The 56264-nt window shown below is 70.8% G+C and carries 51 protein-coding genes and 2 pseudogenes (1 of these 53 running past the window's edge); 29 read left to right on the top strand and 24 right to left on the bottom strand.

The genetic code is table 11. From position 1 onward, the window contains the following. The 3 genes in view from ACFWA7_RS13180 to ACFWA7_RS13170 are tightly spaced (at most 22 nt apart) and all read left to right on the top strand, a layout consistent with a single transcriptional unit that may run on beyond the window. Positions 1-107, top strand: the 3' portion of a protein-coding gene (locus ACFWA7_RS13180) for a branched-chain amino acid transaminase (protein ID WP_385822823.1). Its footprint begins 838 nt before the window's first position; 107 of the gene's 945 nt are visible here — the last part of the coding sequence; its start codon lies beyond the left edge, outside the window; the stop codon is at positions 105-107. Beyond that, complete coding sequence (locus tag ACFWA7_RS13175; RefSeq protein WP_385540823.1) at positions 104-808, top strand: AzlC family ABC transporter permease; 705 nt, start codon at positions 104-106, stop codon at positions 806-808. The genes ACFWA7_RS13180 and ACFWA7_RS13175 overlap by 4 nt, the downstream gene beginning before the upstream one ends. Positions 809-830: 22 nt before the next feature. Continuing rightward, positions 831-1148 (top strand): AzlD domain-containing protein, encoded by a 318-nt coding sequence (locus tag ACFWA7_RS13170; protein ID WP_385540824.1) that lies wholly within the window; start codon positions 831-833, stop codon positions 1146-1148. Here ACFWA7_RS13170 and ACFWA7_RS13165 read toward each other — a convergent pair. The 5 genes from ACFWA7_RS13165 to ACFWA7_RS13145 all read right to left on the bottom strand — a co-directional run bounded on the left by ACFWA7_RS13165 (position 1120) and on the right by ACFWA7_RS13145 (position 9044). Continuing rightward, entirely contained in the window at positions 1120-4410 is a 3291-nt protein-coding gene (locus tag ACFWA7_RS13165; RefSeq protein ID WP_385822821.1) for a BTAD domain-containing putative transcriptional regulator, read from the bottom strand. The two genes, ACFWA7_RS13170 and ACFWA7_RS13165, sit on opposite strands and share 29 nt — an antisense overlap. A 70-nt stretch (positions 4411-4480) precedes the next feature. Beyond that, positions 4481-4801, bottom strand: coding sequence for a nuclear transport factor 2 family protein (locus ACFWA7_RS13160; protein ID WP_385540828.1), 321 nt, complete (start codon positions 4799-4801; stop codon positions 4481-4483). A gap of 41 nt (positions 4802-4842) precedes the next feature. Then, a complete protein-coding gene (locus tag ACFWA7_RS13155; protein ID WP_385540829.1) occupies positions 4843-5268 on the bottom strand; it encodes a nuclear transport factor 2 family protein in 426 nt (141 codons plus the stop codon). Positions 5269-5715: 447 nt separating this feature from the next. Continuing rightward, positions 5716-7467 carry a glycoside hydrolase family 6 protein gene (locus ACFWA7_RS13150; protein ID WP_385822819.1) on the bottom strand — a complete coding sequence of 584 codons (1752 nt, stop codon included), beginning with the start codon at positions 7465-7467 and terminating at the stop codon, positions 5716-5718. 86 nt (positions 7468-7553) lie between these two features. Beyond that, positions 7554-9044 (bottom strand): cellulose binding domain-containing protein, encoded by a 1491-nt coding sequence (locus ACFWA7_RS13145; RefSeq protein ID WP_385822817.1) that lies wholly within the window; start codon positions 9042-9044, stop codon positions 7554-7556. An 883-nt stretch (positions 9045-9927) separates the two neighbouring features. Between ACFWA7_RS13145 and ACFWA7_RS13140 the strand changes: the two genes are divergently transcribed. Continuing rightward, positions 9928-10959, top strand: a complete 1032-nt coding sequence (locus ACFWA7_RS13140) for a saccharopine dehydrogenase family protein (RefSeq protein WP_385822815.1) — start codon at positions 9928-9930, stop codon at positions 10957-10959. Positions 10960-11054: 95 nt separating this feature from the next. Beyond that, positions 11055-12050, top strand: a complete 996-nt coding sequence (locus ACFWA7_RS13135) for an SMP-30/gluconolactonase/LRE family protein (RefSeq protein WP_385822813.1) — start codon at positions 11055-11057, stop codon at positions 12048-12050. Here the strand turns inward: ACFWA7_RS13135 and ACFWA7_RS13130 are convergent. Beyond that, positions 11990-12691: a response regulator transcription factor gene (locus ACFWA7_RS13130; protein ID WP_385822811.1), complete on the bottom strand. Its 702-nt coding sequence runs from the start codon at positions 12689-12691 to the stop codon at positions 11990-11992. The genes ACFWA7_RS13135 and ACFWA7_RS13130 overlap by 61 nt on opposite strands. Beyond that, a complete protein-coding gene (locus ACFWA7_RS13125) occupies positions 12688-13842 on the bottom strand; it encodes a sensor histidine kinase (RefSeq protein ID WP_385822809.1) in 1155 nt (384 codons plus the stop codon). The genes ACFWA7_RS13130 and ACFWA7_RS13125 overlap by 4 nt, the downstream gene beginning before the upstream one ends. 113 nt (positions 13843-13955) lie before the next feature. Between ACFWA7_RS13125 and ACFWA7_RS13120 the strand changes: the two genes are divergently transcribed. The 5 genes from ACFWA7_RS13120 to ACFWA7_RS13100 all read left to right on the top strand — a co-directional run bounded on the left by ACFWA7_RS13120 (position 13956) and on the right by ACFWA7_RS13100 (position 18055). Continuing rightward, a complete protein-coding gene (locus ACFWA7_RS13120) occupies positions 13956-15500 on the top strand; it encodes a hypothetical protein (protein WP_385822807.1) in 1545 nt (514 codons plus the stop codon). Between the two features lie 86 nt (positions 15501-15586). After that, on the top strand, positions 15587-15814 hold the full coding sequence (locus ACFWA7_RS13115; RefSeq protein WP_385541221.1) for a DUF5133 domain-containing protein: 228 nt from the start codon (positions 15587-15589) through the stop codon (positions 15812-15814). Positions 15815-15837: 23 nt separating this feature from the next. Then, positions 15838-16728, top strand: a complete 891-nt coding sequence (locus tag ACFWA7_RS13110; RefSeq protein WP_385822805.1) for an ANTAR domain-containing protein — start codon at positions 15838-15840, stop codon at positions 16726-16728. A gap of 19 nt (positions 16729-16747) precedes the next feature. Next, entirely contained in the window at positions 16748-17398 is a 651-nt protein-coding gene (locus ACFWA7_RS13105) for an HAD family hydrolase (RefSeq protein ID WP_385541225.1), read from the top strand. A 198-nt stretch (positions 17399-17596) separates the two neighbouring features. Next, positions 17597-18055, top strand: coding sequence for a two-component system response regulator (locus ACFWA7_RS13100; protein WP_385822803.1), 459 nt, complete (start codon positions 17597-17599; stop codon positions 18053-18055). On the opposite strand, the gene ACFWA7_RS13095 is transcribed toward ACFWA7_RS13100, so the two are convergent. Beyond that, a complete protein-coding gene (locus tag ACFWA7_RS13095) occupies positions 18047-18703 on the bottom strand; it encodes a maleylpyruvate isomerase N-terminal domain-containing protein (protein ID WP_385822801.1) in 657 nt (218 codons plus the stop codon). The genes ACFWA7_RS13100 and ACFWA7_RS13095 overlap by 9 nt on opposite strands. 91 nt (positions 18704-18794) lie before the next feature. Between ACFWA7_RS13095 and ACFWA7_RS13090 the strand changes: the two genes are divergently transcribed. Then, a complete protein-coding gene (locus ACFWA7_RS13090) occupies positions 18795-19373 on the top strand; it encodes a hypothetical protein (RefSeq protein WP_385822799.1) in 579 nt (192 codons plus the stop codon). A gap of 97 nt (positions 19374-19470) precedes the next feature. Here ACFWA7_RS13090 and ACFWA7_RS13085 read toward each other — a convergent pair whose 3' ends face one another. Continuing rightward, positions 19471-19842, bottom strand: a complete 372-nt coding sequence (locus ACFWA7_RS13085; RefSeq protein WP_385541232.1) for a MarR family transcriptional regulator — start codon at positions 19840-19842, stop codon at positions 19471-19473. Between the two features lie 140 nt (positions 19843-19982). On the opposite strand from ACFWA7_RS13085, the gene ACFWA7_RS13080 reads away from it, so the two are divergent. Beyond that, positions 19983-20363: an ANTAR domain-containing protein gene (locus ACFWA7_RS13080; protein ID WP_385541234.1), complete on the top strand. Its 381-nt coding sequence runs from the start codon at positions 19983-19985 to the stop codon at positions 20361-20363. Between the two features lie 199 nt (positions 20364-20562). Here ACFWA7_RS13080 and ACFWA7_RS13075 read toward each other — a convergent pair whose 3' ends face one another. After that, on the bottom strand, positions 20563-21063 hold the full coding sequence (locus ACFWA7_RS13075) for a cupin domain-containing protein (RefSeq protein WP_385541235.1): 501 nt from the start codon (positions 21061-21063) through the stop codon (positions 20563-20565). Positions 21064-21224: 161 nt separating this feature from the next. Continuing rightward, positions 21225-21809 carry a TetR/AcrR family transcriptional regulator gene (locus tag ACFWA7_RS13070; RefSeq protein WP_385822797.1) on the bottom strand — a complete coding sequence of 195 codons (585 nt, stop codon included), beginning with the start codon at positions 21807-21809 and terminating at the stop codon, positions 21225-21227. Between the two features lie 148 nt (positions 21810-21957). Here ACFWA7_RS13070 and ACFWA7_RS13065 point away from each other — a divergent pair, with 148 nt between their 5' ends. The 4 genes from ACFWA7_RS13065 (at position 21958) to ACFWA7_RS13050 (ending at position 25472) form a co-directional block, all read left to right on the top strand. After that, a complete protein-coding gene (locus ACFWA7_RS13065; protein ID WP_385822795.1) occupies positions 21958-22806 on the top strand; it encodes a class I SAM-dependent methyltransferase in 849 nt (282 codons plus the stop codon). A 220-nt stretch (positions 22807-23026) separates the two neighbouring features. After that, positions 23027-23605 (top strand): TetR/AcrR family transcriptional regulator, encoded by a 579-nt coding sequence (locus tag ACFWA7_RS13060; RefSeq protein WP_385541241.1) that lies wholly within the window; start codon positions 23027-23029, stop codon positions 23603-23605. A 108-nt stretch (positions 23606-23713) separates the two neighbouring features. Further along, a complete protein-coding gene (locus ACFWA7_RS13055) occupies positions 23714-24496 on the top strand; it encodes an oxidoreductase (protein ID WP_385541243.1) in 783 nt (260 codons plus the stop codon). A 109-nt stretch (positions 24497-24605) separates the two neighbouring features. After that, positions 24606-25472, top strand: a complete 867-nt coding sequence (locus tag ACFWA7_RS13050; RefSeq protein WP_385541245.1) for an SDR family oxidoreductase — start codon at positions 24606-24608, stop codon at positions 25470-25472. A gap of 17 nt (positions 25473-25489) precedes the next feature. Here the strand turns inward: ACFWA7_RS13050 and ACFWA7_RS13045 are convergent, their stop codons facing one another. Continuing rightward, the gene (locus ACFWA7_RS13045) at positions 25490-27712 is read right to left on the bottom strand and encodes a polysaccharide lyase 8 family protein (RefSeq protein ID WP_385822793.1); all 2223 of its coding nucleotides are present in this window, start codon (positions 27710-27712) and stop codon (positions 25490-25492) included. 442 nt (positions 27713-28154) lie between these two features. Here ACFWA7_RS13045 and ACFWA7_RS13040 point away from each other — a divergent pair, with 442 nt between their 5' ends. Further along, complete coding sequence (locus ACFWA7_RS13040) at positions 28155-28523, top strand: VOC family protein (protein WP_385541248.1); 369 nt, start codon at positions 28155-28157, stop codon at positions 28521-28523. 198 nt (positions 28524-28721) lie between these two features. Here the strand turns inward: ACFWA7_RS13040 and ACFWA7_RS13035 are convergent. Beyond that, positions 28722-29606: pseudogene (locus ACFWA7_RS13035) on the bottom strand (LysR family transcriptional regulator); the annotation flags it as partial. A gap of 147 nt (positions 29607-29753) precedes the next feature. Between ACFWA7_RS13035 and ACFWA7_RS13030 the strand changes: the two are divergent. The 6 genes from ACFWA7_RS13030 (at position 29754) to ACFWA7_RS13005 (ending at position 35061) form a co-directional block, all read left to right on the top strand. Continuing rightward, the gene (locus tag ACFWA7_RS13030; RefSeq protein WP_385822791.1) at positions 29754-30827 is read left to right on the top strand and encodes a YncE family protein; all 1074 of its coding nucleotides are present in this window, start codon (positions 29754-29756) and stop codon (positions 30825-30827) included. A 495-nt stretch (positions 30828-31322) separates the two neighbouring features. Beyond that, positions 31323-31682: a hypothetical protein gene (locus ACFWA7_RS13025; RefSeq protein ID WP_385541253.1), complete on the top strand. Its 360-nt coding sequence runs from the start codon at positions 31323-31325 to the stop codon at positions 31680-31682. 94 nt (positions 31683-31776) lie between these two features. Beyond that, positions 31777-32565: a class I SAM-dependent DNA methyltransferase gene (locus tag ACFWA7_RS13020; RefSeq protein WP_385541255.1), complete on the top strand. Its 789-nt coding sequence runs from the start codon at positions 31777-31779 to the stop codon at positions 32563-32565. Between the two features lie 125 nt (positions 32566-32690). Then, positions 32691-33338, top strand: coding sequence for a carbonic anhydrase (locus ACFWA7_RS13015; RefSeq protein WP_385541257.1), 648 nt, complete (start codon positions 32691-32693; stop codon positions 33336-33338). Positions 33339-33451: 113 nt separating this feature from the next. Next, the gene (locus ACFWA7_RS13010) at positions 33452-34222 is read left to right on the top strand and encodes an IclR family transcriptional regulator (protein WP_385541259.1); all 771 of its coding nucleotides are present in this window, start codon (positions 33452-33454) and stop codon (positions 34220-34222) included. Further along, on the top strand, positions 34219-35061 hold the full coding sequence (locus tag ACFWA7_RS13005; RefSeq protein ID WP_385541261.1) for an SMP-30/gluconolactonase/LRE family protein: 843 nt from the start codon (positions 34219-34221) through the stop codon (positions 35059-35061). The genes ACFWA7_RS13010 and ACFWA7_RS13005 overlap by 4 nt, the downstream gene beginning before the upstream one ends. A gap of 29 nt (positions 35062-35090) precedes the next feature. Here ACFWA7_RS13005 and ACFWA7_RS13000 read toward each other — a convergent pair whose 3' ends face one another. From ACFWA7_RS13000 to ACFWA7_RS12970, 7 genes are all read right to left on the bottom strand, one after another. After that, positions 35091-36239 carry an aldose epimerase family protein gene (locus ACFWA7_RS13000; protein ID WP_385541263.1) on the bottom strand — a complete coding sequence of 383 codons (1149 nt, stop codon included), beginning with the start codon at positions 36237-36239 and terminating at the stop codon, positions 35091-35093. 31 nt (positions 36240-36270) lie between these two features. Beyond that, complete coding sequence (gene mmsB / locus ACFWA7_RS12995) at positions 36271-37506, bottom strand: multiple monosaccharide ABC transporter permease (RefSeq protein WP_385541265.1); 1236 nt, start codon at positions 37504-37506, stop codon at positions 36271-36273. Between the two features lie 6 nt (positions 37507-37512). Further along, entirely contained in the window at positions 37513-39069 is a 1557-nt protein-coding gene (gene mmsA, locus ACFWA7_RS12990) for a multiple monosaccharide ABC transporter ATP-binding protein (RefSeq protein ID WP_385541288.1), read from the bottom strand. Positions 39070-39080: 11 nt separating this feature from the next. After that, a complete protein-coding gene (gene chvE / locus ACFWA7_RS12985; RefSeq protein ID WP_385822789.1) occupies positions 39081-40211 on the bottom strand; it encodes a multiple monosaccharide ABC transporter substrate-binding protein in 1131 nt (376 codons plus the stop codon). After that, complete coding sequence (locus tag ACFWA7_RS12980) at positions 40211-41206, bottom strand: hypothetical protein (RefSeq protein WP_385822787.1); 996 nt, start codon at positions 41204-41206, stop codon at positions 40211-40213. Before ACFWA7_RS12980 ends, chvE begins: the two co-directional genes overlap by 1 nt. Positions 41207-41399: 193 nt before the next feature. Then, entirely contained in the window at positions 41400-42452 is a 1053-nt protein-coding gene (locus tag ACFWA7_RS12975; protein ID WP_385541271.1) for a zinc-binding dehydrogenase, read from the bottom strand. A 34-nt stretch (positions 42453-42486) separates the two neighbouring features. Further along, on the bottom strand, positions 42487-43653 hold the full coding sequence (locus tag ACFWA7_RS12970) for a mandelate racemase/muconate lactonizing enzyme family protein (RefSeq protein WP_385822785.1): 1167 nt from the start codon (positions 43651-43653) through the stop codon (positions 42487-42489). Between the two features lie 278 nt (positions 43654-43931). Between ACFWA7_RS12970 and ACFWA7_RS12965 the strand changes: the two genes are divergently transcribed. From ACFWA7_RS12965 to ACFWA7_RS12950, 4 genes and pseudogenes are all read left to right on the top strand, one after another. Beyond that, positions 43932-46526: an alpha-L-arabinofuranosidase C-terminal domain-containing protein gene (locus ACFWA7_RS12965; protein WP_385822783.1), complete on the top strand. Its 2595-nt coding sequence runs from the start codon at positions 43932-43934 to the stop codon at positions 46524-46526. Between the two features lie 157 nt (positions 46527-46683). Then, positions 46684-47631 (top strand): DUF4232 domain-containing protein, encoded by a 948-nt coding sequence (locus tag ACFWA7_RS12960; RefSeq protein ID WP_385822781.1) that lies wholly within the window; start codon positions 46684-46686, stop codon positions 47629-47631. Between the two features lie 202 nt (positions 47632-47833). Continuing rightward, the gene (locus ACFWA7_RS12955) at positions 47834-49594 is read left to right on the top strand and encodes an NlpC/P60 family protein (RefSeq protein WP_385822778.1); all 1761 of its coding nucleotides are present in this window, start codon (positions 47834-47836) and stop codon (positions 49592-49594) included. Then, positions 49591-50385: pseudogene (locus ACFWA7_RS12950) on the top strand (enolase C-terminal domain-like protein); the annotation flags it as partial. The gene ACFWA7_RS12955 and the pseudogene ACFWA7_RS12950, both read left to right, overlap by 4 nt. Before the next feature lie 208 nt (positions 50386-50593). Here the strand turns inward: ACFWA7_RS12950 and ACFWA7_RS12945 are convergent. Then, positions 50594-51193 (bottom strand): cupin domain-containing protein, encoded by a 600-nt coding sequence (locus ACFWA7_RS12945; RefSeq protein WP_385822776.1) that lies wholly within the window; start codon positions 51191-51193, stop codon positions 50594-50596. A gap of 261 nt (positions 51194-51454) precedes the next feature. Here ACFWA7_RS12945 and ACFWA7_RS12940 point away from each other — a divergent pair, with 261 nt between their 5' ends. After that, positions 51455-51844: a nuclear transport factor 2 family protein gene (locus tag ACFWA7_RS12940; RefSeq protein WP_385822774.1), complete on the top strand. Its 390-nt coding sequence runs from the start codon at positions 51455-51457 to the stop codon at positions 51842-51844. A gap of 47 nt (positions 51845-51891) precedes the next feature. On the opposite strand, the gene ACFWA7_RS12935 is transcribed toward ACFWA7_RS12940, so the two are convergent. Continuing rightward, entirely contained in the window at positions 51892-52308 is a 417-nt protein-coding gene (locus tag ACFWA7_RS12935; RefSeq protein WP_385822772.1) for a winged helix-turn-helix transcriptional regulator, read from the bottom strand. A gap of 109 nt (positions 52309-52417) precedes the next feature. Between ACFWA7_RS12935 and ACFWA7_RS12930 the strand changes: the two genes are divergently transcribed. Then, the gene (locus ACFWA7_RS12930) at positions 52418-53365 is read left to right on the top strand and encodes an NADP-dependent oxidoreductase (RefSeq protein WP_385822770.1); all 948 of its coding nucleotides are present in this window, start codon (positions 52418-52420) and stop codon (positions 53363-53365) included. 32 nt (positions 53366-53397) lie between these two features. Here the strand turns inward: ACFWA7_RS12930 and ACFWA7_RS12925 are convergent, their stop codons facing one another. Then, the gene (locus ACFWA7_RS12925) at positions 53398-54522 is read right to left on the bottom strand and encodes an MFS transporter (protein WP_385822885.1); all 1125 of its coding nucleotides are present in this window, start codon (positions 54520-54522) and stop codon (positions 53398-53400) included. 876 nt (positions 54523-55398) lie between these two features. Continuing rightward, the gene (locus tag ACFWA7_RS12920) at positions 55399-56067 is read right to left on the bottom strand and encodes a hypothetical protein (RefSeq protein WP_385822768.1); all 669 of its coding nucleotides are present in this window, start codon (positions 56065-56067) and stop codon (positions 55399-55401) included. Positions 56068-56264: the final 197 nt, after the last annotated feature.

Genomic DNA, 56264 nt, shown 5'->3' with positions numbered 1-56264 from the left:
TGACGAGCGCGCTGGTGCGGGCGTACGCGCGGACCGTGCGGCGCGAGGCGGCGCGCACGGCGCCGACGAGCGAGGCAGCCCCGGCCGTGGCGAGCGAGAGCGGATGACCGGCACCGAATCCGAGCCCACCCGTCCGGCCCCGCCCACCGGGCGGCGCGAGGCCTGGGCCTCGGGCGCCAGAGCCGCGGTGCCGTTCACCGTGGCGATCTTCGCGTTCGGCATCTCCTTCGGCGTCCTCGCCAAGGGCGCGGGCTTCGGCGCGCTCGGCGCGACCTCGATGTCCGGCCTGGTCTTCGTGGGCTCCTCGCAGTTCGCCGCCGTCTCCGTGATCGCCAACGGCGGCGGCTGGGCGGCAGCGGCCGTCGCGGGCACCCTGCTGAACCTGCGCTACCTGGTCATGGGCTTCGCCATCCTGCCCGCGCTGCGCGGCGGCCGGGCCCGCCGCGCGGTCGAGTCCCAGCTGGTCATCGAGGAGTCCTGGGCCATCGCGAGCGACGCGGACGGGCGTTTCGACCGGATACGCCTGCTCTCCTCGGGCGTGGTGCTCTGGCTCGGCTGGGTCCTGGGCACGCTGCTGGGGGCGATCGGCCCCTTCAAGGCGGTGGACGTCCTCAACTACGGTCTGGACGCCGTCTCGCCGGTCCTGTTCTTCCTTCTGCTCGCGCCCCATCTGGGCACCGCCCGCAAGCGGACGGCCGCCGCCACCGCGGCCGTGTGCGCCGCGGCCCTCACCGCGGCCGGGCTCCCCGACTCGGCCATCGCCGTGGCCTGTCTGACCGCCGTCGTATGGACGGCGAAGTCCCGATGACCCGCTCAGTGACGGGGGCCCGTTGAGCAACGACCCGTGGATCGTCGTCGGCGCCCTGGTGGTGACCACGTTCCTCATCAAGGGCGCCGGTTCGCTGGTGATGGGCGACCGAGAACTGCCCGGCTGGTTCCCCCGGTTCGTGGAGTACCTGACGCCCGCGCTGCTCGCCGTCCTGGTCGTCACCCAGCTCGTGGGCTCGGCGGGCGCGCACGGCATGACCTTCGACGCCCGGCTCGCCGGGTTCGCGGGGGCCCTGGTGGCGTGGCGGCTCAAGGCGCCCGTGCCGCTCGTCGTCCTGGTGGCCGCGGTGATCACCGCGGTGGTACGCGCGATCGGCTGAGGTCGTCGCCCTCGCCCCGCACGGCGGCGGCGACCTCCAGGGCCCGCGCGAGGCCGGGCTCGTGTCCGGCGGCCCGGTGCAGACGCAGGGACCGCTCCACGGCCTGCGCCGCCTTGGTGCGGTGGCCCAGCGCCAGGTGCACCCGGGCGAGTTCGGCCCGCGCCTCGGCCTCGACGAGCCTGAGTCCGGCCTGCCCGGCGGTACTCAGCGCCCGACGGGTGTACGCGAGGGCCTCGCGGTTCTCGCCCAGGTGCCGGTGCGCGGCGGCCAGGCCCACGCAGGCCGCCGCGTCCGCCCGGAGACAGCCCGTCGCCCGGGCCGCCTCCAGGGCGCGGTGGTGGTGGTCCAGGGCGCCGGGCGCGTCGTCCAGGTGCAGCAGTACGGTGCCGATGGTGTTGAGCGCGTCCGGTTCGACCAGCCGGCGGTGCGTGCGGTGGGTGATGCTGAGCGCGTCCATCGCGTACTTGAGCGCGAGCCGGGGATCGCCGCTGTCGCGGCACACCGCCGCGAGGGCGTTGAGCGCGCCCTCCGCCGCGTACGTGGACAGCAGTCTGCCGTGGGCGGCCAGGGCCCGGGTGAGCAGGCGCTGCGCCTCCTCCAGGTCGCCCAGCGCGTGGTGGAGGGCGCCGAGCCCCCACAGGGACAGCATCACGGTGTGCTCGTCGCCCGAAGCCTCGGCGCGCTCCCGGGCCTCGGTGAAGTACGGCCGCGCCGTGTCCAGTTGGCCCCGGTCCAGGCGGACGGAGCCGAGCAGGAACAGCGCCCACGCCTCCCCGGCGGGCTCTCCGCCGTCGCGGTAGAGGGCCAAGGTGTGCTCGGCGTGGCGCAGGGCCTGGTCGAGGGCGCCCAGTTCGCGGTGCGAGGCGGCGAGTCCGAGCACGGCACCGGCCCGCTCCACGGGCAGCCCGGCCCGCGCGAACAGGGAGCCGGCGCGGGCGCTGTGCCGCAGCGCCTCGTCGTGCCGGGCCAGCTCCCACAGGACGTAACACAGGCTCCAGTGCATCACCGCGCGCGCGTGGTCGTCGTGCTCGGCCTCGGCGGCGCGCAGCCCGGTCTCCGCGGCGCGCAGCCAGTCGGTGCGCTGGCCGTGTTCCATCAGATGGCCGTGGGTGGCCAGGGCGGACCTCCAGGCGAAGGGGCGCGGCCCGTGGCCCAGGGCGTGCTGTGCGCAGGCCAGCAGGGCGGCCCGCTCGTCCTCCAGCCAGGAGGACGCGGCGGGCGGGCCGCTGAAGGTCAGGGGCGCGGTGGGGGAGCCGTCCGGCTCGGGAGGGGCGGCGGCGTACCAGGAGTAGAAGGTTCCGTAGAGCAGATGGCCGGCCTGCTCGGCGGTCCCCAGGTACCAGGTGAGCAGCCGGTCGAGGGCCTCCTCGCGTACGGCGGCGGTGTCCTGCGCCCGGGCCCGTTCGCGGGCGAACAGGCGGACCAGGGCGTGCAGATGGAAGCGGCCGGGCCGGTGCGTCTCCAGCAGGCTGCGGGAGACCAGCTGGTCAAGGAGGCGGGCCGTGGCGTTCAGCGGGGCCCCGGCCAGAGCGGCGACGGCCGGCGTGGAGACCTCGGCGCCGGGGGTGAGGGCGAGCAGTCGCAGGAGCTGCTGTTCCGGCGCGGGCAGGGAGCGGTAGGACAGGGCGAGGGCGCTGCGCACGCCGGTGTGCCGCTCCTGGTCGAGCGCGAGGTCGTCCAGGCGGTCGTCGCCGCGCAGGGTGCGCACGACCTCCGCGAGGGGCAGGTGCTGGTCGCCGATGAGGTGGGCCGCGACGATCCGTACGGCCAGCGGCAGGCCGCCGCACAGCCGGACGGCTTCGGCGGCGGCCTCGGGCTCGCCGCGTACGCGGTCGGCGCCGATGACACGGGCGAGCAGCGCGAGCGCCTCCTCGTCGTTGAAGACGGCCACGCTCACCCGGTGGGCGTCGTGGAACGCAGTCAGGCCCCGCAGGTCGTTGCGGCTGGTGACGACGACGAAGCAGGTCGGTGAGCCGGGCAGCAGCGGGCGCACCTGTTCCAGACCGGCCGCGTCGTCGAGCAGGATCAGCATCCGCTTGCCCGCGAGCAGTGAGCGGTACAGGGCGGCCTTCTCGTCGGTGTTCTCCGGCAGGTGCCCGGCGCCGACCCCGAGGGCCCTCAGGAGCTGGCCCAGGGCGTCGTCGGCCGTGGTCGGGGGCTCGTCGGCGTGGCCGCGCAGGTTCGCGTACAGCTGTCCGTCGGGGAAGCGGTCGGCGGCCCGGTGCATCCAGTGCACGGCGAGTGCGGTCTTGCCGACGCCCGCCATACCGGAGAGCGAGGAGATCACCAGTGTCTGTCCCGGGCCCGTGGCGTACTGGGACAGCAGGGCGTCGAGCTCCCGCAGATAGCCGGTGCGGCCGGTGAAACTGCCCACGTCGGGCGGCAGCTGACGGGGGACCGGGAGCGCGGCGGGCGGAGGAGCGGGCTCGGGGACGGGCTCGGCGGCGAGGCCGGGGTCGCCCACGAGGAGGCGCTGGTGGAGCTCCTTGAGCGGGCGGCCCGGCTCGATGCCCACCTCGTCGTCGAGGAGCTGGTAGTAGTCGCGGTAGGAGGCGAGCGCGTCAGCCTGGCGCCCCGAGCGGTACAGCGCCAGCATGAGCTGACAGCGCAGCCGCTCGCGCAGCGGGAACTCGGCCACCAGCGTGGTCAGTTCCGGCACCGACTCCTCGAAGCGGCCGAGCTCGACGAGCGCGTCCAGCCGGTCCTCCCGGGCCACCAGGCGCAGCTCTTCGAGGCGGTCGGCCTCGGCCAGCGCGAAGCTGCGGTCGCTGACGCCTTCGAGCGCGGGCCCGGTCCACAGGGCCAGCGCCCGGTCGAGCAGGGTGACCGCGGCGCGGGCGTCGTCGTCGGCCGCGGCCTTGCGCGCCTGGTCGGTCAGGTGCACGAAGTGCAGGGCGTCGACCTGCTCGTCGGCCACCTGAAGGGTGTAGCTGGTGTTGCTGCGGGCGCCGGCGCTGAGCAGGAGCTCGAAGCCGGAGGTGGCGCGCCGTCCCGGTTCCAGGATGCGCCGCAGATGCATGACGTGGGTACGCAGGGCGCTGACCGCCCCGTCCGGGGCGTCGCCCTCCCACAGGAGTTCGGAGAGCCGTGAGGTGCTGACCGGACGGCCCCGGGCGAGGGCGAGGGCCGCCAGGAGTGCGCGCTGTTGCGGCCCGAGGCCGATGTGACGGCCCTGGACCTCCACACTCACCGGGCCCAGGAGGTGGATGCGCACCGACTCCTTCGGTGCCGGTTCCGCCCCGGGCCCCGAGGTGCGGCTCACGCCATTGCCTCTGCTTTCCCTGCTCCCGCTGCCCGTTCTGCGTACCTCTGTCTCGTCCGGCGCGGGATGCTCAGCCGGGGCCGGTGACGAATCCCCGGATGACCGGGCCGGAGACGGAGAACTCCCACGCGGTGTCGATGTCCCCCCAGATGTCGTTGTGGAAACGCGCCGTCACCGACAGACCGTCGCGCGACTCCCGTACCACCTCCATCCGGGCGTGGGAGGAGAACAGCTCGCGCTCCACCCAGGCGTCGAGATCGCGTTCGGTGCCGACGTCGACCACCGTGGCGTCCTTGGCGAGGACGGTCCACAGGGCCTGCTGGTCCTGGGCGTTGACCGCGTCGACGAAGGCGCGTACGGCCGGGTGGGTGGGCATGCCGGGGGGAGTCATCTCTCGTACCTCTCTGGGTGTTGGGGACGGCGGGCGGACGCTCAGCTGTCGGTCACGGCCCGGTGGAGGGCGTGGGTGTCCTCGAAGAGGTGGTAGCGCGCGATCTGCCCGTCCACGACCGTGACATGGGCGGCGAAGGGGGTCACGAGGGGCTTTCCGGTGGCTTTGACGGTGTCCCGGAGATGGCCGATGATCACCCCCTGTGCACCGTCGACCACGATGTGCGTCACCGTGAACTCCTCGGGCTTCAGGTGCTCGTGGAGCGTGGTGAAGAACTTCATGACCCCTTCTCGGCCGCTCCGTGGCCCCGACCACGGCACGGCCGATGAGCCCGGAGCGTTCCATTCCACCGACTCGGCGAACACCTGCACGGCGCCGTCCAGATCCCGCGCCGAGAGCCGGGCCAGATAGGCGTCGATCGCAGCTCGGGTGGCCTTCGCGGCGCCCTCGTCGGACTGCGTGGACATCTCACCAACTCCTCGTCCGTGCCGTTGCTTGGTCGTGAGGCTCCAGTGTGGTGCGCCTGTGGCAGCGAGGGTAAGTCGCTCGCCGCTTTCCGGCCATGTGCCCACGGTTCGCCGTGCGCGGGGACGGGGATGCCGATCACCGTGGGGCGGCTGAGCCGGAGTGCGCACCGGGCAGGCCGGCGGGCGGACGCGGGCCCGGTGGGCGCGTGCCGCCGGGCAGGTGCTGCTGCGGCCGGGCGTGGCGGAATTGACAGGTCGCGCCGACGCTGCGCAGGCGGCCCTCAAGGCCGAGCGCAGATGACCTGGGCGTAGACGTTCACGGCGTGGTCGCTGACGTGCTGTCCGGAGGCAGGTGCCAGGTACGCCGGGAATCGGTGGTGGGCGGCGAGGAGTTGCCCTCCTCGCCGCCCACCATCCTCCCGCCCGGGGACTCACATCCCCGGAGACCTACAGCGCCGGGTACGCGTTCTTCATGAGCTCCTGGAACTGGGCGGAGAACCATTGGCCGGAGAGCGGGGCGTTCGCCAGTGCGCCCGAGAGGTGGTTGCCGTTGCGGGGGTTGCCCGTGTACGTCGGGTCACACATCCGGTCGAAGCCCTTGCCCTCGTTGTTGGGGATCGCTGTGCTGGAGCCGTCGGACTCGCCCGGCGGCTTCATCCACACGTACGCGTCGATCCCGGCGGCCGGGGCGGCCTTCGGACGCTCGCCCAGACCCGCGCCCGACTGGTTGCACCAGTTGCCGACGTGGATGCGGCGGTCGTAGCGTCCGCCTTCCACATAGGTGTCGACATCGGTCTTCGGGCCGGGGCCGGTGGGCCTGGCGGTGCCGCCCCACCCGTTGCGCGAGGTGTCGATCAGCATGCCGATCCCGGGGGAGAAGCCGACCGAGACCAGCTTGGCGCGGAACGCCTGGGCGTAGGAGAGCTCGTCCACGTACCGGTTCCAGTCCACCCACTTGGACTGGCGGACCGAGACGCCGTTGACGGAGTCGTCGATGGTGTAGTTGTTCTCCTTCAGGGCGCTGTAGTTGGCCGTGTTGGCGATGAATCCGTGCACATCGGCGGGTGTGGCTCCCTCGGCCGTGGCCGCCAGCTTGAACTCGTCGGCGGCGGCACCGAAGTTGTCGTCCCAGCCGATCCAGCCGTGGTGTCCGGCGTCGACGTAGTTGTACACGTTGGGAATGGCGCCCAGCTTGTGCAGCGCGTATCCGACGCCCTTGACGTAGTTGCCGTTGGCCAGCATGGTGTCGCACTGCGGGGTCGCCGTGGCGCGGCCTCCGGTGTTGGTCACGAGGTTGGGCAGCGAGTCGATCTCGACGGCGGTGACGATCCGCAGACCGGCGTACTTGGCGTCGGAGAGGATCGCGGCGATCGGGTCGATGAACTGGGTCTTGTACTTGTCGATCTCGGTGGGGCCGAGTTCCCCGTTGGACGCGAGCGCGGAGCAGTCGCGGCCCGGCAGGTCGTAGACGACCAGCTGGACCACCATCTCGCCGCTGCCCTTCTGCTTGAGGGCCTCGTCGAGGTGGGCGCGCAGACCCATGCTTCCGTTCGTCCCGGCGATGGCGGCGATCCGGTCGAGCCAGATCCCGGTGGGCTGGTTGGAGACACGGGTGCCGCCGGGCTCGGCGGCCGCCTTCGCGGACCACTCCGGGTTCACATACACCTTGGCCCCGGCGTACGGGTTGTCCACGCGGTTGCCGGCCGGGGGAGTGGTGGGCGGCGTCGTCGGCGGGGTGGTCGGTGGGTCGGTGGGGACGTCGCCGCCGTTGCAGGCCACCCCGTTGAGGGTGAACGAGGTGGGCAGGGCGTTGGTGCCGCTGTAGGAGGCGTTGAAGCCGAAGTTGGCCGAGCCACCGGTCGCCAGCGTGCCGTTGTAGCTCTCGTTGGCGGCGGTCACCGCCGTTCCGGACTGGGACACCTTCGCGTTCCAGCCCTGGGTGACCTGCTGGTTCCCGGCGTAGCTCCACTTCACGTTCCAACTGCTCACGGCGGCGCCGTTGTTGGTGACGGTGACGGAGGTGGTGAAGCCGGTGGACCACTGGTTCTGGACCTGATAGGCGACGGTGCAGGCGGACGCCGCCGACGCGGTGCCCGCGGCACCGACGATGCCGGCGGTGCCGGTCGCGGCTCCGGCGAGTACACCGGCGGCGAGCAGCGCCGTTCGCTTTCTGGAGGGTCGGACGGGTATGCGGCTCATGGTGTGGACCGTGTCCTTTCGGTCGATGGAGCGAGTCGGTCGGTGGAGCGAGTCGGACGATGGAGTGGGTCAGTCGACGGCGTGGGTCAGTTGATGGAGCGCAGGTGGTCGCGCAGGCCGCTGCCGTACGCGGTGGGGGTGCCGTCGTAACTCGTGATCAGGGAGGGGCCCGATGAGCAGTCCCAGGTGTTCCAGGTCCAGCCCAGATAGGAGATCCCCCGGTCGTCGAACCACTTCATGGCGCGGTCGACGAAGGAGTGCGCGCAGGTGTTCTCGCCCAGCTCGCCCGCGACCAGCGGCACCTGGGCGGCGACGGGTGCGAGGGTGGAGTCCCAGCACGACTCGCTCGCACAGCTGTTGAAGTTGTAGCCGTGGTAGGCGGCGGCCAGGTTGCCCGCCGGGTCGGCGGGAGCGCGGGCCGGCCACTGGCTGAGGTCGTTGGCGTAGGCGATGCCGCCGGCCAGTACGAGGTTGCGGGCGCCCGCTCCCCGTACGGCGTCCAGGAGATCCTGCATCCCGGCGACCTCGTAGCCGATGCCGGGGCAGCTTCCGCCATCCCGCCAGCAGCTCCACGCCTGGTCGGCGGTGGAGGTGGCCCGGTCCGGATACGGCTCGTTGAACAGGTCGAAGACGACGGCCGGGTCGCTCTTGAAGGCGGTGGCCACCGAGGACCAGAACGCGGGTGCGTACTGGGCGTCGGGCATCGGTTTCTGGCAGCTCGCGTGGACGTCGGAGCAGCCTGCCGAGTTGCCGGTGTACTGCCCGTACGACCAGTGGAGTTCGACGATCGGGGTCATGCCGTGGGCCTCGACGCGGTGGACGAGGTCCTGGACGGCGGCGATGTAACGGGCGCCCGCGTAGGCGGGGTTGATGTTGGCGAGGCCCAGCCAGCACTCCTCGTTGAGCGGGATGCGCACGGCGCCCGCGTGCCAGGAGGCGATGGCGGCCACCGAGGCGTCGTCGACCGGGCCGTCGAAGATGCCGTGCCCCTGGACACACATGAACTCGCCGCCGGACCGGTTGACGCCGAGCAGCCTGCGGGTGGCGCCGCCCGCGTCGACCAGTTTGTTCCCGGAGACGTGGAGCACGGGCGCGCCGGTGCCGGGGGTCGGTGAGGGTGAGGGGGAGGTGGGGGTGGGTGTCGGCGTGGGGTCGCCGCCGCCCGTGGTGGCGCACGGCTCGCCGTTGAGGGTGAACGCGCGGGGCGGCGTATTGGCGCCGGTGAGGGAGGCGAGGAAGCCGACGGTGGTGCTCGCGCCATGGGCGAGCGAACCGTTCCAGCTCTCGTTGGCCACGGTGACGGTGCTGTCGGACTGGGACCACTTGGCGTTCCAGCCCTGGGTCATCTTCTGGTTGCCGGTGAAAGCGAAGCCCAGGCTCCAACTGGACAGCGCGGACGCGTTGTTGGTGAGCGTGACGGAACCCTGGAAGCCGCCGCTCCACTCGTTCGTGACGGTGTACGTCACCGAGCAGGACGGCTCGGCTGCGGATGCCGTGACGCGAGGGACGACCACGGCGCTCGCGAGCACGAGTGCCGCCGCGGCGAAGGGTACGGCCAAGTGCGGGGGGTGTCGCATGAGCGGATCCTTCACGGCCGGGACGCCGGCAGATGTCCGGCGTCCGACGGATGGAAGCGCTCCCACTGGTGGGGCATCACGGTAGGGGCTCGGGGGGTGCATGGCAAGGGAGATGGACTCTTTACGTTGCGGTCATGCGCCGGTAGCTTCCGCACCGCAATAACTTGCTGGAAACGTCGGTCAGTTCTTGTGTGGACGCATACCTCGCTGCGCATCCCCCTTCGTCGCGGAAGCCCCCACACGGGAGCCGCGCATGAGACGCGCACCCCGGCGTATACGAAATCCACGCGCACGGCGCCCTTTCGCGGCTTTCGTGACCGCGCTCGGGCTACTCCACCAATGACGCGACGTACGACGTGGTCTATGTCGACAGCCACGCCTACGGGCCCGACACATCCAGCACCCGCTATGCGGGCTGCACCGACGCGCACCCTGAGCGTCGCCGCCCCCGGCAAGGGCAACCTCCGGGTGTACGTCCTGAACGGCCCGGGCCGGATCGGGTCCGCCGGACCGTACCGCAAGTAGTCGGCAGGACCCCCGGTCGGTTCGCCGCGCTCGGGGGCGGGGCCCACGGGCCCCCAACTGCCCTAGAACAGCGAACGAGTTGGCCTCCGAGGAGGCCGATTGACTTCGACTCCTCAAACATCTTGACCCCGGGCCCGTCCAACTCCATGCTGGGAGCGCTCCCACTGGTTCAAGACTTGTGCATTGCCCCCCACTCACCCTCCGAGCCCGGCGCGGAGGATCGCGCATGCCGCCAGGAAGAGGAAGGAGGAACCCCCGGCGTCCGAAACTGTTCGCATGATGTCGTTCCGGACCATCACCGTCAGGTTCCGTCCTTAGCCAGAATGGGCGCATCAGCACATCGGGATGCGGGGGAACCATGAGTACAGCAGGTGCGGTCGTCGTCTACGGCGCGACCGGTCACACAGGTCGTTTCGTCGTCGCCGAACTGCGTAGGCGCGGCCTCGCGACGATCGCCTCCGGCCGCAGCGCCGCCCAGTTGGAGGCGCTGGCCGCAGAGTGGGCGGATGTGGAGGTGAGGCCGGCCACCGTGGACGACGCGGGCTCGCTGGACCGGGCCCTCGCGGGCGCGGCGGCGGTCATCAACTGCGCCGGACCGTTCGCGCTGACCGGCGGCCCCGTCGCCGAGGCGGCCCTGCGTGCGGGCATCCCGTACGTCGACGTCGCGGCGGAGATCGAAGCGAACGTGTCGATGTTCGCCGACCACGCGGAGGCGGCCCGCAAGGCCGAGGTCCCCGTGGTTCCGGCAATGGCGTTCTACGGGGGTCTGGGCGACCTGTTGGTGACGGCGGCGATGGGGGAGTGGGCCGCCGCCGACGAGGTACACGTCGCGTACGGGCTGAGCAGCTGGCACCCCACGGCGGGTACCCGGGTGGCGGGCGAGGTGTCCCACGAGCGCCGTGGCGGCCGTCGGGTGCGATTCGCCGACGGCGCGCTGCGCTACCACGACGACCAGCCGTGGGAGCAGGACTGGCTCTTTCCGGAGCCGCTGGGCCGGCGAGCGGTGATCGCCGAGTTCACCATGGCCGATGTCGTGACCGTGCCCAGCCATGTGGACGTGCGTGAAGTGCGCACCTACATGGCCGTGGAAGCGGCGCGAGACCTGGCCGAGGAGACCACGCCGGAGCCGGAGTCGGTCGACGCACTGGGGCGGTCGGACCAGACGTTCGTCGTCGACGTCGTGGTCCGTGCGGGCGGCGTCGAGCGCCGCGCCACGGCCCGTGGCCGGGACATCTACGCGGTGACCGCACCCCTGGCAGTGGAGGCCGTCCAGCGCATCCTGGCCGGGCAGTCGAGGACGACGGGCGTGGCCTCGGCCGGAGCGATGTTCGACGCGGCGGACTTCCTGCGGGCGCTGGCCCCGTACGTGTCGGTGGAGCTTCCGAGCTGACCGGCACCACCGGGCAGGTTACCGGGGGGTAGCGCGGGAAGATCCTTGGGTCGATACTTCGGCGGGCAGGGCAACTTGACCATGGAGGGGTATCGATGAAGACGAACACGAAGCTGAGCAGGATGCTCAGCGCCGCGTTACGGGGGCCGCGACGCGCCATCGTGCCTGCGGTCGTACTGGCCGCAGCCGCAGGAGTGTTGGCCCCCGTCCCTGCCTATGCGGCACCCGCCTGTGATGCCAAACGGTCGGCGGCGCCGGTCCAGGTGGCGCACATTCCCGACTGGGTCGAGTCGATCGCCGTCGACAAGCGGGGCCGGATGTTCGCCACCGCGTACTTCACGGGCCGGGTCTACCGCATCGACGCGCCGGGAAGCACCCCCGTGCCCCTCACCGGGAGCATCGGCGCCAACGGTGGCATCGTCGTCCGTGAGGACGGCCGTCTCCTCGTCGGCACCGGCAACGACGCCCTCCACTCGCTCACCGGAGACGCCCTTCCGCTGTCGAGACTCCTTCTGGTGGATCCGGAATCCGGCCAGGTCAGCACGTACGCCTCGGGCCTCGGCGGCATCGACGGCGTCGCCCTGGCGCCCGACGGCACCGTGTACACCACGACTGTGGGCGGCCGCAGCATCGGCCGCGTCACGCCGGACGGCCGCGTCGACCCGGCCTGGGCCCAGGTGCAGCAGCCCAACGGGATCGCCGTCTCCCCCGACGGAAGGCAGATCTACGTCATCCAGACCACCGTCGCGCCCGGGCTCTACCGGATCCCGGTCGACGACCCGGCGCACCCCCGGCGCTGGATCTCCGCAGCGCCGTCCGACGCCCTCGCCCTCCCCGACGGGCTCACCCTCGACGGCCGGGGACGCCCGCTGATCGCCACCCACACGGCAGGGCAGATCTGGCGGGTCGAGGGAGACGGCCTCTGCACCGTGGAGTCGGGCATGTACCTCTCCACCCAGATCACCTACGGGCACGGCGACCGCGGATTCTCGGCGGGCAAGCTCTACCGGTCGGGCGTCAACGGGAAGATCTACGAAGTTCCCGCCGGAGCCGAGTCGGATCGGCCGGTCGGGGCCTCGGCGATGCGGTAACCCACCCCCGGCGTCGTCGTGATGACCGGCGGACCGCCCAGCTTGCGGCGCAACCGGCCGATGGTGACGGTCACCGTATTGGTGAACGGGTCGGCGTTCTCGTCCCAGACCTGCTCCAGGAGGTCCTCGGTGCTCAGAAAGCCCGGACTCGCGCGCAGCAGCGACTCCAGGACGGCGAACTCCTTGACGGACAGCTCCAGCGGACGGCCCTCACGAAGGGCCGTACGGCGTACCGGGTCGAGTTCGAGGCCGGCGGCGTGCAGCGTGCGCGCCCGCGCGGTGGGTCTGCGGCGGGCCAGGGACCGGATGCGCAGGGTCAGTTCGGGGAAGTGGAAGGGTTTGGCGAGGTAGTCGTCGGCGCCGAGGGTGAGGCCGCTGACCCGGTCGCCGGGCGCCCCGGCCGCGGTCAGCATCAGCACCATCGCGCGACCGTCCCGCGCGGTGATCATCTGGCAGAGAGCGTCGCCGTGGATGCCGGGCAGATCCCGGTCGAGGACCACCACGTCGTACGCGTTCAGGTCGAGCTTGGCGGCGGCCTCCAGACCGTCGTATGCGAGGTCGACGGCCATGCCCTGGTCCCGCAGCCCCTCGGCGACGACATCGGCGAGCGACCGCGCGTCCTCCACGACCAGCACCCTCACGGCGCCACCTCCGCGCACCCGGCCGCCGACGGCAGCGCCGCTTCCACCCGGAGGCCGCCCTCCGGCCGGGCCCGGAGCACGAGGCGGCCCCCGTGGGCCTCCGCGATGGCCGCGACGATCGACAGGCCCAGGCCGGAACCCTTCTCCGAACCGGTACGGTCCGCGCCGAGCCGCTCGAACGGCTGGGCCAACCGGTCCACTTGGTCCTGGTCGAGGACGCGCCCACCCGTCTCGACGACGAGGCGCGCCTCGGCGCCGTCGTGATCGGTGGAGACCCGGATCCAGTCGCCCTCCTCGTTGTGCACGATCGCGTTGTCGACGACGTTCTCCACCATCCGCGAGAGCAGCGCCCGGCTGCCCCGCGTCCAGGCGTCCGCCCCCACCTCGACGTCGACGGTCAAGGACTTGGCCGCGATGTCGGCGGCCCGGGCGGTCAGCGCCTCCACCGCCAGCTCGTCGAGGTGCACGGACGCCCGGTCGACGAAGGCGCCGTGCTGCGCCCGGGCGAGGACGAGGAAGCCGTCCAACAGGTGGTCCACCCGGTCGAGTTCGGTGCGCAGACGCCCGGCGAGCGCGACGGTCTGCGCCGCGGGATGCGGTTTGGCGACGGCCACGTCCAGCGACGCCCGTATCGTCGCCAGCGGCGTACGCAGCTCGTGCGAGGCGTTGCCGACGAACCGGCGCTGCGCGGCGAACGAGGCCTCCAGACGTGCCAGCAGACTATCGACCGTGTCGGCGAGCTCCTTGACCTCGTCGGCGGGCCCGGCCACGGCGAGCCGCTGATGGAGGTTCTCCGCGGAGATCCGCCGCGTCGCCGCGGTGATCAGCCGCAGCGGGCGCAGAACGCGGCCCGCGAGGGCCCGGCCGAGCAGCAGCGAGACGCCCGCCATCACCACCAGCGCGATCAGTGAACCGACCAGCAACTGGCGGGACTGCTGCGCGTGTACGTCCACGAGTTGCCTCTCCAGATCGCGGATGTGCTGCTCGGCGCCGCCTGGATCGGGCGGGCGTTGTTCGGGAGCGACACCGGTCACGTCGCCACCGGAGGCTACGTAGGCCAGGGCGAGCAGCCCGATCCCGGACGCCAGGAAGACCGCGGCGTACAACAGGGTGAAGCGCAGTCCGACGGTCCCGCTCCGCAGCTTGCCCATGGTTCCTCTCCCCGCCCAGGTCCCGACCGGCTCCAGGATGCCTCGCCGCACCTAACAGCGACATGACAGCGCCGGTTCGGACCGCGTTATGGCCCGGTCCGTAGAAACGGTCCATGCTCACCACCAACGAACTGCTCCGGCAGGAGTGGACCAGGTTCCGGCGTCCGGGCCGGCTGATCGCGATGGCGGCCGCGGCACTGACCGTCCTCGTCCTCGGCCTGCTCTACGCGAACGGCAACCACGCGTCCTGCGACGGCCCGTGCCCGACCGACCCGAGGGGGCCGGACGGCTCCCTCGTCAGCGACCAGTTCTCCTTCCTGCACCGGGACTTGGGCCAGAACGGCAGCATCACGGTCCGGCTGACGTCCATGACCGGCACGATCACCTATCCGCCGCCGAACCACGATGCGATCGTCCCCGGCCTCGTACCGTGGGCGAAGGCCGGGATCATCGTCAAGGACGGTGTCCGCCAGGGGTCCTCCTACGCGGCGCTGATGCTCACCGGCGGCCACGGGGTGCGGATGCAGTACGACTACACCCATGACATCGCGGGCAGCGCCGGCGGGGTGTCGGCGCGGTCGCCGCGGTGGCTGCGGCTGACGCGGTCGGGCGACACCCTTACCGGTGACGAGTCCGTCGACGGCAGTCAGTGGGCGAAGGTCGGGGTGGCGAAGCTGTCCGGCCTGCCCCGGACCGTTCAGGTCGGCCTGTTCGCGACCTCGCCGGGGGACCTGACACTGCGGCGCGTCGGCCTCGGCGGAGCCACCGAAGAGACGCGCTTCACGCAGGCCGGCGGCACTTTCGACCACGTCGGCGTGGAGGGCGCGGTTTCCACCGGGGGTTGGCGAAGCGACCTGGTCGGCGAGATGAACCACACGGACTGGGAGAAGTACCACAAGGCGTCCGGGGCGGTCGAGGCGAACGGCACGGTCACCGTGACCGGCGCCGGTGACATCGGCCCGATGGGAACGGACGGCGGCCGCCCCGCCGAGCGCACCCTCATCGGCCTGACACCGGCCCTGCTCATCCTGCTTGTCGTAGCGGTGCGGTTCGTCACCGCCGAGCACCGCCGCGGAGCCACGGGTGGGGCGCCGCTCACTCGACAGGCGTTGGCGGCGAAGGCGATAGTGGCCGGAGCCGCCACATTCGTGACCGGTCTCCTCTCCGTGGGCACCGTGCTCCCGGCCGGACTGGCGATCCTGAGGTCGAACGGGATCCCCGTCATCGAGCCGTCCGCGCTCACGGAAGTACGGGTAGTGGTCGGCCTCGCCGCAGTCCTCGCCCTCACGGCCGTGCTCGCCCTCGCTCTGGCAGCGGTACTGCGCCGCACCTGGCCGGCGATCCTCCTGGCGATCACGACGCTCGCGCTCCCATACGCTGTGACGGCCGTCCCCCTCCTTCCCGACACCCTGTCCCGCCGGCTCCTGCGCACCACCCCCGCGGCAGGCTTCGCCACCCAGCAGACCCTTACCGAATACCCCCAGGTCATCGCGCACTACGCACCGTCCGCCGGATACTTCCCGCTGCCGTGGTGGGCGGGGACGGGTGTGCTGTGTATGTATGTGGTGGTGGTGCTGGGAGTGGCTCTTCGGCGGGTGCCGGGAACGGGTGAGGGGGAGGGGCGAGCGAGAGGAGCATGCCGGACATCACTGTTGTAGAGGCGTGTACGGATGAGGAGCCGGGGCAATGGGAAACGTGTCTTGACCGTATCGAGTCTTGACCGTATCGAGTGGAGGGCTCCCTCATGTTGATGGCTCACCCGGCAGTGCTGCGTGATCTGCTCGCCGAATATGACGCGCTGTGCGCGCTGAACGCCGCCGAAGGGGGCGAGGCCACCCGTCGGCGGCTCGCGGACGTCTCCTACACCCTGTGTGTGTCGACGGGGACGCGCGACGTCGACGCGGCCGTGATCGCCGCACGTCACCGGCTGCCCGGTGCCCGTACCTTCGACGACTCCGTGCTGAGCGCGTGAACGGGGGCGCGGAAGGAAACGGCATGGAGCACATGAGTAACCGTGGTGTGCCCGGTGGGCGGGAGGCGGAGGGTACGGGCGAGGAGGTGGCGCGGTTGCGCGAGGAGGTCCGCAATCTGCGGGCCCAAGTACGCAGCCGCCCCCTGATCTCGCACGCCCAGGGCATCTTGCAGGAGCGCTACAGATTGCCCGACGCCGACAGCGCCTTCGCACTGCTGCGCCAGTCCTCGCAACGCTTCAACGTGAAGCTGCGCCTCCTGGCCGAAGCGGTTGTCCGCACCCAGAGACCCGACGGCCCCAGGGAGTTGTGGTTCCCGGGACGGGTGCGCCGGAAGCCGCCCGTGCTGGACGCGCTCGGTGTGGACGACCCGGGCCATGTCAACCGGGGCGCGGTGCTCAGTGCGGTCCTGTCGCAGAGCCTGGCCATCACGGGCACGGACATGGGCAACGTACAGATCACCGACCGGGCCGCCCGCGGGCTGCGCATCGAACACCACACCGGCCTCAGCGAGCACTTCGTCGAGTTCTTCGCCTTCGTCGGCGAGGACGGTACGTCATGTGCGAAGGCCGCCAGAGACGTGGCGTTGACCACCGTGCACGATGTCGCCACCGACGAGGTGTTCACCGACGAGGCGCGTCACACCATCCTCGCGGCGGGCAGCCGCGCATGCCACAGCGTTCCGTTGGTCGGTGCGTCAGGTGAGTGCCTGGGAATGGTCTCCGTGCACCTCGAACGCCCCACGAAGGCCTTGCACCCGGCCCAGGCGAAGGCCCTCGCCGCCACCGGCCGGCAGGTCGGACGCTGGCTCGCCTGGCACGACCACACGGTTGTCGTCGATGCGTTGGAGTATCTGCACGCCCAGGGCCGGTCGGGAGACGCGGGTACGGATACGGGTACGCGTACGGATTCGTGATCGGCTCTATGCTGCGACGATGATCAAGCCGATTGAACTCGTGATATTCGACTGCGACGGTGTGCTGGTCGACAGCGAACGCATCGCCGTACGTGTGCAGGTCGCCTTGGGCGCGGAGCTGGGGTGGCCGCTCACCGAGGATGAGGTGATCGACCGTTTCATCGGGCGTTCCAACGCCTCCATCGGCGAGCAGATCGCCGCCCGGCTGGGCGACGAGGCGGCTGTCATCTGGTGGGAGCGGTTCGAGCAGCTCCACCGTGAGGCTGTGGACGCGGGGCTGCTGCCCGTCGACGGGCTGCCGGAGGCACTCGACGCGATCACCCTGCCGACGTGCGTCGCCTCCAGCGGCTCCCACGACAAGATGCGCCACACCCTCGGCCACACCGGCCTGTACGAACACTTCGAGGGCCGTATCCACAGTGCCACCGAAGTCGCCCGCGGCAAGCCGGCACCGGACCTGTTCCTGTACGCCGCCCGGCAGATGGGTGTCGACCCGGCGGCGTGTGTGGTGGTCGAGGACAGCCGTCCCGGCGTCGAGGCGGCCCGCGCAGCCGGCATGCGCGCCTTCGGTTATGCCGGGGGGCTGACTCCGGCCGAGCGGCTCGAAGGCCCGGACACCGTCGTCTTCCACGACATGCGCAAACTGCCCTCCCTCCTCGCCGGACAGTGACGGGCTCCGGGCCGGAACGAGCTCAACTCCCGTACGTCCGCAGGGAGGACGCGAGCCGCGGCTGACCATCGAAGGCACTGGTGAGAAACCTGCGCCAAGTGGCCCCGAGCCGGTGAAAGTAGATCTGCTCCCGTTCCGGAGTGGTCAGGAAGCGGCTGCCCCGCTCATCGCCGTGCAGCCGATCAGTGGGAGCTTTCTGTGCCTGTACCACCTGTGTCGTCCCGCATGCCCGGAAGCGGCTCACCGCCGGGACGGGGGGAGGCGCTTCTGCTGGTCGACGACCACGAGGACAACCTGTTCGCCCTGGAACACGCCCTCACCCCGCTCGGCCGCCCGATCCTGCGGGCCACCAGCGGCGAGCAGGCCCTCAAGACGGTGTTGCGCGAGCCCGTCGCCACAGTGGTGATGGAGGTGGTGATGCCGCACATCGACGGTCTGCAGACCTTGGGCTACCTCCACCGCCTGGACCAGACCCGCGACCTGCCCGTCCTCCTGGTCACCGGCACCAGCCGCGACAACCAGCTCGCCCGGCTCGCGTACAAACTCGGCGCCGCGGGGCTCCCCCTCGAACCCCTTGACCCGTGGGCCCTGTGCTGCCACGTCCGTACCCTCGCCGACCTGTACACCCGCACCCCAGCTGACGTTTCGTCAGCCTAGGACGAACGGCAGTTTCGCGGCCAGTTCGCCGAGTCCGGTCTTCTCCGCCTCCGTCGGTGCCCGGCGGCCGGTGCCGACCAGGAGTGCGTCCTTGTCCGTGAACGACGCGGGGAACGCGGCGCCGGCGATCTCCTCCAGCGTCGCACGGGAGTGGGCCAGTCCCCGGACGGGCGGTTCGGCGGCGTCCGGGAGGTGCGCGATCAGGTCGAGGTGGTGCAGCGTCCATTCCAGCACGTACGCGGAGAGGTAGTCGCCCACGGTGAGCACCACGTCGCGGGTGCCCACCCGGGCGCCGGGGTCCGCGAGTTCGGCCGCGCGTCCGGCGGCGGAGCCGACGTCGTCGAGGTGGAACTTGAGCAGGTGCGGTTCCTCGTACGCGGCGGCCAGGCGCACAGTCAGCGCGTCGAGCGGGTCCTCGCCGGTCGGTGGCCGGTCCTCGACGTTCCAGTAGGTCACCGCGTTGACGGTCGGTTCCGTATCGGCGGGGGTGACGAGGGTGATCAGGACATCCTGCGCGTCGATGACCAGGTGGCACACCAGGTCCCGCACGAGCCAGCCGGTGCAGCCGGACGGCTGCTCGAAGTCCTTGTCCGGGAGTTCGGCGACCGCCGTGCGCAACGCCGTCCACGAGTGTGAGAAGAGATCCACCTGAGCAAGGTAGTGCGGGGCCGGGATGGCGAACAAGCCCATTCCGGCGGTGCGGTGACCCCGTCCCGACCGAGCGGGGGAGAATCGCGTCATGAGGATGATCGGTTTGGCGGGGAGACGTGCCGGAGTGCTGCCAGTGGCGGTGCTGGCCGTGCTGGTGGCGGGGTGCGGTACGGAGCGGGCGGGGGGCAGCGCCGGTGCGGACCGGCCCTCGCGGACCCCGGTGGCGACGCCGAGCGGGCCGGTGGATCTCCCGTGCCCGGGTGGGAGCCCCACGTCGGCGCCACCCACGACCCCGGCCACCACGGGCCCGGCCGTGCCGCCCACCGACCACTACGCCGAGAACCACGGGTTCATGGTTCCCTTCCCGCTGCACGGGCGGCAGCGCTGCGAGGGGCTCTCGGCCGTCGGACGCGTCGAGAAGGCGCTCGAACCGCTGCGCAAGCGCGGTGACTTCGCCCCCGAGAGCACCAGCGGCGCGCTCACCCGCCTCGGCTACTCGGCCGGGCAGGTGCGGTCGTACCAGAACGGATCCACCGGCGTGGGCTTCCTCATCGACGCGTTCCCGTTGTGCGTGGAAGGCACGATGAACCGCGACTCCACCAAGGCGGACGCCTTCGGCGGCTACCCCGACCACACCGGCTGCGACCGTCCCAGCGGGGGCCACTGACCGGACCGGCGCGCAGGTGTCTCCCCTGCTCGGTTCAGGACTGGCCGCGCGGCATCGACCCGCACCAGAGGTACGCGGCAGCTTGCGGGGCCGCTGGTCAGCCGTCTCCGTCGCCTTCGTCGGAACGTATACGCAGGCTGCTGTAGAGCAGTTCGGCGCGGCGGGCCTCGTCCTGGGCGAGCAGGCCCAGGAGATCGGCGACAGTGAGGCCCGCCTCGGCCTCGGCCGGGTGGCGCAGGACCTTGCCCGGCTCGATACGGTAGGTGTTGCCGCGCCCCGCACGGGTGTGGGAGAGGAATCCGGCTTGTTCCAGATCGGAAATGATCTTCTGGACGGCGCGTTCCGTGAGTCTGCAGTGCGCGGCGATGTCGCGGATCCGTGCGTTCTGGTTGTCGGCGATCACGGCGAGAACGCGCGCGTGGCTGGTGATGAACGTCCATCCTGTGTGCGGTTCCGGCACTCCATCCATGGTCAGATCGTACGCCCTCAGCTTCGTGTATAGAAACAGGCGAATCTGACTTCATGTATCTCTTGACGTGTCTCCCGTTCGCGGGCGACTCTGGGCGCGGAGGATGGACCCAGACATCCGGAGCACATCGGGAGATGGCCATGACGCAGCCGTCATACTCTGCAGAGCCCGTCGATACGGGCCCAGAGGCGGATCCGGGACTTGAACTCGGGCAGCTGCGGCGGGCGATGGAGAGCCGGGGGACCATCGACCTGGCCCGCGGCATTCTCATGGCCGTCTTCGCCATCAGTGCGGAGGACGCCTGGAGCGTACTGGTCATGACGTCCCAGAACACCAACACCAAACTGAACCGCGTGGCCCGGCAAGTGGTCGACTCGGCCGGAGGCGACCCCTTGCCGAAGGGGGTCAAGAAGCAGCTGTCGGCAGCCGTCGCCAAGCTCGCCACGGCGGGCGGTGCGGCAGCGGCGGCGCCGCCCCAGGACATGGCGGACGTCGGAGGCGACGGCAGGGCTCATCGATGACCGGGATCTCGGCGGCCGTGAACTCGTACGCGACTTGAGGTTTTCTTCGCCGCGTGTGAGGTAGTTCGGTAGGGCGTTTTCTTCGTACGAAGGACGTAGGCGCCGGACAGGTTGGGACCATCAGCCCCCGGCGCCGCCTACGTCGAAGCCGCTGTGGCCCGTGAGCGGCGGCGGTACGGGTGGCAGGTGGGGCGAGCGGTCACTCTCGGGTCGGCAGCTCCTCGCCGCATCGAGCGCAGTAGCGCGCGTCCGCTTCTCCTGCCATCCGCCCGCATGCCGGGCAGACGCGGTCCAGCGAGCAGGGCGCCTCGCCGCCTTCGTCGCGGCCGGCGGTACGGAAGCCGATCCGCAGCCCGGGGCGTCGCTGATGGACGGAGAGGTACGCGAGGCCGTTCGGCCCCGCGAGGAGCGCCCTGCGTGCCGTTCTCGGCAGCCATGCCACGGCCCCCGGCTCCAGGGTCTGCCGCTCCACCCCGTTGTCGAGGTGGCCGTCCCCTTCGACGACGAACAACAGCACGTCCAGTTCGGATTCGACGTGCTCGGCCACGGTCGCGTCCGGAGACAGCCGCACCAAGTTGGCGTCGAGTTGTCGCCCCTGTTCCGCCAGCCGCCACAGCGCGCCCCCTTGCCCCTCCTCGGCCGCGGCGACGGCCTCATGGAGGGCTACCAGCACTCGGGACGTCTCGACTGGGGCGTGCAACGGTGTCTCCTGACGGCGCTGGCGGACGCTGACGGCCTGAACGAGGCACCGTACCGGATCAGGAGGGCCGTTGGGCCCTGGACTCCGCGTGGTGGAGGTGGAGGTTCCGTTACCTGCTCGGGCGGCTTGCGGCCGCCCGGCCGCTCTGCCGTGGGCCCGCCCTACCCTCCCACCAGACCCACCACGAGGCGCTTCAGCTGTTCCCGTGGGTCGGGTGTGCCCGGCCAGCTGGTCAGCAGGAGGTGGTGGGCGGCGCCCACCACGGCCAGGGCCGTGCTGTCCGGGTCGACGGTGTGCGCCACGCGGCCGAGCCGGCTTTCGGCGACCAGGTACTCCGCGATGGCCTGCTGGATCGCGGCGAAACCGGGTGCCCCCGCCTCCAGCGCCTCTCGGATGCGCAGGGCGGCCGCCGGGCGCGTCATGGCCAGGCCCGCGACGGCCGGGCCGCCCGAGTCGAGCAGCCCGAGGGCGACGGCCCGCAGGTTCCCCGCCACCGAGCCGTGCCCGACGAGCCCCGAGAGCGCCTCGGCCTTCGTGGCCGTGCGGGCGAACCGGTCGAGGCAGAGCTCCGCGACGAACTCGTCGAGGCCCGCGAAGTGCGCGTGCAGCAGCCCCTTGGCGCACCCCGCCTCGGTGGTGACGGCACGGCTGGTGAGCGCGCCGGGCCCGCCGCTTTCGAGGACCCGCTCGGCGGCCGTGAAGAGCCGCTCCCGTACGTCTGGCGTCGCCACTCCGCGCGGTGACATGGGCGTTCTCCCGTACTGGTGCCGTCTGCTGCCGTGGTTACCGGGTGTGTTCCCCGCCCTGCGGATCCTAGCGGGGGTTGCCAGTATGGGCGTGCGCCCATACTGTTTGGGCGCACGCCCATTCTCTGTCGCACCACAGGAGGCACCCGTGCTCGACGTCGTCAACACCGAACAGGCGCAGGCCTGGAACGGGCCCGAAGGCACCCACTGGGCCCGCAACCAGGACCGCTGGAACGCCGTGAACGAAGGCTTCAACGAGCCGCTGCTCGACGCCGCCGCCCTCACCGAGGAGTGCCGGGTCCTCGACATCGGCTGCGGCTCCGGCCAGACCACGCGGCTCGCCGCGCTCAGGGCGCCCCGTGGGCACGCGCTCGGACTCGACCTCTCCGGCCCGATGCTGGCCGAGGCCCGCGCCCGGGCGGAGCGCGACGGCTTGCCCCACCTCGCTTACGAACAGGGCGACGCCCAGATCCACCCCTTCGAGCCGGCCGCCTACGACTCGGCGCTCAGCCGCTACGGGGTGATGTTCTTCGCCGACCCCGTCGCCGCCTTCGGCAACATCGGGCGGGCGCTGCGGCCCGGCGGGCGGCTGGCGTTCGTCTGTCCGGCCGCTGCCACGGGCAACGGCTGGGTCGAGGCGCTCTCGGCCCTGAACGGCCTGCTGCCGCTCGGTGATCTGACACGGCCGGGGCTGCCCGGAATGTTCTCGCTGGCCGACCCGGCCCGTATCCGCGAAGTCCTCACGGCGGCCGGGTTCACCGCCGTCACGGTCACTGAGGCCCAGGTGTACGGGACTTGGGGGAGCGGAGCAGGGGACGCGGCGGACTTCCTGCTGGGCACGGGACCCGGCAGCCACCTCATGACGCAGGTGGACGCGGCGACCCGGGACCGTGCTCGCCGGACGCTGGAGGAGTGGCTGCGCCCCCACGAGACGCCCGGCGGCACGGTCCGGCTGCGCAGCACGTCATGGCTGGTCACGGCGGACCGTCCGGCCTGAACCGGCCGGCTGGTCGGGCAGACGCGGTCGGCGGTGATGAGCAGGTACTGGAGGCTGCCGTTCTCGTGGGCGGTCAGGAAAGGCGCGCCGTTCGGCCTGGAGTGCGCGGGGGAGGCCCCGCATGCCGTTCACCGGCGCGCTACCGACCGGGCGCCGGGGGGCTCCCGGTTGGGAGCCTTCTATTTGACCTCAAGGTCAAAAACGGTGCTACGGTAAGTCCATGGGCAGGCCGAAGCAGTTCGATCCGGACGTGGCGGTGGAGCGCGCGATGGGCGTGTTCTGGCGCAAGGGGTACGCGGCGACGACGCCGCAGGACCTCGTGGACGAGCTCGGCATCGGCAAGGGCAGTCTGTACAACGCCTTCGGCAGCAAGCACGCGTTGTTCGAAAAGGCGCTCGCCCGCTACCGCGACTCGCAGGCCGAGTGGCTGGCGGAACTCCTCGACCACCCCGGCACGGCGAAGGACCGGCTGCGGGGTGCGCTCGAAGCGCTGGTCGAGCTCGACCTGGGCGACCCGGACCGGCGCGGCTGCATGGCGGTCAACGCCGCTGCCGAGTCGGCTTCTTCGGACGCCGAGACGGCCGACACCGTACGCAAGATGTTCGCGCGTACGGAGGGCGCCTTCCGTGCGACCGTCGAGGAAGGCCGGCGAGCCGGTGAGATCGACGTCGGCCGCGACGCGGCGACACTGGCCGCCTGGCTGCTCGCGACGGTGATCGGCATGCGCGTACTGGCGAAGACCGCCGAGGATGCCACGCAGTTGAGGCGGGTCGTGGACGCGGTGATGGGGGCGTTGTAGTTCGTTGCGGTCGCGCTGGGCCGTGGTTGTTCGGCGTCATCGGGCGAACGCCCTTTTTTGTGGAATTATTTTGTACCTCTAGTTCAAAAAACCTTTGAGGGGTGGGTCATGGAGCTCAATCTCGCCGGGAAGACCGCGGTCGTCACCGGAGCAAGCCGAGGTGTCGGTCTCGCGATCACGCGGCAGCTCATCGCGGAGGGTGTACGGGTGGTCGGCGCGGCCCGCACGATCACCGCCGAACTGAAGGAGGCCGGCGCCCACCCGGTCGCGGTCGACCTGAGTACGCCCGAAGGCGCCGAGGAGTTGGGGGCGCAGGCACTCGCGGCGCTCGGCGGTGTGGACATCCTCGTCAACAACCTCGGCGGCGGAGACGCCTTCACCCTGGACGGGTTCCTCGCGACCGACGACGCCCTGTGGGAGCAGAGCTTCGAGGTCAACCTCTTCGGGACGGTCCGGGTCACCCGCCGACTGCTGCCGAGCATCCTGGAGCGGCGCGGTTCGGTGGTGAACATATCGTCGATGTCCGCCCGTCTGCCGGGCACGGGCCCAATCGAGTACGGCGCCGCGAAGGCGGGGCTCAATGCGTTCGGCAAGGCGCTGTCCGAGGAGTTCGGGCCGCGGGGCGTACGGGTGAACACCGTCTCTCCCGGCCCGACGCGTACGGGCATGTGGGAGGACGACGACAGCTTCGGCGCCCGCCTCGCCGAGGCGAACGGCGTCGGGCACCGCGACTTCGTGTCCGCCGTGCCCGCGGCGATGGGTATGACCACCGGCCGCATGGTCGAGCCCGACGAGGTCGCGGCCGTCGTCGCGTTCCTTGCCTCCGACCGTGCGGCCAGCATCACGGGCGCCGACTACGTCGTTGAGGGCGGCGGCATCAAGACGGTGTGAGGCGTACGAAGCAGACGAGACGGTCCGTCTTGACTGGGGCGCCGGGCGGGGGCATAGTTGCCGCATCAAGCGAGACGTTGCGTCTCGTGTCAGGTGAGGAGCAACGCGTATGCGCACGTCAGCCGGTAAGACAGACCGCGTGTGGTTCATCACGGGCGCCAGCCGCGGCCTCGGTCGTGCCTTCGCCGAGGCGGCGCTGGCCGCGGGCGACCGTGTCGTGGCCGCGGCACGCAGTACCCAGTCGCTGGAGGAACTGGCGGCCGCCCACCCCGGGCGGGTCCTGCCCCTCACGGTTGATGTGACCGATCGGGACGCGGCGTTCACCGCCGTGGCCGAGGCGGTCGCGCACTTCGGGCGGCTCGACATCGTCGTCAACAACGCGGGGTTGCTGTCGATGGGCATGATCGAGGAGTTCACCGAAGCCGAGGCCCGTGCCCAGATGGACATCAACTTCTTCGGCGCGATGTGGGTGAGCCAGGCGGTGATGCCCACTCTGCGCGAGCAGGGTTCCGGGCACATCGTCCAGATCTCCAGCATCGGCGCGCTGGCCGGCTTCCCCAGCACCGGGATCTACAGCGCCAGCAAGTTCGCCCTGGAAGGTATGAGCGAGGCACTGGCCATGGAGGCGGCCGGTTTCGGGGTGAAGGTGAGCATCGTCCAGCCCGGCGGTTACTGGACCGGCCTCTACAGCGCGATGCACAGCACAACTGCCCTTGAGGAGTATGCCCCGTTGCGGGCGGAGCTGGAGAAGCAGTTCGCCGAGGGCTCCATCGACAGCGCCCCGAAACTCGCCGCCGAGGCGCTGCTCAAGCTCGTCGACAGCGACGAGCCGCCGCTGCGCCTGCTGCTGGGCAGCATGGTCTACGACCTCGCCTTCGACATCTCCCGCAAGCGCATGGACACCTGGGCCGCGTGGGAACACGTCAGCCGTGCCGCCGAACACGCCCTACCGGCGGGAGCTGCCGAAGGCCGATGACCTCGTAGCCGAGAGGACTACCTGGCGACGGTGAAGGAGTGGGTCGCGCCGAACGACCCCGCCACCTTGATGTCCACCACCAGCTCGGGGCGGGTGGCGACCACGGTGACGGTGGGATCCGCGTGTACGAGGCGGTGGTGGGCGGACTTGACCGTGACGCGCACGGTGCTCTGGGTCTGGGCCGGGTCCGCGAGGGCGCAGGTCCAGCCCTTGTGAGTACGGCCCCACAGCGCGGTGGCGGGCCCGGAGACCTGCACCCGGTCGACAGCGCCGGCGGTGAAGAACGACGCGGCGGTCAGCTGTCCGTCGAGCCGGACCGCCTGCGCCTGGGCCGAGTTGGACAGCACCTTCCAACGGCCGACGGCCCGGCGCGTCCGGGCGGGTGAGGCGCCCGGCAGCACGGCGTAGGCGTAGCTCGCTCCGGTGGGGCGGCTCCCGTGGTCGAGCACGATCTTCTGGTAGCGGCGGGTGTACGGGTCGGAGGTGCCGTGCGTGTTGGCGCCGGTGTCGATGCCCAGCCATGTGCCGGTGCGGTCCTCGCGCAGCAGCGTGAGCGGTTTCTTGTCGTAGCCGTCGAGGAGTACGTACCCGGCCGTACCGTCCAGGTGCAGCCAGCGCGCGTGGGGCACGACCGTGGTGTGGCCGAGCGGCGAGGTGTCACGGCGGCCGTCGATGAGCAGGGCGGCGGTGCCGTTCTCGCCGACATTGCGGTTCTCGATCGCCGTACGGACCGGGGCGCTGGAGGAGTCGGTGATGGCCGCGCCCAGGCAGATGACCGCATCGGGGGTGAAGAACCACGACTTCTTGGCGGAAAGGGTGCCGTCCTGTGACACGAAGTCCAGTGACTGGAGGCCGTGTTGGTGGTCGAAGCGCGCGCCGCCCGCGAACGAACGGCTGGTGCGCGGCGGGTCGGCGAGCAGCGGCGGCGGGGACGCTTCCTTCACTGTGGCACCGGGCAGGAGCGTGGCGTCGACCGTCGGCCAGTAGGCGTCGCTGTAGTGGCCCTGCTGCTGGGGCAGGAAGGTGTAAAGCACACCGTCGCCCGTGTACCAGCCGTGCAGGTTCATGCCGTTGATGGACTCGTAGCGGCAGATGCGCGTCGACCCGGTGCCGAGCGAGGCCGACCAGCGGTCCGTGACGTGCACCATCCGGTCCATCTGCGGGAACGTCCGGTGCATTGCCGTGCCGGTCAGATCCCCTCGTACGGCGGGCAGTTGCTCGGCGAACTCGACCTCGGGCACGCCTACAGGCTGGAGGCCGCCCGCGAACCGGCCCACGTTCGAGACGTCGAGGTACGGGGCCCAGGTGCCCTCGGCGATCCAGCGCGCCGCGCGTTGCGAGAACCGGGTCCGGGCCGGCCCGGCGGCGGTCCTCGCCAGCAGCACCACCGCGGCGATGAACTGATGGCCCGCGTCGTGCCCGGTCTCGCCCTGGCGGGACAGCATCCGGCCGCGCACCGTCTCCATCATCGACCCGGCGAACAGGAAGGGCGCGTGCACATCGGTGACGACCTGCTCGAACTTCTCCCGCACGGCGGGCGCGAGCTGGGTCGCGGTGCCATGGGTGACATACGTCAGGGCGGCGACCGCACTGAGCAGGACCAGCCCGTAGTGGCCGGGGTAGGGCACCACGTCGTGCTGGATGAACGAGCCGTCGGGGTGGTAGCCGTCGCCCTGGGTGGTGCGCCGGGTCAGGTCCGCCGCGCCGCCGCCCGCCGTGTCGGTGACGGCCGCGATCCCGACGGCGACCCGGGCGGAGTCGGCGGCGAGCGCGCCGGACACCACGGCGATGAGCGCCTTGTCCGCGCGGTTGGCGCCCGTTTCCACCACGGCGGGGGAGGAGGTGCGGTGGTTGGGATCGGCGACGAAGCGGAGGACCGGGCGCAGGACGCGTTCCCGGTCGGCGGCGGGCAGCCGGTCGCCGAGCGCCACGACGGTCTGGAGCAGCCAGTACGGCACACCTATCTCGTACGAGTACCAGTTGCCGATCTCGGCGGTGTTCTCGTTGTACTGGGTGCGGTAGAGGGTGTTGAGCGCGGTGACGATGCGTTCGGGCACCTCCGGCCGGGCCGAGAGTGCGGATCCGGGGGTGGCCCAGTCCACGGCGATGGTCCGCAGCCGGTAGTACATCGAGGGGAAGTAGGTGCTGCCCGGGCCGACCGGAAGGTCCGGCCAGAGCTGGTCGGCGGCGACGTTCATGGCCGCGTCGTAGCCGAGCGCGACCTGGTCAAGGGCTGCCACTGCCCGGTTTCTCTTGGGGGAGCTCCGGTTGCTGCCGATCTGGAGCTCCCGGTAGGCCGCCACGATCTTCGCGTGGTCCGCCGTGCCGGCCCCGGCCCCGGCTCCAGTCCCGGCCCCCGGCGCTGGCGCGGCTGGCGCGGCCGGCTGGAGCGGAACAGCGGCTGCCGCGGCGGCGGTTGCCCCGCATCGCAATACGTCTCGGCGATCAAGCGACATCGCTTGTCCTCACGTCGGAAACCGTCATCGAATGCGCCCCGGCCGTAGGTCACATACATGAACGTTGACCAGATACAGGGACTTTCGGGCTGGGGCAAAGTAGCTCCGGCATGAAGTTCCCGTCAATGCTTCACGCAGGCGCGGCCGCCATTTGACGCCCCGTACTCGCATGGGGGCGGGGATGGGATGATCGCTGCCAAAGTCCACCGGCCGGCCCGGAGTTGCCATGCCTCTGAAGATGAAGTTGACCGCGATAACGCTGGACTGCCCCGATCCGCCGGCTCTGGCGGCGTTCTACCAACAGGCCACCGGCCTCGAACCCCACCCGAAGTCGGACGCCGAGTTCGCCGGTCTCAGCAGTGCGGACGGGTTCTTCATCGGCTTCCAGCGGGTCGACGACTACCAGGCCCCGGGCTGGCCCGAGCAGACCGTTCCCCAGCAGATGCACATGGACTTCGAGGTCGACGATCTCGACGAGGCCGAGGCCCGGCTGCTTGAGCTGGGCGCGGGCAAGCCGGAGCATCAGCCTGGTGGGGAGAGGTGGCGGGTCTTCACCGATCCGGCCGGGCATCCCTTCTGCCTGGTCATCGGCTGATTGGCGACGGTGTCTGCCTCACCGGGGGGCGGGATGGGACGGGGGCCGGCTGTCCCTCGGGGCGGACTCCGTACCGGGGTTGGTGCCGGGGTTGGTGCCGGACTCCGTGCCGGGCTGCGTGCCGGGCTGCGTGCCGGGCTGCGTGCCGGGCTGCGTGCCGGGCTGCGTGCCGGGCTGCGTGCCGGGCTCCGTGCCGTACGGGGCCAGCACCGCGGCCGCCAAGTGGTCGCGGAACCAGCGGTGCCCCGGGTCGGTCGAGTTGCGCGGGTGCCAGGCCATTCCCAGCTCCAGGGGTGCCAGGTCGAGGGGGACGGGGAAGGTGCGCAACCCCAGCGCGGAGATGGTGCCGGGGAGCCAGCCGGCCAGGGTGAGCGCGACGAAATCGGTGGTTCGGGCGAGCATCATCGCGCTCGTATGGCTGGGTACGACGACCGCGATCCGGCGCCGCAGCCCGCGTTCCGCGAGTGCGCTGTCGATGGGCCCGAGGCGTTTGCCGAGCCGGGAGATGCCGATGTGGTCGGCCGCGGCGAAACGGCGGGCGGTGATCCGCCCGTCGAAGAGGGAGTGGCCGCTGCGGGCGATGCCCACCAGTGCCATCTCGGTGAGGTGTTGGGTGCGGATCTCCGGGTCCAGATGTCCGAGGACGCCCAGTTCCACGTCCACCAAACCCTGCCGCAGAGCCGGTCCGCCCTCGATCGCCTCCGGCAGGAAGACGACGTCCACGTGTGGCGCCTCCGCGTGGATCCGGTCGGTCAAGGTCCCGGCCAGCCCCGTCAGGAGCAGGTCGGTGGCCTGCACGGTGAACGTGCGCTGGAGATGCACGGCGTCGAAACCGGCGCCGGGCCGCAGGACGTTGTCGCAGCCGCGCAGCAACGCGCTGACCTCGTCCCGGAGTTCCAGGGCACGTGGGGTGGGAACCATCCCCTGCCCCGCGCGGACCAGGAGTGGGTCACCGACGGCACGCCGCAGCCGGGCAAGCGTACGGCTGGCGGCCGCGGGTGACGTGCCGAGTCGCTCGGCGGCGCGGGTCACGCTGTTCTCCTGGAGCAGAGCATCCAGGGCTCGCAGCAGATTGAGATCCAATGATGCTCCTGAGCTGCGTGTTTACGCCTGAGTCAATGATTAGGTGCTCATTCTTGCATTGTTGCGGGGGCCTCCCGTGGCGAGAGTGGAAGACATCCGCGAGACGCGTCGCGGGACACCCCTTTTCGCCCTTCCAAGGAGCCTTCTGTGCCTTCTGTGCCCTCCACGCACAAGTCCCCCCGCGCCGGTCGGGACGGCGACGTACTGGCAGTGGTCAGTCAGAGCGGGCCGACCGTCTCGTTCTTCGATGCCGCCTCCGACCGGCACATCGAGACCATCGACATCCTCGCCGAGCCCCACGAGTTGTGCTTCGACCCGACGCAGCGCCTGCTGTGGTGCACCACCTCGTACCTCTCGGGCTACTACCACGCGAACGGCGGCCGACGCACCGAGCTGACCGTCATCGACCCCGACACGCGCCGCATCGTCGAAGTCGTCGACCTTGCCCCGGAACACGGCCCGCACGGGCTGGCGTTGGACACGGCACGCCGTCGTCTCTACGTCAGTGTGGAGGGCTCGGCGGACCGCCCCGGCGGGGTCGTGGTGATCGACACGGAGACCCGTCGGCCCCTGGGCAGGATCGACACGGACGCACCAGGCCCGCACTGGTTCGCCATCGACCCTTCGGGGAGGACGGGTTACGCCACCAACAAGGAAGCGCCGTTCGTGTCGGTGGTCGACCTCGAACGGGGCGTCCTCACCGCGAAGGTCGAGGTGCCGGGCAGTGAAGGACTCGCCGTTTCGGCCGATGGCGCGTACGCCTACGTCGCCTCGCCGTACGCCGGTTCCTTCCTTTCCGTCGCTGAGAACCGGCCGGAAACGGGAATCAAGGTGATCGACGCCCGGACCGCGTCCGTCGTCGACACCCTGCCCACGGACAGCGTCGTCCTGCCGGTGCACCTCACCTCGACGGGAAAGCTGCTGGTGGGCGAAGTGCGCATGGAGCCCGACCCGGCGTCCCGGCTCGGCCGCCAAGCGCCGGGCCGCCTCACGGTGTTCTCCGCCGACACCCGCGAGCGCCTGGGCGAGCTCGAAGTGGGGCTCTTCCCGCTGACCATCACGTCGTCGCCCGACGGCCGGATCGCGTACGTGTCCTGCGTCGTCTCGTCCACCGTTCACATCGTCGACCTGGAGACGCTGCGGGAGCTGAGCCGGTTGGACATCGCCAAGGCGGGCGAGCCTGGTGCTCATGGGCTGGCCTACATCCCGGGTACGGACTGAGACCGAGTCGAGGTCGGCCTGCTCGCGCCCCCGACCGCAGCGCGTTGCTCGTCGCCAACGCCGTTGACGGCGGGGAGTGATGCGGGCGACCCGCGTACGGGAGGAGGGAGCCGGGTCGGTCTCGGCGGTCGGGTCCGGTGGATAACCGATCCCCGGTTCCGGCCGCGACCACGGTGGCGGTGCCGATACGGGGGTGAGTGGCTCAGGGGCGGGGCGCACGGGATCCGGTCCGCACGCGCGTCCGGCCACCGGCGTCCGGTCCGCAACGTGGTCGACCCGTACGGCCGTGGCGTCCTCGCCCAGGCCGGCGGGGTCAACTTCGGTGAGACGATCCCCCCGCCCTTCCTCGGCAGCCCGCGCGGCCCGGTCCGTAACATGGGCCTGGGCTGGGAAGGCACCGTGTGGATGGGACGGCCTCCGACGGGCCCTTTCCTTCGCCTTCACGAACTCGGACGTACCGGCGACGGACACTCCGGTGGTGGTGAGATCGGGGCAGTGGAGCATCTGCGAGCGCGCGGGCCCGCGGCCTTCGCATCGTCCCGCGGCTCCGTCTGTATCGCCTGGACCGGAACCGACGGCGCCGGCCACCTCAACGTGGTGCCCGTCAGTCCTGCGGCCGTCCGGGCCGGCGCCGACCCCATAGGCGCGGTGTACACCCGGCCCGAGACCAGGATCGCCGCCCCTGCCCTGGTGCCGCAGATGGACTGGAAGCACGGGCGTCACCGCCTGGCCGTCTTCTGGACCGGTACAGACGGCAGCGGGGCGCTGAACGGCTGCGAGGTCGTGTTGCCGTGCTGGCCGCCCGCCGCCCAGTGCGCCTTCTCCCGTCCTTCTTCCGACGGATATGGCACTTGAGGAGGAGCCATCGGGTTCGGCCGTACGAGGGATGAGTCCCAACTGATCGCTGCCTACAGTCATTTCCGTAGATTCCGCTCACGGAAGGGCTCGTATGCCTGAGAAGAAGGCCAGATCGGTTTCGGTCAACAGGTCGAGTGTTTCGCACAGAATCCGTTACGCGATCTCCAACCCGGCCCGTATCGCACCGCACGTCAAACGTACGGCGAGAGACACCTGGTTGCGCCTGAAGCACCCCGACCATGTCGACTACTACCGCGCCGTGATGGCCTCCGACGCCGCCCGCAGTCCGGAGGCGGCCGTCGGCAGCAAGACGCACGACCGCTGGCTGGCGCTGGGCAAGATGCAGTTCGACTATCTGCGGGAACACGGACTGAGCCCGGGTCGGCGCATGCTGGACATCGGCTGTGGAAACCTGCGGGCCGGCTGGCGGTTCATCGAGTTCCTGGACGCGGGCCACTACTACGGCATTGACATATCCCCCGACATTCTCATCGCGGCGAAGGCCACCGTGGCATCCCACGGCCTCCAGGCGAAATTGCCACACCTGACGATCACCCAGAACCTGACCTTCGATTTTCTGCCGGATTCCCATTTCGATGTGGTTCACGCCCACAGCGTCTTCTCGCACTCACCGATCGAGGTCATCGAGGAGTGCTTCGCGCACGTGGGACGTATCCTGCGGCCGGACGGATTCTTCGACTTCACCTTCGACCGTACGGAGGGCGCGGAACACCAGGTACTGCGCGAGGACTTCTACTACCGCACCTCCACGCTCGTCGCACTCGCCGAGCGGCACGGCCTGGCCGCGCGGTTCATGGACGACTGGGAAACACGCAAGCACGGCCAGTCCAAGATCCGTGTGGCCCACCGGGCTTCCTGACACTTGCGGCGGCCAAAAGCCGACAGCAAGGGCGGCATGCCTGCGGCCGACGCGTCAACCTGCGCGTGCACAGTGCGGCCCCGCACCGTGCACGCGCCGCCGCCCACCTCGTAGAGTCTGCCGACATGGCATCCACTCCCGTTTCTCCCTCCGACGCTCTTGACGCCCTGCTTGCCGGGAACCGGCGCTTCGTGGCCGGGGCACCGTCGCATCCGAACCAGGACGCAGCTCGGCGTGCCGAGCTCGCCCCGGCGCAGAAGCCCTTCGCGGTGCTGCTGGGGTGCTCCGATTCGAGGCTGGCCGCCGAGATCATCTTCGATCAGGGTCTCGGTGACCTGTTCGTGGTCCGCACGGCCGGGCACGTCCTGGGACCGGAGGTCCTGGGCAGCATCGAGTACGGCACGAGCGTGCTGGACTGCCGTCTCGTCGTGGTCCTCGGGCACGACTCCTGCGGTGCCGTCGCGGCCGCCCGCGCCGCCGTCGAGGACGGGCTGCCCGCCGCCGGGTACGTCCGGGACGTCGTCGAGCGCGTCACCCCGAGCGTGCTGGCCGCCCGCGCCGCCGGTCTCACCTCGGACAGCGACCTCATCGACGCGCACATACTGCACACCGTGGACCTGCTCCTGGACCGCTCCCGCGTTCTCGCCGACCAGGTCGCCGCCGCCCACACCGGCGTCGTCGGCCTGGCGTACCAACTCGCCGAAGGCAACGCCCGCCTCGTCACCGCTCACGGGATCCCGACCGCGCCGGCGTCCACCGGACGCACGCGCTGAGCACCCGCCCGGCCCCTCCCGCCCATTGCCCCCCGAACCAACCTGTCGCTAGCCTGTGTTCGTCATTCCGGTCGTTGACCGGAGTTTCGAACATAGAGGGTGGGTGGCGGGCCATGGGGCGACTCGTGCCGGCGGTGGCCAGGGCGCTGGACGTGCTGGAACTCTTCCTGGAGAGCGAGGCGCCGCTCTCCGCGCCGGACGTCATGCGCAGGCTCGGGCTTCCGCGTACGACGGTCCACGAGCTGGTCACCACGTTGGCCGCCCGCTCCTACCTGGTGGCGGCGCCCGAGCAGCCGGGACGCTACCGGCTCGGCGTCCGCACCTATCAGCTCGGCAGCCGGTACGCCGAGCAGCTGGACCTCGCCGCCGAGGGGCGGCAGGTGGCCCGCGAGGTCGCCCAGACGTGCGACGAGACCGTCCATGTGGCGATCCTGGAAGACACCGACGTCATTTACATCGCCAAAGTGGACTCCACCCACGCTGTGCGCATGGTCTCGGCGGCCGGCCGCCGTCTCCCCGCCCACTGCACCTCCGTGGGCAAGATGCTGCTCGCCTCGCTGCCGGAGGCGGAGCTCGACGCCAGGATCGGCGGCGCCGAGCTCGTCGCCATGACCCCCGACAGCATCACCGACCCCACCGCCCTGCGCACCGCGCTCGGCGAGATACGGGTCCGGGGGACCGCGTTCGAGCACCGGGAGTCCAACCCCGACGTCAGCTGCGTGGCCGCCCCTGTACGCGACAGCGCGGGCCGGGTCGTCGCCGCGTTGTCCATCTCCGTACCGATGATCAGGTGGAGCGAGGCGCGCGAGACGGAGCTCGCCGAGCTGGCGCTGAAGGGCGCGGGCGATCTGTCCGTGCGGCTCGGCCACCGGGGCGTGCGATGAATCCCGAGGTGGCGGTGCGGGCAGACGCCGAGCTGGGCGAGGGGCCCACCTGGGACCCGGTGACCGGACGGCTGATCTGGGTCGACATCCTGTCGTCACGGATCCACACGTACGAGCCGGGCAGCGGACGGCGTACGGTCATGGCGACCGGGCAGCACGTCGGCGCCGCGAAGCCGCGCGCGGGCGGCGGCCTCGTCGTCAACCTCCGTGACGGCATCGGGCTCTACGGCCCCGACGGCGCCTTCTCGTGGCTGCTGCGGGACCCCGTGCCCGGGCGGCGCGGCAACGACGCGGCGGTCGCGCCGGACGGCGCCCTGTGGGCGGGAACGATGCGCTACGACGAGGCGCCCGGTGGCGGCTCCCTCACCCGGATCGCGGGCGACGGCGCGGCCACCGCGCTGCCCGGCCCGGTGGCAGTCAGCAACGGCACCGCCTGGAGTCCGGACGGGCGGCTCATGTACTACGTCGACAGCCCGACCCGGCGCATCGATGTTTTTGATTTTGATGGCCGGCTTGGCCACGGCAGACGGCCGTTCGCGCTGATCGAGAACAAGGACGGCTTTCCCGACGGGCTCACCGTCGACGCCGACGGCTGCGTCTGGGTGGCGCTCTGGGACGGGGCCGCGGTACGCCGTTACGACCCGGACGGCACGCTCGGGCTGGTCGTCGAGCTGCCGGTGCGCCGCCCCACCGCCTGTGCCTTCGGCGGCCCGGACCTCACCGACCTGTACGTCACCACGGCCCGGACCGGTCTGCGGCAGCCGCACCCGCTCTCCGGGTCGCTTCTGGTGCTGCCCGGTATGGGACGCGGAATGCCGGGTACCGCCTTCGCCGGCTGAGGGGAAGGCGGTACCCGGATCCAGACACCTCAGCGCGTCGAGAAGGCGTGCACGGTCGACGTCCGGTACGTCTCGCCCGGGCGCAGTACCGTGGACGGGAAGGCGGGGTGGTTGGGGGAGTCCGGGAAGTGCTGGGACTCCAGGCAGAGGGCGTCGCCCTGGCGGTAGGTGCGGCCCGAGGTGCCGACCAGGGTGCCGTCCAGGAAGTTGCCGCTGTAGAACTGCATTGCCGGCTCGGTGGTGTACATCTTCATCACCCGGCCGGAGTGCGGCTCGGCGAGCGTGAGTGCGTACTCGGGGTCCGGCGTACTGCCTTTGTCCAGGACCCAGTTGTGGTCGAACCCCTTGCCGTACAGGAGCTGTTGATGGCCCTGGCGGATGTCCCGGCCGATCGGCTTCGCACGCCGGAAGTCGAAGGGGGTTCCTGACACGCGGGCCAGTTCGCCGGTCGGTATGAGGCCCGCGTCGACCGGGGTGAAGCGGGCGGCGGCCAGTTCGAGGGTGTGGTCGTGGATCGGGCCGCTGCCCTCACCCGCCAGGTTGAAGTAGGTATGGCTGGTGAGGTTGACGACGGTCGCCCGGTCCGTGGTCGCCGAGTAGTCGATGCGCCACTCGCCGCGCGCTGTCAGGGTGTAGGTGACCTGGACCTTGAGTGTCCCGGGGTAGCCCATCTCGCCGTCCGGCGAGATACGGGAGAGCACGAGGCCCTTCCCGGAGCCACTGGTGAAGGGCTCCACGTGCCACATCTGCTTGTCGAAGCCCTTGGTGCCGCCGTGCAGGCTGTTCGCGCTGTCGTTGAGCGGCAGTTGGTAGGTGTGGCCGTCGAGAGTGAACCTGCCTGCCGCGATGCGGTTGCCGTAGCGGCCGATGAGGCCGCCGAAGTACGGGGACTTGGCGACGTAGTCGGCGAGGTTGTCGAAGCCGAGCGCGATGTTGGCCCGGCGGCCGTGGCGGTCGGGTACGTCGAGGCGGTGGATGATCCCGCCGTACGAGAGGACCTGTAGCCGGACGCCTCCGTTGGCGACGGTCCACAGGTGTACGGGGGTGCCGTCGGCCAGGGTGCCGAACAGCGTCCTGGTGGGGGTGCGGCCCGGCGCGGCGTGGGCCGTGCCGAGGCTCGTCGCGGCCACGCCCGTGGCCAGGCCCGCTGCCATCACCGTACGTCTGCTGGTGTTCATGTCCACTGCTCCTCCGGAAGGTGATGATGTGTCATGAGCCGACCTTGCGTTTGTTCCAGACGTCGAAGCCCACCGCGGCCAGCAGGACGAAACCCTTGATGACCTGCTGGTAGTCGGTGCCGACGCCGACCAGCGACATACCGTTGTTGAGCACGCCGAGCACCAGGCCGCCGATGATCGCGCCCAGCACCGTTCCGACGCCGCCGCTCATCGAGGCGCCGCCGATGAAGGCGGCCGCGATGGCCTCCAGCTCGAAGTTGACGCCCGCGTTGGGTGTGCCCGCATTCAGACGCGCCGCGAAGACGACACCGGCCAGGGCGGCGAGGACCCCCATGTTCACGAAGACCAGGAAGGTGACCCGCTTGTCCTTGACGCCGGAGAGCTTCGCCGCCGCCTGGTTGCCGCCGAGCGCGTACACATGCCGTCCCACCACCGCGTTGCGCATCACGAAGCCGAGCCCGATGAGCAGGGCGGCGAGCAGGAGCAGCACCACCGGCACACCCCGGTAACTGGCCAGGGTGAGGGTGAAGGCGAGGACGGCGGCGACCATCGCCACGCACTTGGTGAGGAACAGGCCACGGGGGAGCACTTCGAGTTCGTACGCCTGCTCGCGCCGCCGGGAGCGCACCTCCTGGACCAGGACGACGGCGATCAGAGCCAGGCCCAACAGCAGGGTGAGATTATGGTAGTTGGTGTCGGGACCGATCTCCGGGAGGTATCCGGTGGAGATCTTCTGGAAGCCCTCGGGGAACGGGCCGAGGGAGCGGGATCCGAGCAGGATCTGGGTGCCGCCCCGGAAGAGCAGCATCCCGGCGAGCGTGACGATGAAGGACGGGATGCCGACGTACGCGATCCAGAACCCCTGCCAGGCGCCCGCGACCGCGCCGATGACGAGCGCGACGGCCAGGGCGAGCACCCAGGGCACATGGTGTTCCACCATCATCACGGCGCACGCCGCCGAGACGAAGGCCGCCAGCGAGCCGACGGACAGGTCGATGTGACCGGCGATGATGACGATCACCATGCCGATGGCGAGGACGAGTATGTAGCTGTTCTGGAGCACCAGGTTGGTGACGTTGTTGGGCTTGAGCAGGACGCCGTCGGTCCATATCTGGAACAGCACGACGATCAGTCCGAGCGCGACCAGCATCCCGTACTGGCGCATGTTGCGGCGGGCCGCGTCCAGGAGCAGTGCCCCGGCCGGGGAGCGCGGAGGCTCGGGAGCCCTCGGGGTGCTCGGTGCGGCGTCGGTGGTGACCGGACCCATTTTCGGCTACCTCTTGTTCGTGGTCATGTCGTTCGTGGTCATGAGGCGCATCAGCACTTCCTGGGTCGCGTCCGCCCGGTCGGCCTCGCCGGTGAGCCGGCCGGCCGCCATGGTGTAGATGCGGTCGCACATGCCGAGGAGTTCGGGCAGTTCGGAGGAGATGAAGACGACGGCCTTGCCCTGGGCCGCGAGCTGGTCGATGACGGTGTAGATCTCGTACTTGGCGCCCACGTCGATGCCGCGCGTCGGCTCGTCGAGGATCAGCACATCGGGACCCGCGAAGATCCACTTGCTGAGGACGACCTTCTGCTGGTTGCCGCCGGACAGGCGCCCGACCGGCTCGAAGACGGTCGGCGTCTTGATGCCCATGGAGGTGCGGTACGACTCGGCGACCCGCCGCTCCTCGTGCTCGTCGACGATCCCGCGCCGGGACACCTTGCCCAGGGCGCCCATGGTGATGTTGCGGCTGATGGTGTCGATGAGGTTGAGGCCGTAGTGCTTGCGGTCCTCGGTGACGTACGCGATGCCGTGGCCCACCGCCTCGGGGACGGTCTTCGTACGGATTCGGCGGCCGTCCTTCCACACCGTGCCGCTGATGCCCCGGCCGTAGGAGCGGCCGAAGACGCTCATGGCCAGTTCGGTGCGGCCCGCCCCCATCAGGCCCGCGACGCCCACGATCTCGCCCCGCCGGACGTGCAGGCTGACGTCGTCGACGACCTTGCGCTGCTGGTCGATGGGGTGGTGGACGGTCCAGTCCCGGACCTCCAGGGCAGGATGGGCGCCCGGGTCGCCCGCGTAGGGGGTGCGTTCGGGGAAGCGGTGGTCGAGGTCGCGGCCGACCATGGCCCGGATGATGCGCTCCTCGGTGGTCTCCGGAGCCTTCACGTCGAGGGTCTCGATGGTTCTGCCGTCCCGCAGGACGGTCACCGAGTCGGCGACCGCCGCGATCTCGTTGAGCTTGTGCGAGATGATGATCGAGGCGATGCCCTGGGCCTTCAGCTCCAGGATGAGGCCGAGGAGATGGGCGCTGTCCTCGTCGTTGAGCGCGGCGGTCGGCTCGTCCAGGATGAGCAGCCGGACCTCCTTGGAGAGGGCCTTGGCGATCTCCACGAGCTGTTGCTTGCCGACCCCGATGTCCGCGACCCTGGTCTGCGGATGCTCGCGCAGGCCCACCCTCTTCATCAGCCGCGCCGCGTGCTTGAGCGTCTCGCCCCAGCTCACGATCCCGCGCCTGGCGTGCTCGTTGCCGAGGAAGATGTTCTCGGCGATGGAGAGATAGGGGACGAGTGCCAGCTCCTGGTGGATGATGACGATGCCGCGCGCCTCGCTGGCCCTCATGTCCTTGAACGCGCAGGGCTCGCCCCGGAAGAGGATGTCGCCCTCGTAACTCCCGTGCGGGTGAACGCCGCTGAGGACCTTCATCAGGGTGGACTTGCCCGCACCGTTCTCGCCGCAGACGGCGTGCACCTCACCGGGCGCGACGGTGAGGGATACGTCGGAGAGCGCCCGGACGCCGGGAAACGTCTTGACGATGGAGCGCATCTCAAGAACGGGCGCCCCCATGTCCGGGGTGCTCACTTCAGGTCACTCGCCTTGATGTAGCCCGAATCGACCAGCGTGGCCCGGTAGTTGGACTTGTCGACGCTGACCGGGTCGAGGAGGAAGGCCGGCACGACCTTCTTCTCGTTGTCGTACGTCTTGGTGTCGTTGACCTGGGGCGTCTTTCCGGTGAGCACCGCGTCGGCCATCTGTACGGCCTGCTTGGCCAGCGCGCGGGTGTCCTTGTGGACCGTCTGGGCCTGGTCTCCCGCGATGATCGACTTCACGGACGCCACCTCGGCGTCCTGCCCGGTGACGACCGGGTACGGCTTGGCGGTGGTTCCGTAGCCGCCGGAGCGCAGGGCGGACAGGATGCCGATCGAGATCCCGTCGTACGGCGAGAGGACGGCGTCGACGCGCTCGGTGGAGTACGCCTTCGTCAGGAGGTCGTCCATGCGCTTCTGCGCGGTGGCGCCGTCCCAGCGAAGCGTGGTCACCTGGTTGAGGCGGGTCTGGCCGCTGCGCACGACGAGCTGCTTCTTGTCGATGTACGGCTGGAGCGTCTTGAGGGCGCCCTGGAAGAAGTAGCGGGTGTTGTTGTCGTCGGGGGAGCCGGCGAACAGTTCGACGTTGAAGGGGCCCTGCTTGCCGCTGCCCTGTGGGGTGTCCTTGAGGCCCAGCTTGTCGATGATGTACGTGGCCTGGAGCACCCCGACCTTCTCGTTGTCGAACGACGCGTAGTAGTCGACGTTCGGGGAGCCGAGGATGAGGCGGTCGTAGGAGATCACCTTGATGTGCTGGTCGGCGGCCTGCTTGAGGACGTCGCCGAGCGCCCGTCCGTCGATCGCCGCGATCACCAGGGCGTCCACCCCCTTGGTGATCATGTTCTCGACCTGGGCGACCTGCTGGTCGACGCTGTCCTCTCCGTACTGGAGGTCGGTCTTGTATCCGAGCGCCCGGAACTGCGCGGCCATGTTGTTCCCGTCGGCGATCCAGCGCTCCGACGACTTGGTCGGCATCGCTATGCCGATCGTGGCTCCCTTGCCGCCCTTGGGCGTCGCCTTGCCGCCGCCCTCGCTGTCCTGACCGCAGGCGGTGAGGGTGAGGGAAAGGATTCCGGCGAGTGCGAGTGCGAGTGCGGCTGGTCGGGTGCGGCGCATGGTCATCAGTCCTTCGGGTTCGCGGGGAAGCGGTTCAGGGGGCCGGGGAGGCGGGAGCCGAGCGGGGACATACCGCCGTCGGCGCCGAGGCGGGCGAGCAGATCGAGGACGAGCCGGCCCCGGCGCACCCGCTCGCGGGCGGTGCCCAGGGCGGTGTCGCGCAGGTGGGCGCCGTAGGGGTAGATGCCGGGCGCCCGGGAGAGGCCGAACTTGAGGTAGAGCGGGGCGGCGCGGCGGATCAGCTCGCCCGCCTCGTACATCCGCACATAGCCGCCGAGGTCGTCGGGCGCCTCGATATAGAGGTCGAGCGGGACCCTCGACACCCGCCGGACCTCGGTGAAGTGAGCGGGCGTCAGATCGGAGGGGACGTTGACGGAGTCGGCGCCCAACTGCTCGTACACGGCCACCGAGGCCGGGTTGACGGGGCCGATCAGCGCGGAGACCTTGAGGGTGGTGTCGGCGGGCAGCAGGCCCCGCTCGCGCATCCGGTGCAGGCTCCAGAGCACACCCTCGTCCGCGACGAGCAGGCAGCGCACGCCCAGCTTGGCCGCCCGCAGCGCGTCTTCGACGCATCCGGCGAGCGCGTCGTGGCCACGGGCGCGCAGTCCCGCGCCGCCCGAGTCGCTGCGTGCGGAGGCGCCGGTGTCCCAGGTGCCGCGCGGCCCGGTGAACAGGCAGAGCTCGATGTCGCGCTCGGCGCAGCCCTCCACCATCTCGGTGATCTCGGCATCGGAGAGCATCCACACACCGCTGCCCTGGCTGACGCGGTGGACGGGCACGTCGAGACGGGACGACTCCTTCAGTACGACGGCGAGCGCCTCCGGGCCCTCGACAGAGGGAATCTCGGTGCGCCAGGTGCCTCCGTCGGGGAACGTGTGCGGGGAGGAGTCGGCGGGGTTGTCGTGCGGGGCGGCCAGGCCCAGTGTCGCCAGGGCCGGTTCGCCGGGGCGGCGGGGGCCTTCGGGGCCCGGGGCGGGGGCAGTGGCTGGTGCGTCGGTCACAGGCGGGTTCCTTGTACGAGAGGGTCGCGAGAGATGAGGTCGAGAGAGGCGAGGGCGAGAGAGGCGAGGGCGAGACGAGGTCGGCCGATTCGTTCGATATTTCGAACGAGGTTCGGTTCATTGGGTGTGCGGAGATACGTGTGCGGAGATATGTGTGCGGAGGTGCCGCGGCCGCTGGGCGCCAAGTCGCGCCTCAGGGGCGCAGCAGTACCTTTCCGGTCTTCGGGTCACCGCCTCCGACCAGCGCGAGGGCGTCGGCGTACCGCTCCAGCGGGAATTCGTGCGTGATCAGCTCCGCCGGGTCGATGAGGCCCGTGCTGTAGGCCCGTACGGCGAACGACCAGGCGGTGGAGGGGGCGCCGAAGACGCTCCGCACGGTGAGCTGGCTCACCGAGAGGTGCACCGGGTCGATGCCCAGCGCGCCTTCGGCGAACATCCCGGTGAGAACGACCCGGCCCCCGCGCCGGGCGAGGAGGCAGGCGTCGGCGGCGGTGGTGCGGGCACCGGCTGTCTCCACGACGAGGTCGTAGCGGCCGTGCACTTCGGGAGAGAGACCGGGCGTACGGGCCTCGGTCGCGCCCATGCGGCAGGCCAGCTCGGCCCGTTCGAGCCGGGGGTCGACGACGGCCAGCTCACCGGGGGACGAGGCGGCCAGGAACTGGACCGCGAGCAGCCCGAGCGTTCCCGCGCCGACCACCGCGACCCGTTCGCCCGCCTCCGGCGCCCCTGCCCGTACGGCGGCGGCGACCACGGCGGCGGGCTCCAGCAGAGCCGCGCCGCGCAGGTCCGCGTCGTCCGGCAGCGGGTGCAGCAGCCGGGCGGGCACCACCAGGTGGTCGGCGAAGGCGCCGGGATGGGTGAAGCCGGTCTCCGCGTACGCGGCGGAGCACAGGGAGGTGTCCCCGGCCCGGCACCGCTCGCAGGTCCCGCAGCAACGGAACCCTTCGGCCACCGCCTTGCGCCCCACCAGCGCGGGATCGACGCCGGATCCGGCCGCGACCACGGTCCCGGACCACTCGTGGCCCGGTGTGACGGGGTAGCGCACATAGCCCGGGGCGCGGTGGCCGTCGTACACCTCGCGGTCGCTCAGACAGATCCCGGCGGCGGCCACCTGGATGAGCACCTCGCCGGGGCCGGGCCCCGGGCGCGGCCCGGTGACCAGGCGGTGGGCGCCGGGCGCGTCGACGACGATCGCACGGCTGGTCGCCCGGCCGCCGCCGGGATTCCCGGGCGTGCCGCCGCTCATGAACCCGCCCCGGACGCCTCGCTCGCGCGCTCGCTCATCCCGCCGCTCCCGAGGCCTTGGGGGCGCGCTTCTCCCAGCCCTCCGCCCACAGGTCGAACCGGGCCTGCTGCTGGGGGAACTCGGCGGCCGCGTCCACATCGAGCTCTACGCCGAGCCCCGGGGCCTGCGGCAGCTCGAAGTAGCCGTCGACCACCTGGGGGGCGCCCTTGACGACCTTCTTGATCTCCGCGTCCGCGAAGTCGTTGAAGTGCTCCAGGATCTTGAAGTTAGGGGTGCAGCCCGCCACTTGGAGGCTCGCGGCGGTGAGCACCGGGCCGCCCACGTTGTGCGGTGCGACGAGCATGTAGTGCGCCTCGGCGGTGGCGGCGAGCTTGCGGGTCTCCAGGATGCCGCCGATGTGGCCCACGTCGGGCTGGATGATGTCGGCGGCCTGCGACTCGAACAACTCCCTGAACTCGATGCGGTCGTGGATGCGTTCACCGGTCGCGACCGGGATGTCCACCTTGGCGGCGACCTTCTCCAGGGCCTTGAGGTTCTCCGGCGGCACCGGCTCCTCCAGCCAGGCGGGCTGGAACGGTGCGAGATCGCGGGCCAGGCGCACCGCCGTGGACGGCGAGAACCGCCCGTGCATCTCCAGCATCAGCTCGGTGTCGGGGCCGATCGCGTCCCGCACCGCCTCGATCAGCGACACGGCGTACCGCGTCTGCTGGTGGTCGAGCTCGAAGTGGCCGGTGCCGAACGGGTCGATCTTCAGCGCCCGGTAGCCGCGCTCGACGACCGCCCGGGCCGCCTTGTGGTAGGCCTCGGGGGTGCGCTCGGTGGTGTACCAGCCGTTGGCGTACGCCTTGACCCGGTCCGTCACCTTTCCGCCGAGCAGCTGCCATACGGGGACGCCGAGCGCCTTGCCCTTGATGTCCCAGCACGCCATCTCGACGACCGCGATGCCGGACATCACGATCTCGCCGGCCCGCCCGTAGTCGCCGTACTTCATCCTGCGCACGAGGTCCTCGATCGCGAACGGGTCCGATCCGGCGATGTGGTTGGCCTCGGCCTCGCGCAGATAGCCGAGGAGCGCGTCGGTGCGGCCGAGCATCCGGGTCTCGCCGACTCCGGTGAGGCCCTCGTCGGTGTGGACCTGGACGTAGGTGAGGTTGCGCCAGGGAGTCCCGACGACGTGAGTGCTGATTCCCGTGATTCGCAAGGCAATTGCTCCCGAGGCTGCGGCCATGACGTTCGATATTTCGTCACACGTTCGAAATGTTGGCGTGACGGTAATAACGTGCGGTCGCGGGTGTCAATGGGTCGCGCGGGAACCGTTCCGCAGCCGGTGTCGCTCGTCGCCCTCGGTAACGGCCCGGTGTCGCCCCGGGTGTTGACGCGGGGGCGGGGAAAGCGGAATGCTCCCGGCGGCGCAGTCGCGACGAAATGCAGAACACTGTCCGAAATCTCGAACTCACACCGAGAGCTGAGGAGTTCAGCATGACCTCACACACCCCCACCGGACCGACGGAGCGACCCGACTCCGGGCCCAGCCGCAGAGCGATCGTCACGGCGCTCGGCGCACTGCCGCTGGCCGGAGCGATCGGCCCCGCGTTCGCGGCCTCCCCGGCACGGGCGGCCGACGCGCTCCCCGTGCCCGTCGCGCACTGGGCCCTCGACGAGGCGGCCGGAACCACAGCCGCTGACAGCGCCGGTGGCCGCACACTCACCCTCAACGCGGGTGCGCGCTGGGGAGCGGCGAAGTCGGGGGCCTCCAGCCTGGATGTCTCGGCGGGCGGCAACGCCACCGCGCGGGGGCCCGCCGTGGACACCACGAAGAGCTTCAGTGTCTCCGCCTGGGTCCGGCTCAGCGCCACCACCGGGTACCAGACCTTCGTCTCCGTCGACGGCGCCCAGGTCAGCGGCTTCTTCCTGCAACTCCGGGACGACACCGGCGCGTTCGCCTTCACCCGGCTGCCGTCCGACGCCACCTCGGCCAACGCCTCCGCCGCCGTCGCCGGTGCCTCCTTCGCCCCCGCGGCCGGCATCTGGTACCACCTCCTCGGCGTCGACGACACGGCGGCCGGGGCCGTCCGGCTCTACGTCAACGGCGTCCTGGAGGGTGAGGTCCCCTACGCCGGCGGCTGGCGCGCCTCCGGCGACACCGCCGTCGGGCGCGGCCTTTTCGGAGGCGGCGAGGTCGACCAGGCGCACGCCCTCATCGACGACGTCCAGGTCTTCGGCACCGCCCTCACCGCCGAGCAGGCCGCGGCCCTCGCGGGCGTGCCGGTGGACTCCACCCGGCCGCTGCTGACCGTGGACACCACCCGGCCCGGCCCCGTGGTCAGCCCGGAACTCGGCGGCATCTTCTTCGAGGACATCAACCACAGCGGCGAGGGCGGCCTCTACGCCGAACTCGTCAACAACCGCAGCTTCATGGCCGCGACCACACCCCTGCACTGGTTCACCGTAGGCCGCGCCACCTTCGCCGTGGACGCCGGCCAGCCGCTCAACCAAGCCCTCACCCAGTCACTGCGCGTCACCGCCACCGCCGCCGGAGACGGCGTCGCCAACGAGGGCTTCTGGGGCATCCCGGTCCGCCCCTCCACCACCTACCGCGCCTCCCTGCACGCCAAGTCACCCTCCATCACGGGTAAGGTGACGGTCTCGATCGTCGGCACGGACGGCACGGTCCACGCCACCGCGACCACGGGAGCGCTCACCAGCGGGTGGCGCAAGCACGAGCTGACCCTGCGCACCGGACCCGGCGCCCCCGTCACCCTCAACGCCCGCCTGGTCGTCACCGCCCCGGCCGCCGGAACGCTCTGGCTCAGCCAGGTCTCGCTCTTCCCGCCGACGTACAAGGGCGGGCGCAACGGCCTGCGCGTTGACCTGATGGAGAAGCTGGCGGCCCTGCGGCCCAAGTTCCTGCGCTTCCCCGGCGGCAACTACCTCGAAGGCAACGTCATCGCCGACCGCTTCGACTGGAAGAAGACCATCGGCCCCGTCGAGCAGCGGCCCGGACACCGCAACTCCGCCTGGGGGTACTGGTCCACCGACGGCCTCGGCCTGCCCGAATACCTCCAGATGACCGAGGACCTGGGCTGTGTCCCGCTGCTGTGCGTGTACGCCGGATACTCCTTGCAGGGCGCGCACGTCACCGGTGATGCCCTGAAGCCCTTCGTGCAGGACGCCCTCGACCAGATCGAGTACATCACCGGGCCCGCCACCTCCACCTGGGGCGCCAAACGGGCGGCCGACGGGCACCCGGCGCCCTTCCCCCTCACGTATGTGGAGATCGGCAACGAGGACTGGTTCGACAAGTCCGGCTCGTACGAGGAGCGTTATGCCGCCTTTCATGACGCGATCAAGGCCAGGTACCCGGCCCTCAAGCTGATCGCCACGACGCCGGTCGCCTCCCGCCCGTACGACCTGATCGACGAGCACTACTACCAGTCGCCGTCCGCCTTCCAAGCGGGCTCCCACAAATACGACGGCCGGGACCGCCGCAGCCCCAAGGTGTTCGTCGGGGAGTGGGCCGCGCAGGAGGGCCGCCCCACCCCCGACCTCGACGCGGCGCTCGGCGACGCGTCCTGGGTGGCCGGGATCATCCGCAACTCCGACCAGGTCCTCATGGAGTCGTACGCGCCGCTCTTCAGCCACGTCAACGACAACACCTGGGCCACCAACCTCATCGCGTACTCCGGCCTGACCAGCTACAACTCGCCCAGCTACTACGCACAGCAGATGCTGCGCACCCGCCGGGGCTCGGTGGTGCTGCCCACCGAGGTGCGCGCGCTGCCCGGCCTCAACGTCGTCACCACCCATGACCCGGGCAGCCACCGCATCTATCTCGCGGTGGTCAACACGGGAGGCACGGCCCGTAAGACGGCCGTTTCCCTCCAGGGGGTCGCCCGTACGGCACCGACCGGCGCTGTCACGGTCCTGGCCGCAGCGGACAGGAAGGCCACCAACACACTCGCCGACCCGGAGGCGGTGGTCCCGCACAGCCGGTCCGTCAGCGGCATCACACCCGCCTTCACGGCGACCTTCGCCCCGTACTCGGTCACGGTCCTGGAGGTGCGGACGGCCTGAACGGCCGGCGGCGCGGAGGCGCGGCGCGTGCCGCCGGTGTGAGCGGGGCCGCCGGACGCGTCGCGAACCCGCGACGCGTCACGCTGTATCACGAGTGTGACAAAGCGTGTGGTCTTCCTCATTGCCCGGGCGATCCGCCCTTTGATGGGGTGGGCGCATGCGTCCCGCCGCCCTCCTCGCCGCCTGTGCCCTCGCCGCGAGCACTGTCCTCGTCGCCGGATGCGGATCGGAGAACGCCGCCTCCGGCTCCCGCGCCGCGTCCGGTTCGCCGACGTGCGCCTCCCGCCCGCCCACCGGCGACCCCGCCGACCTGAAGCGGGACGGTGTGACCATCCTCAGCCAGGGCTGCGGCCCCTCCCCAAGTGCGCAGACCGAGTTCGAGGTCACCAACACGGAGACCGAGCCGTTCACGTACACCATCTCCTTCGAGGTCCGGAACGGCTCCGGGGAGGTGACCTCCAACCCGCACCGGACAGTGGCCTCCGTGGCGCCGGGCCAGACCGTACGTAAGACCCTGGAGCTGGGCGAGGTCCCCACTGCCGGTGCGCGCGTGCGCATCGGCAAGGTACGGGCGGTCCCGGCGGACGAGGCCTCCGAGGTCTCCGGGAAGTGCCCGCCCTCGGGGATGCGCATCACGACCGACGAGGGCGATGCCGCCATGGGCCTCCGCGCCGTGGGGCTCCACCTGGCCAACTGCGGGACCGGCGTCGTCAAAATCAACGGCTACCCCCGCCTCCAGCTCCTCGACGAGAGGCGGCGGCCGCTGACCGGCGTACGGATCCTCGACGGCACCGGCGCGATCTCCACGGCCGGAGGCCCGGACGCCCCGCCCCGGCCGGTGACACTGCGGCCGGGAGAGGCGGCATACGCCTCCCTGATGTGGCGCAACACCACCGAATCCGGCACCCCCGTGAACGTCCCTTACGTCCGGGTGACGCCGAAGCCCGGTTCGCCGACCGCCATCGTGACCCCGGAACTGGACCTCGGAACCACGGGAAGGCTGGGGGTGGGTCCCTGGACGAAGGACAGGGTCTCCCGCCCGGCGACTCCCGACGGCTACAGCGGGGGCAGGCCCAGCCGGACCCCGGGTTCGACGGGGGAGTAGGCGGGCTCGTCCGCGTAAGCGCCGGGGCTGACGGCGGGTTCGACCCAGGTTTCCCGGCCCCCGTACACCCATGGGCGGCAAATGCTCTGATTGCCCACCAGTGTCCGACTCCGGCACATGCACAAACCGGCGAGTCGCTCACATCGGACTCCGGTGGGGCCCGGTGTCACCTGTCACCCTCCGCTGCCTCATGATGGCCCGCATGTCCCACACTTCCAGGCGCAGCCTGCTCGCCGTCTTCGCGGCCTCGGCTGCCACCGTTCCGCTCAGCGGTCTGGCCGCCGCCCCGGCGCGTGCCGCCGTTTCCGCCGGCTCTGCCGGGTCCCTCGCGGCGCCCGCCGGTCTGGCCTCGCCGCGCTCCTCGGTCACGCTGCCGCCGCTGAACGCCTCCTACTTCAGCCAGCTGACGCTGAACACCCCGCTCGCCGCCGCCGTGCTGTCGGGCACCCCGGCCCGTACCGAGGTCACCTCCGGCGGCAAGCGCGTCGCGCTGCTGACGCATGGCGCCCGTACCGTCGTCCTGCCCGGCCCGCAGCGTACGTTCACGGAGAACAAGAAGTCCTTCGTGGACGACTTCGGGCGCACCCTGCCGGACGTGTCGCTGCCCGTGGCCGACCGCTCGTACTGGGGCACCTCCCCGGGCGGCGGCAGCTGGTCGACCCTCGGGCCCGCGGACACCGACTACTCGGTCGTGCCGGGCGCCGGTGTCATCGCCCTCACCACCGACTTCGCCAGCCGTCACGCCACCCTTCGCGACGGCGAGATCACGGACTTCGACGTGCGGTCCGTCGCGCACTTCGACAAGGTGCCCGCGGGCCAGGCGTGCTCCTACGCGCTGTCCTTCGGCTACCAGGACACCAGCAACAACTACCGCGCCCGGTTGTCCTTCCTGACGACCGGCGCGGTCGAACTGCGCGTCGAGAAGGAGGTCGCCGACAAGGTCGACCTGCTGCCGAACTCGACCGCCCTCACCCTCGCCACGGGCGTGGCCGCCGGCACCGACTGGACGATCCGGGTACGCCGCGAGGGCACCCGCATCCAGGTCAAGGCCTGGCGTACGGCCTCCACGGAACCGGCCGCCTGGACCGTCGACGTCAGCGACGCCACCTTCGGCAAGGGCCGGGTGGGCCTGCGCGCCCTGGCCAACAACGGCTGCACCAACCTGCCGGTCAAGCTCGCCGTCAGCCGCTTCCAGGTGGACGAGTCCACCTGGGCCGCGCCGCCGAGCGTCACCCACGGCGACTGGGTGCGGGTCCTGCCCGAGCCCTTCGACGGGAACTGGACGCCGGAGCTGGAGAAGACCATCCGCTCCTGGGCGGGCTCGACGGCTCCGGACGTCCTCGCGTACGCGGCGATGTTCCTGGCCGACGGCCCCGCCGTGGTCAGCGGTTCCGGGCCCGCCAAGGACAAGCAGGTCCTGGGCGAGGCGGGTTACGGCTACCTGGACCCGCAGGGCTACCGCTATGAGGGTGCCGACTTCCACGAGTACATGAACACCGGCTGGACCTTCCCCGACGGCACCTACACCGGCCCGTCCAGCAAGCAGGCCGGCAACCTCGACTGCTCCGGGTATACGCGCATGGTGTACGGCTACCACCTGGGCGTACCGATGGCCGCGGGCGAGGACACCTCCCGCACGCGCATTCCGCGCAAGTCCCGGCACATGGTCGACTACGCGCCCGGTGTGCGCATCGACCGGACCGACGGTACGAACCCGCCCGCCGCGACGCTGCTCCAGCCCGGTGACCTGGTGCTGTTCAACGCCGACTCCGGCGACGACAACCCGACCGTGACGGTGGACCACGTCGGCATCTACCTGGGCGCGGACGCGGACGGCAAGCGCCGCTTCCTCTCCAGCCGCAAGACGAACAACGGCCCCACCATGGCGGACCTGGGCGGCGCCTCGCTGCTCGACGGCACGGGCACGTACGCCAAGAAGCTGCACACGGTCCACCGCATCTGACGGCCGTCGACGTCGCCCTGTGGGACCTCAAAACCCGCATCCTCGGTCTGCCGCTGGTCCGTCTCATCGGCGCGGCCCGGACCGAGCTCCCGTCCACGGCAGCGGCGGTTTCACCACGTACGACGAGGACACCCAGGACCGGCAGCTGCGCGCCTGGGTGCACGATCAGCATCCCCCGCGGCAAGATCAAAACCGGCGAGTCGTGGGGGCGGCCCGAAGAACGCGACCGTACGCGGGTGTCCCGGGCACGCGCCGCCATGGGCGACAGCGCGGAGTTGTACGTGGACGCCAACGGCGGGTACACGGCCAAGCAGGCCGTGCGCGTGGCGGAGCACCTGCACACGCAGGGCGTGACCTGGTTCGAGGAGCCCGTCTCCTCCGACGACCTGCCGGGCCTCGCCCTCATCCGGGCGGCCGTCCCGCTGGACGTGGCCGCCGGTGAATACGGCTACACGCTCGCCTACTTCGGCCAGATGCCGCGCGCCGGCGCCGTGGACTGCCTCCAAGCGGATGTGACCCGGTGCGGCGGCATCACCGTCCGGCTGAGGGCCGCGGCCCTCGCGGCGGCCGTGGGCCTGGAGTTCTCCGGGCACTGCGCGCCCCACGCGCACGCCCATGCGGCGGCGGCCGTACCGAACCTGCGGCACCTCGAATGGTTCCACGACCACGTCCGCATCGAGTCCCTCTTCTTCGAGAGAACGCTGGCTCCGGACGGAGGGACGATCAGCCCCGGCGAGAGTGACGCCCCCGGCCTCGGGCTGACCCTGAGGGAGAAGCGGGCGGAGAAGTAACGCGTCACCTGACCTGTCGTCAGGAGTGCGGTGCGGCGCGGTAGTTGGGCGGACGGCGGACACCCCGCGACGCCCCAGAGGCCGATCGAGCAAGCCGTGCTGTGGCTGCCGGGCTGAGGGCGGCGGTCTCCAGCACCGCCGCACCGCCCGGCAGGGCCCGGCAGGGCCCGGCAGGGAAAGGCCCCTGGCGTCTGCGGTGTGCCGTGGGTTACGCGGGCTGGTTGGTGACGTAGAACCCGGCGTCGTGGATGGGAGTGATCTCGGCGGTCTCGCCCTGGGTGGCCAGCCATTCCTCGCGGAGGCGGGCGGCTTCGTCGTCGGCCTGGGAGGCGGGGACGAGGCGGCCGTCAGGGGTGAGACGCATCGGCGTGTCGCCGGCGGGGCGCCAGTCGAAGCGGGCGGCGATCTTGAAAAGGTCTTCCTGGGTGAGGGGGCCGCCGTTGTCCTTCTCGGCCTGGAGGGCGGTCGGGTGGTAGTCCTCGTAACCGCCGGGCATGTGGAGGGTGAGGAAGTGGGCACCCTCACCGGGCGGAGTGGCCCAGGTGTGGCGCGTGCCACTGGTGATGTGGGCGAGGGCGCGCGGGCGCAGCTCCACGACCTCGTCGTCGACCTGGACCAAAAGAGTGCCGGAGACGACGTAGTAGGTCTCCGTGGACTCGGCATGGGTGTGCAGCGGAGGGCCCGACCAGGCCGGGCCCTGGCGGGTTTCCACCCACGAGGCCGCTTGGCCGGTCATCTTGCTGGAGAGGACGATCTCGAATCCGCGGCGACCCTCGGGGCGCTGGCCGGGGAGGACGATGTGCGTCATAGGAGGGCTTCTCTTTCCGCTTGATAATGGCTTGAGTTCTGATCTACCCCACATCGGGCCTGTTCGTCTGCGGGCCCCGTCCGCAGTCGAACGCGGACTCCCTTCCGCCCGGGGCTGCCACAGCATCGGCTGAGACTCCCGTCACCTCCTGGGGTTCTCCTGCGGGCGGCACGGGTGATGGCTCACAGAGATCGCTCTGTGGTGAACACCCCTGTGGTGAGGTGGACTTCCTGTCCGTTCCACCTGTCCCAGGAGACTGCCGTGTCTGCTTCTCCACAGGAGATTTCCAGGAACTGCGTCTACGCCGGTGCGCTGACGCACAACGCTGACGCTCTTGCCGAACTGTTTACCGAGGACGGCGTCCTGGAGGCACCGCTCGTGTCTGCCGACGCGGCTTTCCCCAGGCGGATGGAGGGGCGCGAGGAGATCCGTAGGTCGATGGCGGCGTACTACGAGCGGCAGAAGGGAGGCGGGGGAGCGCCGAACGTGGAGAAGTCCCGGTACGTGCTGCACATCACCGACGATCCCGATGTGTTCGCGACTACTTCGCGCCGGGATGGCGAGTTGAGCGGTAGCACACAGGTGGCTGCGCCTGCCCCGGGTGACCGCCGGGCTCCGCCCTCTCACTCGGTGCGTTTGCGGCGGCGGTAGGCGGCCGCTCCATCTGATCGAGATCAGCACGTACGACACGAGCGCCGTCAGCTGACGGGTTCGGCGGGGAGGCGGGAGCGCGCGTCGAAGTCCGCGCGGGCCGCCAGGATCTCCCGAGCGTGTTCGAATGACCAGTCGGCGATCGCGGTGGTCAGTTTGCCCGCGGCGACGCCGACTTCGGTCAGCGCGTACTCGACACGCGGCGGGGTGGTGGGGTACACCGTGCGCTCGACCAGACCGTCGCGTTCCAGGGTGCGCAAGGTCTGCGTGAGCATCTTCTGGGTGATCCCGTCGAGGAGGCGACGCAGTTCGTTGAAGCGCATGGGGCCCTCCGCGCGCCGCAGTGCGGCCAGGACGTACATCGACCACTTGTTGGCCAGCACTTCGACGACGGTCCGGGAAGGGCAATCGCTGCGGTAACTCGCGTGCGGCTCCGCAGGAGAGTGTTTCGAGGTGGTATCCATGAGGTACCTAGGTACCAAAAAGGTGCCTACTTTACAACCGATACCCATTCCTTCGAGGATGAAGATCGTCGCCCGCTCGGAGCGATCAGACATTCAAGGAGGAGTTCTTGTGGCCAGCACCATGCGCGCCGTGGACCTCAACGCCTACGGAGGCCCCGAGGTCCTCGAACTCGTCGAAGTCGCCAGGCCGGAGCCGCGCGCTGACGAAGTGCTCGTGCGGATCAGCGCTGCCGGGGTCAACCCGGCCGACTGGCGGATCCGTTCGGGCGAGGTGCGCAGGTTCGGTGAGCCGCCGTTCACGCTCGGCCTGGATCTGAGCGGCACCGTCGAGGCGGTCGGCCCGGAGGTCTCCCGGTTCCGGCCGGGCGACCACGTCTTCGGGGTGGCCTTCCCGCCCCATGGCTCGTACGCCGAGTACGCAGCGGTACCCGAAACCGCGCTGGCTCTCGCCCCGACCGCGCTCGACCTCGTGCACGCCGCAGCGCTTCCCGTCACGGGGCTGACCGCATGGCAGGCCCTCGTACGCACCGCACAGGTCCGTGAGGGCCAACGTGTTCTCGTGCATGCCGCGGCAGGCGGCATCGGCCATCTCGCCGTCCAGATCGCCAAGGCGCACGGCGCGTACGTCGTCGGCACCGCTCGCTCCCCCCACCATGCCTTCCTCCAAGATCTCGGCATCGATGACGTCGTGGACTACACCGAAGCCGACTTCGCGAAGCGGCTGAGCGGGATCGACATCGTGATCGACCCGATCAGCGGCGACTACGGCCCGCGCTCACTGGAGGTGCTGGCTCCCGGCGGAGTGCTCGTGGACGTACGCGGTAGCGGCCCGGACCGCACCGCGCTCCGCACGCAGGCGAAGGCGCGCGGTCTGCGCCTGGCCGAACTCGGCTTCACCCCGTCGGGCACGGATCTGGAGCACATCGCCGCCCTCGTGGACCGACACGCCTTGCGTGTCGCCGTCGAGCAGGTCCTCCCCCTCGAAGCCGCCGCTCGGGCCCACGCATCCAGCGAGTCCGGCCGGACCCGGGGCAAGATCCTCCTCAAGGTGGCATGAACCACGCCCGGCCCCCATGGGCCGGGTCCCACTCAAGCGGTCTGCCGCACCGGACGCGCCCACAGCAGCACCGCCGTGGCAGCCGCCAGCAGTGCGACGCAGCCGCTGAAGATCAGGCCCGACTGCCGCAGGCCCAGCGTGACGGCCATGATTCCGACTCCGACCACGGGGATCGAGATCGCCACGTACAGCACGACGAACAACGCTGAGGTGATCTCCGCTCGCCGCTCGGGCGGGCTGTGTTCGCTCACCTCGGTGACACCGGCCCTGAACGACAGACCCTGTCCCGCACCCGCGGTGATCGCCCCCACCACCAGCAGGGGCAGGGAGGCCGTCAGCAGCGCGGAGGAGATCAGCGCCATGCCCGCCACGAGGATCACGCAGCCCCACGGCAGCGCCCGGCGGACACCGACTCGTCCCATCAACAGCTGACCGGCCGTCGACGCCGCGAAGACCGTGAAGACCACCATGCCGGAAACCGCCGGTTCGCTCACTCCCACCACCTCGCTCAGGAAGCTCGGTGCCACCGAGGTGAACAGCCCCATGGTGGCGAACCCGGCGAAGCCCGCCATGGCCGCCGGGACGAAAGCGGGGCGCACCCGCGGGGGTACGCGCAGACGTCGGGGGCGCCGCGACGCACCGTCCCGGTCCCGTACCGTCTCCGGGATCAGCAGCACGCCGACGGCGGCCGCCGCCACGAGTGCCAGGTCCACGATGAACACCTGCCGGAGCGGGTCGGGCGCGTACTGCGCCATCAGACCCGCCAGCAGCGGTCCGCTTCCCAGGCCGCCCATGTTGGCCGCGGTGGCGATCAGCGTGGCGGACGCGGCCCACCGCCGAGGGGCGAGCTCCACCACGGCAGCGGTCGCGGTTCCCGTGAACAGACCCGCGGACAGCCCCGACAGCACCCGGCCCGCGAACAGCTCCGGCAGCCCGCGCTCGAAGAGGAAACACACCGCGCTCAGCGCCGACAACACCAGCCCGGCCAGCAGGACCGGCCGCCGGCCCACGGAGTCCGACAACTGCCCCAGCAGGAGCAGTGCCGCGATGACACCGACCGCGTAGACCGCGTAGATCACCGTCACCATGAACGAGGAGAAGCCCAACTCCCGCTGATACATGCGGTACAGGGGAGTGGGCAGCGTCGTGCCGCACATCGCGACGAAGAAGGCGTAGGCGGCCACGGCGAGGGGCCAGGCGCGCCCGGTGCCGTGCCTGCCGAGGCCGGTGTCGTCCGCTTCGCGCGCGGATGCGTGGTTGCTCACCGCGACTGCCTATCAGGAACACCCGGGTCAGGGCCGCGCGCCCCGCGCGCCGGCGGTGATGACTCACCGGCTGGGCGAAGACGACGACGCGACCAGGGGTGGGCTTACGGTACCCGTGCCAGGGGGTCTGGGACCGGACGGTGGGGCCACGACAGGGCCGGGGCCTCATGTGGCCGGGGCCCGGGGACGCCGACGGTATGAGGGTATCGACCGAACCTCGGGCAGTGCCCGGCAACCCTCGGGCAGTGCCCGGTCTGTGAGGCCCTCATGCCCTCCTCCCGTTCACCCGTGGCCCTTGACCGGAGAATCGGCTCCGGCCTCGCCCGTTTTCCCTTGCGGGTACGGGCCGGTCCCGCCTCGTGGGACGAGCTGACCGGTATCGCCCGGCGGCTGGAGGCCGGCCGGTTCGTGGTCGTCTCCGACCGCGGCGTCCCGGCGTCCACCAGCCAGCTCTTGCCACACCCGACCGGCCTCCAGACGTACAGGCTGCGGGGGAGGAGCGCAGCAGCCCGCGTGATCCCGCCAACTCACCGGCGAGCCGGGCGAGCCGGGCGACCGCGTGCCGTTGCGCCGCAGCCGCGTACTCCTGGTCCAGAACTACCGGTCCACCGGGAACCTCGCTCACCACAGCGGCCTGGCGCCGGGCGAAGGACGAGCGGAAGGCCGTGATGCGCTGGAGAACTGTGACTGACCTTCAGTGATTCTATGGACAACGCCGCCTGGAGTGACCGTCGTTGAGGTGACTCGGTCGGGGCGCCCGGGACTGCTTCAGCCCACCGCGTCCCCCGGCGCCACCGGGTGCGCCTCCAGCTCCGGTGCGGCCAGCAGCTCGGCGATCAGCGCGCGGGATCCGCCGACGTATGTGCTGACCAGGTCCACGTCACCGCCCAGGCACCAGGCACGGTCCTGGGGCCACCACAGGTCGGGCAGCTCGGCGAACTCGTCGAGGGACACCGGCGAGACGGCGTCGGTCAGTGGCCCGGCGAGCAGCACCTCCTCGCGGCCGGGGGTCTCGAAGGAGGGGACGTGGTCGAAGTCCCACCGGCCGTAGCCGTTCCACAGCCCGAACCAGCAGTGCTCCACCGTCTTGGTGTGCCGGGCCAGGACCGGGATGAGTGCCTGGGCGACGGCGGGCGGCGTCGGCCCCTCGGCCGGGTGCTCGTCCCACACGCCGGCCAGACCGTACACCTCGGCATTCTGGTAGTCCCGGTCCGCGCCGATCAGCTCGTGCCAGTCGGTGCCCGGCGCCACTTCGCGCCCGTACGCGGCCGCCACCGCCGCCCATCGCACCGGCCGTTCCTCCAGGGAGGCCGGATGCAGCACCCGGACGTACGCGGCGAATCCGGGCGCGGCGACGCCCGCCACGGTGCCGAAGTCCCCTTGTCCCGGGGGTCGTTCGGTGAGCCAGCGGGCAGGTCCGAGATCGGTGTTCTGCACGCGAAGGCGTCCGTACAATTCGGGTGAGGGCTCCCGGTGCACCGGGCGGTAGTCGTCCACGCGCACAGTCTGCCCGTTCCCCTGCCACACGGTGTCGGCGCCCGGCCCTGCTGCACATCCACGGAGACGGGCGCGCGATGGGGCTCGCGCAGAACATCGCCGCATGGGCCCTGGCGGGTGCCTGGCGAGGCATGGCC

Source organism: Streptomyces sp. NPDC059994 (genome assembly GCF_042737755.1).
In the GTDB taxonomy this organism is placed as follows: domain Bacteria; phylum Actinomycetota; class Actinomycetes; order Streptomycetales; family Streptomycetaceae; genus Streptomyces.
The sequence above is the reverse complement of the archived record's forward strand: the minus strand, read 5'-3'. Positions and strand labels throughout refer to the sequence as shown.

Excerpts from the sequence above, each read along its gene's own strand:
- ACFWA7_RS13005 (WP_385541261.1), top strand. The coding sequence starts at position 34,219 with ATGAATCCCGAGGTGGCGGTGCGGGCAGACGCCGAGCTGGGCGAGGGG.
- ACFWA7_RS12955 (WP_385822778.1), top strand. The coding sequence starts at position 47,834 with ATGTCCCACACTTCCAGGCGCAGCCTGCTCGCCGTCTTCGCGGCCTCG.
- ACFWA7_RS12960 (WP_385822781.1), top strand. The coding sequence starts at position 46,684 with ATGCGTCCCGCCGCCCTCCTCGCCGCCTGTGCCCTCGCCGCGAGCACT.
- ACFWA7_RS13000 (WP_385541263.1), bottom strand. The coding sequence starts at position 36,239 with ATGAACACCAGCAGACGTACGGTGATGGCAGCGGGCCTGGCCACGGGC.
- ACFWA7_RS13135 (WP_385822813.1), top strand. The coding sequence starts at position 11,055 with ATGAAGACGAACACGAAGCTGAGCAGGATGCTCAGCGCCGCGTTACGG.
- ACFWA7_RS12935 (WP_385822772.1), bottom strand. The coding sequence starts at position 52,308 with ATGGATACCACCTCGAAACACTCTCCTGCGGAGCCGCACGCGAGTTAC.
- ACFWA7_RS13145 (WP_385822817.1), bottom strand. The coding sequence starts at position 9,044 with ATGCGACACCCCCCGCACTTGGCCGTACCCTTCGCCGCGGCGGCACTC.
- ACFWA7_RS13155 (WP_385540829.1), bottom strand. The coding sequence starts at position 5,268 with ATGTCCACGCAGTCCGACGAGGGCGCCGCGAAGGCCACCCGAGCTGCG.
- ACFWA7_RS13110 (WP_385822805.1), top strand. The coding sequence starts at position 15,838 with ATGGAGCACATGAGTAACCGTGGTGTGCCCGGTGGGCGGGAGGCGGAG.
- mmsB (WP_385541265.1), bottom strand. The coding sequence starts at position 37,506 with ATGGGTCCGGTCACCACCGACGCCGCACCGAGCACCCCGAGGGCTCCC.
- ACFWA7_RS13160 (WP_385540828.1), bottom strand. The coding sequence starts at position 4,801 with ATGACTCCCCCCGGCATGCCCACCCACCCGGCCGTACGCGCCTTCGTC.
- ACFWA7_RS12945 (WP_385822776.1), bottom strand. The coding sequence starts at position 51,193 with ATGACGCACATCGTCCTCCCCGGCCAGCGCCCCGAGGGTCGCCGCGGA.
- ACFWA7_RS13010 (WP_385541259.1), top strand. The coding sequence starts at position 33,452 with ATGGGGCGACTCGTGCCGGCGGTGGCCAGGGCGCTGGACGTGCTGGAA.
- ACFWA7_RS12965 (WP_385822783.1), top strand. The coding sequence starts at position 43,932 with ATGACCTCACACACCCCCACCGGACCGACGGAGCGACCCGACTCCGGG.
- ACFWA7_RS13040 (WP_385541248.1), top strand. The coding sequence starts at position 28,155 with ATGCCTCTGAAGATGAAGTTGACCGCGATAACGCTGGACTGCCCCGAT.
- ACFWA7_RS13055 (WP_385541243.1), top strand. The coding sequence starts at position 23,714 with ATGGAGCTCAATCTCGCCGGGAAGACCGCGGTCGTCACCGGAGCAAGC.
- mmsA (WP_385541288.1), bottom strand. The coding sequence starts at position 39,069 with ATGGGGGCGCCCGTTCTTGAGATGCGCTCCATCGTCAAGACGTTTCCC.
- ACFWA7_RS12925 (WP_385822885.1), bottom strand. The coding sequence starts at position 54,522 with ATGTGCGGCACGACGCTGCCCACTCCCCTGTACCGCATGTATCAGCGG.
- ACFWA7_RS13015 (WP_385541257.1), top strand. The coding sequence starts at position 32,691 with ATGGCATCCACTCCCGTTTCTCCCTCCGACGCTCTTGACGCCCTGCTT.
- ACFWA7_RS13050 (WP_385541245.1), top strand. The coding sequence starts at position 24,606 with ATGCGCACGTCAGCCGGTAAGACAGACCGCGTGTGGTTCATCACGGGC.
- ACFWA7_RS13125 (WP_385822809.1), bottom strand. The coding sequence starts at position 13,842 with ATGGGCAAGCTGCGGAGCGGGACCGTCGGACTGCGCTTCACCCTGTTG.
- ACFWA7_RS13085 (WP_385541232.1), bottom strand. The coding sequence starts at position 19,842 with ATGGATGGAGTGCCGGAACCGCACACAGGATGGACGTTCATCACCAGC.
- chvE (WP_385822789.1), bottom strand. The coding sequence starts at position 40,211 with ATGACCATGCGCCGCACCCGACCAGCCGCACTCGCACTCGCACTCGCC.
- ACFWA7_RS13020 (WP_385541255.1), top strand. The coding sequence starts at position 31,777 with ATGCCTGAGAAGAAGGCCAGATCGGTTTCGGTCAACAGGTCGAGTGTT.
- ACFWA7_RS13090 (WP_385822799.1), top strand. The coding sequence starts at position 18,795 with ATGAGGATGATCGGTTTGGCGGGGAGACGTGCCGGAGTGCTGCCAGTG.
- ACFWA7_RS13060 (WP_385541241.1), top strand. The coding sequence starts at position 23,027 with ATGGGCAGGCCGAAGCAGTTCGATCCGGACGTGGCGGTGGAGCGCGCG.
- ACFWA7_RS13115 (WP_385541221.1), top strand. The coding sequence starts at position 15,587 with ATGTTGATGGCTCACCCGGCAGTGCTGCGTGATCTGCTCGCCGAATAT.
- ACFWA7_RS13120 (WP_385822807.1), top strand. The coding sequence starts at position 13,956 with ATGCTCACCACCAACGAACTGCTCCGGCAGGAGTGGACCAGGTTCCGG.
- ACFWA7_RS13140 (WP_385822815.1), top strand. The coding sequence starts at position 9,928 with ATGAGTACAGCAGGTGCGGTCGTCGTCTACGGCGCGACCGGTCACACA.
- ACFWA7_RS12975 (WP_385541271.1), bottom strand. The coding sequence starts at position 42,452 with ATGAGCGGCGGCACGCCCGGGAATCCCGGCGGCGGCCGGGCGACCAGC.
- ACFWA7_RS13175 (WP_385540823.1), top strand. The coding sequence starts at position 104 with ATGACCGGCACCGAATCCGAGCCCACCCGTCCGGCCCCGCCCACCGGG.
- ACFWA7_RS13080 (WP_385541234.1), top strand. The coding sequence starts at position 19,983 with ATGACGCAGCCGTCATACTCTGCAGAGCCCGTCGATACGGGCCCAGAG.
- ACFWA7_RS13105 (WP_385541225.1), top strand. The coding sequence starts at position 16,748 with ATGATCAAGCCGATTGAACTCGTGATATTCGACTGCGACGGTGTGCTG.
- ACFWA7_RS13070 (WP_385822797.1), bottom strand. The coding sequence starts at position 21,809 with ATGTCACCGCGCGGAGTGGCGACGCCAGACGTACGGGAGCGGCTCTTC.
- ACFWA7_RS13150 (WP_385822819.1), bottom strand. The coding sequence starts at position 7,467 with ATGAGCCGCATACCCGTCCGACCCTCCAGAAAGCGAACGGCGCTGCTC.